Raw genomic sequence first — 57,671 nt, 5'->3', positions numbered from 1 at the left:
TTGACATTGGTTTTTAAGTATAAAGCGATTCTCTCATTTTATGATTTTGTAACCAACCAAAAAGATAAAAAAGAAAAATTTATTCCTAATTTTTTCGAAAAATTTATGATGAAATTAGGCGTTCAAGATTTTGACGCTTTTTATTTTTATCTTAAAATAAGTTTTGTAGTCGTAGCTTTTTTAGCAGTTATTGGGCTATTCATTTATAAAAGAGAAAAATTAATTGAATTTGCTAAAGGAATTTTCCACGGATTGACTTCTATTTTCAAACTAAAACAAAAAGTAAAATTCATTGTACTTTCCGTTGCGATTTGGGTTTCCTATTATTTTGCTGCTTATTTGGTGTGTTTTGCTTTACCAGAAACTTCACATTTTACATTTGCTGATGGATTTTTTGTGATTGTTGTAGGAACTTTAGGCATGATGGTTCCGGCTTCTGGAGGAATCGGTGCATTTCATTTTGCAATGAAAATAGGTATAGGCGCCCTTTTCTTTTCTTATGGTAAAACTTTCGAAGAAGGTGCAGCTATAGGTTTGTCTTACGCATTTATTTCTCACACCATGCAATTGGTGATTATGGCAGTGATGGGGTTTATTTCCATTCCAATGCTTGCAAAAGCTAGAAATGAAGTGGTGAAATCCAATAATTTTCAAAATGTTTGATGAAAAAAAGTGATTTTTAATGAGTGGTTCATTCTTCTCATTTTTAAATAAGTCAATTTGGCAGTAATTGTCTAGATTTTTCAAAAGGCAAGAAATTTGACACAATAGAATAAAAAGAGAGCATTCTCTAAAATCAAAAATATTATGACAATAGACAACAAACAAGTAGTTGCACTTAACTACATTCTTCATACTGATGGAGAAAACAACGAAAAAGTTTTGGTAGAAAAATCAGACGTAGAAAACCCACTTACCTTTTTATATGGAGTAGGAATGATGATTCCTAAATTTGAAGAAAACATCAAAGGTTTAACAACTGGTGACAAAGCTTCATTTACCATTCTACCAGCAGAAGGTTATGGCGAGAGAAATCCTGAAGCTATAGTACAATTGCCTTTGGAAATGTTCAAAGAATCTGGTATGCCGCCAGTAGGTGCCATTTTGCCGCTTTCTGATAATCAAGGGAATCATTTTCAAGCAGTGGTTTTAGAAGTGACTGCAGAAGTGGTGATTGCAGACCTTAATCATCCAATGGCTGGTAAAACATTACATTTCGAAGTGGAGATTGTAAATCATCGTGAAGCAACTCCTGAAGAATTAGCTCACGGTCACGCACACGGAATTGACGGTCATTCTGGACATTAATTTTAAATTCAATTTTTATAAAAGATAAATCCCGAAAAATTTTTCGGGATTTTTTTTATTTCAAGGTTTTCATTAAAATTTCTTCCATTTTTTTGTAACCCGCAATATTGGGGTGTACTTCGTCATCAGCATATAATTTGGGTAACCCATTTCTTTCATCTTTCATTTCGTCAAAATATTCTACATAAGAAATTTTGTTCTTTTGCGCATATTCTTTTAATAATTTATTTAATGCAACTACTTTTTCTGCTGGTTGTAATCCTGTTCTCCACCAAAATTCATATGCAGGAAGCACAGAGCATAGTACCACTTTTATTTTGTTAGCTTTTGCCAATTCTACCATAGAAATGATATTTCCTAGAATTTTATCGTGAGAAATCTTTCCTTGGTTTTCAGCAATATCATTGGTTCCGGCCAGAATGATTACTTTTTTGGGGTGAAGATTTATCACATCTTCTCTGAATCTCAAAAGCATTTGCGAAGTGGTTTGCCCTGAAATACCCCTTCCAACAAAATTATTATCAGAAAAGAATTTCGGGTCAGAATTCACCCAACCTTCCGTAATAGAATCTCCCATAAAAACTGCATTTGGAAAAGTACTTTGAGATTTTACTTTTACGTTATCTTTCTCGTATTTAGAATAATTGGCGAAATCTTGAGCAAAAAATAATATTGACATTAGAGATAAAGCTAAAGTGAGGATTGTTTTTTTCATTGAACTAAATTTATATCCAAAGATAAGGAATAAGTTTTTCCGAAAATTCTGTTTTTCATCATAAAATTGATATTTTTACAAAATAATGGAACATACTTCTAAAGACCCTTTACACGGAAAAAGACTAGACACCATTCTAGAAGAATTGGTAGAATATTACAATGGTTTCGAAGAATTAGGGAAACAAATCAATATCCGTTGTTTTAACGAAAATCCTAGCATTAATTCTTCGCTTAAATTTCTCCGAAAAACCGATTGGGCAAGAAAAAAAGTAGAAAGTCTTTACTTGTATGTTTTGAGGCAAAAAAAGAAAAAAGGTTTACTTTAATCTAAAAACTTTCCCGAAACATAATACCATTTTTTATCGATTTTTTTGAAAGTCGAAAGTTCGTGGTGGATGTTTTCTTTCCCAAATTTATCAGTGAAATAAGCCTTAAATTCTACTTCTTTTTCGCTAGATTGTATGATTTCTAGTTTTGTCCAAGTGTTTTCTTTTCCCCAGTTTTCCAACTCGGTCTTATGGTGAAATTTCCTTTTGTTAGGAAGCGTAGTCTCCCAAAGATAATCACCATTCGGAATGGCGAATGCAGCATAACGAGAACGCATGAGTTCTTCCGCAGTTTTTGGAAACTCTTTTTTAGAATGAAACGGTTCGCAACATTCTTCGTATAATTTTCCTGAACAACAAGGGCAATTCATTTTTTAAGTTTTTATTTAAAATATTTTTCAAAATTTACTTTTGCTTTTTGGCATTCTTTCCAATACAAAAAAAATGTTATAAAATATATTAATGTTAAAATAAGAATATCTTCATAAATTGAATAATATTTTATATTCCAGAGGATTAATAGTGTTAAACAAAGCAAAAAAACAATCACCGAAAAATGAAGACGCATTTTCAGAATTATTTTGGAATCTATGTCGCCTATAAGTTCACCTTTTATATTTGGAGAAAAAGAATTTCTACCTTTAATAACAGGCGAAATTTCAAAATTGGAATTGTTTATCTTACCATAAAATGTTTTTTTATCATAATCGAAATTAAAAGGAAATGTTGGTATTTTGCCTATGAAAACAATTTTTTTTAATGTTTCTAAATTTTGAGCTTTGGTATTTATCGTTTCTATTTCAAATTTATTAAAATACATTTTTCTAAAATTAATAATTAAGCCTTATCAGTTATATAATTTTTCTGAACAATTAGAGCAATTTGTCATCAAAAATTTATTTTCAATTCTCAATTTTCCATTAACCAAACGCTCTCTTCAACAAACTTTCCACTTTCGGTTCGCTTCCTCTGAAATTTTTGTACAATTCCATCGGGTCTTTTGTTCCACCGCTAGAAAGTAAAACTTTGTATTTTGCAGCAATTTCAGGATTGAAAATTCCATTTTCTTTGAAATATTGAAAAGCATCAGCATCTAAAACTTCTGCCCATTTGTAAGAATAATATCCCGCAGAATAACCTCCCTGGAAAATATGCGAAAAACTTGTACTCATCGCAGTTTCAGGATTTGTAGGATATAATTGTGTTTTCTTCGTGGTGTTATCCTCAAATTCTTTCACACTCCAATTCTCCAATTCATCCACTTTTGTGTGATAAGTCATATCCAAAATTCCAAAACCAAGTTGTCTCAAAGTTTGATAACCTTCCATAAAGTTTTTAGAATCAGCTATTTTCTGGATTTTTTCGTCTGGTAAAACTTCGCCAGTTTGGTAATGTTTGGCGAAAGTTTTCAGAAATTCGGGTTCGTAACAATAATTTTCTAAAAATTGAGAAGGCAATTCTACAAAATCCCATTTCACAGAAGTTCCCGAAAGTGTTGGATATTGCGTGTTCGCCAAAATTCCGTGTAAAGCGTGCCCAAATTCGTGGAAAAGTGTAGTTACTTCTTGGAAAGTCAATAGACTTGGTGTTTCCGAAGTTGGTTTCGTAAAATTACAAACCACAGAAATATGTGGACGAACATTCTCTCCGTTCTGTATTTTTTGAGATTTAAAACTCGTCATCCAAGCTCCCGCTCTTTTTCCTTTTCTCGGGTGATAATCAGCGTAGAGTAAAGCAACAAAATCATGGCTTCCGTCTTCCGACTTCTGACTTCTGACTTCATATGTTTTCACTTCCGGATGATATTTTTGTACATCATTAATTTCTACAAATTCTAATCCAAAAAGTTTCTTAGCCAAACCAAAAACTGCTTCTTCTACTTTATCGAGTTGGAAGTAAGGTTTCAGTTCTTCATCATCAATATCATATTTTGCTTTGCGAAGTTTTTCGGCGTAAAAAGCGTGGTCGTAACTTTGCATTTCATCAATTCCATCAGCTTTTGCAAGAGATTTCAACTCTTCAATTTCTTTTTGAGCAAAAGGAGTGGCTTTTTCTAATAATTCATTCAAAAATTCAAAAACTTTGGCAGGTGATTTTGCCATTCTTTCTTCCAAAACATATTCAGCGTAGTTTTTGTAACCTAGAATTTCAGCTTTTTGTTGTTTTAGAGAAATAATTTCTTTAATTAAATTTTGATTATCAAATTCATTATTTTTAAAGGCTTTTTTACCGTTTTCAAGTGCCAATTCCTTGCGTAATTCTCGGTTTTCGCAATACGTAATAAACGGAACATAACTCGGATATTGAAGCGTGACAACGTATCCTTCCAAATTTCTTTCTTTGGCTTCTTCCGCAAATTGTGCGAGAATAGCTTCGGGAATTCCAGCTAAATCTTTTTTGTCTGTAATATGTTTGAAATAATTATTGGTTTCTGCCAAAACATTTTGCCCAAATTGAAGCGATTTTAGAGACAAATCCATATTGATTTTCTCTAATTTTTTCTTGTCTTCATCATTCAAAAGTGCACCATTTCTTACAAAACCTTTGTAAGTTTCATTGAGCAACATTTGTTGTTCTTCATTTAATGAATACTTTTCTTTCTCGTCAAAAACTTTTTTAATTCTAGCAAAAAGTGCTTCGTTTTGAGAAATTTGGGAAGAAAATTCGGATAAAATCGGCGAAACTTCTTGTGCTATTTTCTGAATTTCGTCGTTGGTTTCCGCAGAATTTAGATTGAAAAAAATGCTAGAAACGACATCTAATTGTTCGCCAGAATACGCCAAAGCTTCTATGGTGTTGGTAAAAGTAGGTTCTTCTGAATTATTGGCGATTTCGTCAATTTCTTTTTTAGAAATTTCTACGAGTTCTTTGAAAGCAGGAAGGTAATGCTCATCTTTGATTTCATTAAAAGGTGCAGAGTTATATTTGGTGTTGAATTTTTGTAAAAGCGGATTCATTTGATTGATAGTTATATGTTGTGTTCTAAAAAGTCTTCAAATTTAATTAAAATCAAATTAGTTATCTTTGATAAAACTTAAAAACTTAAATGTTATGAAAAAATTTTTTAAAATTATGTTAGGAATTTTTATAGTTCTGTTTCTAGTATTGCTTATTGCAATGTTTACGTTTAGTGAAAAATACCATTATGAAAAATCGATAGTAATTAATGCTCCTGTAGAAAAAGTTTGGCAACACGCCAATTCTATGGAGAAAATAAATGAATGGAATCCTTGGATGAAACTAGATCCAAATATGAAAAAGGAATATTCTGGAGTTTCTGGGCAGTTGGGTGATGAGTTTTTTTGGGACAGTAAACAAGATGACGCTGGCTCTGGAAGACAAAAAATTGTAGAAATAATTCCTGCTAAAAAAGTGAAATCGCAAATTACTTTTTACAGGCCTAGTCCAGGAGATGCAGTGGCAGAAATTGTCTTAATGCCTGAAGGTAATTCTACAAAAGTAACTTGGAGTTTAGATTCAGAAATGAAACGCCCAAGTAATATAATGAAACCAATGTTTGATTATTTTATGAAAAAATCTTACACAGAGGGTTTAGACGAGTTGAAGAAACTTTCTGAGAAATAATAAATATAGACATTTTAAAACCTTTCAAAATTTTTTGGAAGGTTTTTTGTTTTTATATTTGACGAGTTTAGAATATGCAGAAACAAGATTACAACAAAGAAAACATAAGAACTTTTGTAAATGAGCAAATTTCGGGGAAGATAAAAACATTAGAATTTTATCTAAATTTCACGCTAGAAGCAAGTCGAGAAGTAAAGAAAACTTCAAAATATGATTCGATAAGAGAAGAAATACAGGAAGAAATTTATCATCTTGATAAACAAATGTTTGCCCTAAAAAATATGCGAAGAGAAATGCAAAAAGTACTGAATGTAACTTCTAAAAATGTGCAATTAGGTTCATTAGTAATTACCAATAAAGCGAGGTTTTATATTTCGGTTTCTTTGGGTGAGTTTTTCTTTGAAAACACCAGATTTTATGCGATTTCTACCGAAAGTCCGATGTACAAAATAATGGCAGGAAAATCTGTTGGAGATTCTTTTGTGCTCAACAAAATTCATCAAGAAATTTTAGAAGTTTTATAAAAATTTGAAAATGAAAAAATCAGAAATAGTAAAAGAAATTATAGAAAGTAGAAGAAGTGTCTTCCCAAAAGATTATTCTGGAGAAGAAATTTTAGATGAAATTTTAGATGAAATTCTAAATGCTGCAAATTTTGCTCCCAATCATAAAAGAACAAAACCTTGGCGTTTTAAAGTTTTTAAAAATGATAAAAAACAAAATTTGGCTAAAGAAATTCAGAGAATTTATAAAAAAACCACGCCAGAACATTTGTTTTTAGAGAAAAAATATTTGGATTTTGAAGACAAAATTTCAAAATCTAATGTCATGATTACCATTTCAGTAAATTTTAGTGGCTTGGTTCCAGAATGGGAAGAAATCGCGGCTACAGCAATGGCAGTACAGAATATGTATCTTACTTGTACAGCAAACGAAATTGGTTGTTATTGGAGTTCGCACAATGTGATTAATCATCTCGGAGATTTTTTAAATTTAGAAGAAAACCAACGTTGTATCGGGCTTTTCTATTTAGGGAAAATTTAATTTCTTACTTCCAGCGTTCAACTTTCGTCAAAATTTTTTAGAAACAGAAAATTTTCTTATCTTTGCACTCTTAAAATATTAACAGGGACGAGTTCCCATAAATTTCACAACAATATGTCAGTAAAAATTAGATTACAAAGACACGGTAAAAAAGGAAAACCTTTTTTCCACATCGTAGTAGCAGACGCTAGAGCTAGAAGAGATGGTAGATTCATCGAAAAATTAGGCGTTTATAACCCAATTACAAATCCTGCAACCATCGAACTAGATGTAGATGCTGCTGTAAAATGGTTAAATAACGGTGCTCAACCAACTGATACTGCAAGAGCTATCCTTTCTTACAAAGGTGCTTTACTTAAAAAACACTTACAAGGTGGTGTTGCTAAAGGTGCTTTCGATGAAGCTGAAGCTGAAAAAAGATTCAACGCTTGGTTAGAAAGCAAAGAAGCTGCTGTAAACTCTAAAAAAGATGGTTTAGCGCAATCTAAAGAAGCTGCTAAAAAAGCTGCTCTAGAAGCTGAAGCTAAAGTAAACGAAGCTAGAATTGCTGCTGCTGCACAAGCTGAAGCAGATGCTAAAGCTGCTGAAGAAGCTGCAAACGCTCCTGCAGAAGAAGTAGTAGCTGAAACTGCTGAAGAAACTCCAGCTGCTGAAGCTGAAGGTACTGAAGCAGAAGCTTAATCAGTTTAAAAAAATAACTAAATTTGTAGAGGCGCGATTTATCGCGTCTCTCTCATTTTAAAACCTTGATAATGAATAAAAAAGATTGCTATTTTTTAGGAAAAATTACCAGAAAACACGGTTTAAAGGGAAATGTAATCATAAAACTAGATACAGATCAACCAGAATTGTACAATAAACTAGAAGGAATTTTCGTGGAAGTGAACGGACTTTTAGTTCCTTTTTTTATAGAAAAACAACAATGGGGAAATGATAATTCTAAAATCATCACCTTCAAAAATTCTTCTGAACAATTGGTAGAACAATCAATTGGAAAAAACGTTTTTCTTCCACTTTCTACGTTGCCAAAACTTTCTGGAAAACAGTTCTACTACCATGAAGTTATCGGTTTTGAAATAAGAGAAGAAGACGGTAAATCTTGTGGAAATATTGTAGAAGTAAATGATCAAACCGCGCAACATTATTTTATCTTAAAATTAGCTGACAAAGAAATAGTGATCCCTATCATTAAAGATTGGATTTTAGAAGTAAACCGAGATGAAAAATTTATTACAATGCAATTACCAGAAGGTTTGATGGATGTTTTCTTGGTGCCGTCTAAAAAAGATGAGTAATTTTTTCTGCTCTTGATTTCAATCAATTTTTTTTAGAAAAGTTCAACCTAGTTTTGTCTTGTAAATTTTAAAATTCAAGACAATGAAAAAACTGTTTCTTTTAGTAATATTAACTTGTTTTAGCTTTCTTTTAAAAGGACAAACGTTTCAAGATAGTTTGCTTATTTCTCAAAAAACTAAAATTATTGGTTTTTCACCTTCCAAAAAAAGTCAAAATATAAACGGAGTATTGATAAAATATTTTGATGAAATTGACACGGAAATTTCTCCAAAAAAAGTTAATGGAATTGGATTTGGGGTTAATCCGTTAGGAGTATTTTTCCCTATATTGGTTTTAGTGAGCATCCCTGAAATAGATAAATGGTCTTTTGATGAAATTGGAAGTACTGCAATTCCTGAAAAAATGAATAAAATCAATGGTTTGCAATTATCGATCGTAAATATGGAGCCGACAGTTACCAACGGACTAGAAGTTAATGTCTCTAGTAATTTAGGTGCGCCGTCTGTAATCAATGGACTTGCAATTTCTCCTTTATTTAATCTTCATCATACTCAAAAAGGCGTTGCAATTGCAACTTTTGCTAATGTAGGTGCAAAATGTAGAGGTTTGCAAATTGGACTTATTAACAACTGTTCTGATATGAAAGGTTTGCAAATTGGTTTCTGGAATAAAAACGGAAAGAGAAGCTTTCCTATAATCAATTTTTAAAAAATGATGTCTATCATCAAAAATTACGCCAAAATTTCATAAATTTGCCGTCCATAGTATTTATGAAGTTATGAGCAAGCAGACTATTAAAGAAATTTTAGGTGATTATAAAAAATTATTACACCACGATATTACAGTACAAGGTTGGGTAAGAGCGTTTCGTTCTAATCGTTTCATCGCGTTGAATGATGGTTCTACCATAAATAATGTACAAATTGTTGTAGATTTCGAAAATTTCGATGAAAATGTTATCAAAAACATCAAAACTGCTTCTTCTCTTAAAATTACTGGCGAAGTAATAGAAAGCGAAGGAAAAGGTCAAGATATAGAAATTATTGCTAAAAAAATTACCATTTTGGGTGATAATTTTTCTGAAGAAATGGAAAAAACTGTTCTTCAACCGAAGAAACACTCTTTAGAAGTTCTTCGTGACCAGGCTCACCTTCGTTTCAGAACCAATCTTTTTGGGGCGGTTTTTAGAGTGAGAAGTGCGGCGAGTTTTGCGATTCACCAATTCTTCAACCAAAATCATTTCTTTTATATGAACACGCCAATTATTACTGGTGCCGATGCAGAAGGTGCTGGTGAAATGTTTGGTGTAACGAATTTTGATTTGAATCAAATCCCAAGAGATGAAAACGGCGATATCGATTTTGCACAAGATTTCTTCGGAAAGAAAACCAATTTGACAGTTTCTGGTCAGCTTGAAGCTGAAACAGCAGCGATGGGATTGGGAAGAGTTTATACTTTTGGACCAACTTTCCGTGCTGAAAATTCTAATACTACAAGACACTTAGCAGAGTTTTGGATGGTAGAACCAGAGGTTGCTTTCAATAATTTGGAAGATAATATCGATTTGGCAGAAGATTTCTTGAAATATGTAATTGGCTATGTTTTAGAAAATTGCAAAGATGATTTGAAATTTTTAGACCAACGATTTACTGAAGAACAAAAACAAAAACCAGAAAAAGATAGAGCCAAAGAAGGTTTAATAGAAAAACTAGAAAACGTAATCAAAAAACGTTTTATGAGAGTTTCTTATTCTGAAGCCATCGAAATTCTATTGAATTCTAAAGAAAATAAAAAAGGAAAATTCCAATTCCCGATAGAGAAATGGGGCGCAGATTTGCAATCTGAACACGAACGTTATTTGGTAGAAAAACATTTTGAATCTCCAGTAGTTTTATTTGATTATCCTAAAGAAATCAAAGCATTCTACATGAGATTGAACGAAGATGGAAAAACGGTTGCAGCGATGGATGTGCTTTTCCCTGGAATTGGCGAAATTATCGGAGGCTCTCAAAGAGAAGAAAGATTAGATGTTTTGAAAACTAAAATGCAAGAAATGCACGTTGACGAACACGAACTTTGGTGGTACTTAGACACTAGAAAATTCGGTTCTGTTCCACATGCTGGCTTCGGACTTGGTTTAGAAAGATTAATTCTTTTTGTAACGGGAATGACAAACATTAGAGACGTAATTCCTTTCCCTAGAACTCCGAAAAATGCAGAATTTTAATTCGAAATTCTGTAAAATTTAATTATAAAAAAATCAGAAGTCGAAAATCTTATTTTTGAATTTCTAAAAAATAAACAATGCTCAAACAAAACCTACAATTAAAATTAGGCCAAAAATTAGCTCCGCAGCAAATTCAGTTGATGAAGTTGATACAGCTTCATACGCTAGAATTTCAGGAAGAACTTGAGCGTGAATTAGAAGAAAATCCCGCCCTAGAAGTAGTGAAAGAGGATAGCGGAGAGGACGATTTTTCTAGTTTAGATAATAGCAGTGATTTTGATGATGAAGGTACAGATAGCATAGATACAGATTTTGATGTAGATGAATATCTGTATGATGATGAACCATCTTACAAAACTTCTACCAGCAATTATTCTCCAGATGATGAGGAATATGATAATGAAAGCCTACTTACAGAAGGGCAATCTTTGTATGAATATCTTATGGAGCAAATTCATCTTTCTGCTATAGAAGAAGATGACTTAAAAATTGCAGAGTACATCATCGGAAATCTTGATAATGATGGATATATAAGAAGAGAAATTAAATCTTTGGTAGATGATTTGGCTTTTTCTCAGGGGATTTATACTACTCAAGAAAGAGTGAAGGAAATTTTAGAAAATTATGTTCAGAAACTAGATCCACCTGGTGTAGGTGCTAGAAATTTACAAGAATGTTTGTTGCTACAGATAGAGAAAAAAGTAAGCCGAGATAAGGCTGTAATTTTGGCTGGAAACATACTCAGACATCAGTTTGATGCATTAACCAACAAACATTATGCTAAAATCATCAATAAATATGATATCGAAGAAGAGGATCTAAAAGATGCTTTAGACGTCATCTCTAAACTCTCACCGAAAGTAGGAGGTAATTTTGATACCCAAACTATCACCATTAATCAAGAGATTATCCCAGATTTTGTGATTCAAATAAAAGACGGACAAGTTATTCCGCTTTTGAATAGTAGAAATGCACCAACTCTTAGAGTTTCAGACGAATATAAAGAGATTTTACATACGTATTCTCACGATAAAAACTCGGCAGAACATAAACAAGCTGCACTTTTCATCAAGCAAAAATTAGATGCTGCAAAATGGTATATAGATGCCATTAATCAACGTCAAAATACCTTAATGCAAACTATTTTGGCAATTGTAAAGTTGCAAAAAGAATATTTTTTAACCGGTGATGAAAAAAATATTAAACCAATGATTCTGAAAGATGTAGCAGATATTACTGGTTTTGATATTTCTACCATTTCTAGAGTAGTAAAAAGCAAATATGCTGATACACCCAACGGAATTATTTTGCTAAAGAATTTATTCTCAGATTCTTTAACTAATGATGATGGTGAAGAGGTTTCTACCAAAGAAATTAAAAATCATTTGCAAGAAGTAATAGGTAATGAAGACAAGAGAAAACCACTTACAGACGATGCTCTAGTAGATGTTCTGAAAGAAAAAGGTTACAATATTGCCCGAAGAACCATTGCCAAATACAGAGAACAACTCAATATTCCAGTCGCGAGATTGAGAAAAGAATTATAAAACGAAACCTTCAGATGATTCTGAAGGTTTTTTGTTAATTATTGCTCTTGTTCTATTTTTTGTAATTGCTCTAGATTTCTACTCAATCTCCTCATAATAATTCCGTAAACTACTCTGTAGTAAATCAGCACCAGCAAAATCCCGAAACTTAGTCCAATAAATATTCCTAAATATAGACTTATAATGGTCGGGTTTTCTAGATGTATATTTTGATCTTTTAATGATTTGATGGTGAAAAAAGAAATCGCAAAAGAAAAGAAAATTAATAAAATAATATTGGTTAAAATAAAAGCATTTACGGTTTTCTTGAATCTGATAATTTGTAAAATCAAATTCTTCAGGTTACACTCTATCTTTATTTTTCTATAATTCTTGTAAAACAACAAAACAAAACCCGCTGTAATCAATAAACTTAATAGTTTCAAAGAAAAATACAAGTGCCCAAAATCCATCTCTATATCATCAGTAACTCTTAACCCCAGTTTTTTCAGAATATTCAAGAAACTATCATTACTATCCGAAGAAAAAATACTACCAATACCCAGAAAAGCAAAAAATATAAACTCAGCCAAGCTAATCCAAAAAATGTATTTCACATAGTTTCTAGATTTCTTATTCAGCATCGCCTCAATTTCCGAAGTTCCGTACACTTCAGTCACCGTTTGCTCTTGCCACGATTTTTTTAAATCATCTATATTAAAATCTTGATTAGCCATGTTGCAGCATCAGTTCTTTTAAAGTTTTCTTTAATCTATTCATTTTCACTCTTGCGTTTACTTCGGTTATCCCTAGGTTTTCCGCTATTTCCCGATAAGGAATATCATCCAAATACATCATCACAATCGCTCTTTCTACATTAGGCAGCATTTTTATCACCTTGTAGAGCAGAGAAATTTGTTGTTGTTTTTCGCCATCATCTTCCATAAACGCCCGTTGATGAAAATCCATCAATTCATCTGTTTGCGGAGATTTTGTTTTTTTTCTAAAAAGCGTAATTGCTGTGTTAAGCGCCACTCTGTACATCCAAGTCGTAATTTTGGATTGCCCCTTAAATGAGTCGTAACTTCGCCAGAGTTGTAACACAATTTCTTGAAAAAGGTCTTGTTCATCTTCCAGAGAATTGGTATACAATCTAGAGACTTTCAGTATAAGCCCCTGATTATTCTTTACCAACTGAGAAAATTCTTTCTGCTTAGCGTCCAAAACCTATTATTTTAAGTAGCGAATATAAGAATAAAGTGTAATTTTTTAACCAATATAAATGTTAATTTTTCATATTATTTGGGCGCCAATTTCCGCCTTCCGCTCCCAATCTTTTTATAAAATCCAATGCTTTTCCCAATGCATTTTTATAAAAAGGATTTCCGCTCAAGTCGGGGCGCAATACAGAAGCAGAAATAAAATTCAGCAAAAAATGAACACTATATTTATAATTTGACATTGTTTGAAATAATTTGAAGTTGTTCGAAACAGTCATCTATAACTCTAAAACTCTCCCAATCTCCCATTCACCCACTCTTCTAACTTTCAACTCCCATCTTCCAACAATTTCCTTATCTTTGCAATCCACAAGAAAAACGGCTTGTTGATTCCAAAAAATTGGGGTAGGAAAGTCCGGACATCACAGAGCAGCATAAAGGTTAATGGCCTTCCGTCGCGAGACGAGGACAAGTGCAACAGAAAGCAAGTACAGTTCGGCTGTAGTGAAACCAGGTAAACTCTATGCGATGCAATGTTAAGTATATCGAGCGTTTTAGAAGAAATTCTAAAACTAGCAGTTGCTCGCTGCGAAAATCGAGGGGTAAACAGCTCAAGATTTGCAGTAATGTAAATCGTAGATAAATAACAAGCATCCCGCCTCGTCGGGAAACAGAATCCGGCTTATAGTTTTTCTTGTGGTTTTCTTTTTACTTCTATCTATTAAAAGTATTAACACCAATTTTCACTGAAAAAATCTTGATACTTTTCATCTTTATTAGCAATTTATTTTTTATTAAATATAAATTCTAAAAAATTGCTACCTTTAATTCTTTAACTCCATTTTATGAAACTGAAAATCATTTGCCTAATTTTATTTCTTTTCATCGGTAAAATTTTTTCTCAACTATACCAAGAAAAATTTCGTCCTCAATTTCATTTTACCCCTCCAAAAATGTGGATGAACGACCCCAATGGCTTAGTTTTTCTTAACGGAAAGTATCACTTATTTTATCAATATTTTCCTGATGCAAATATTTGGGGACCAATGCATTGGGGACACGCAGAAAGCACAGATTTAATTCATTGGAAACATCTTCCAATCGCACTTTATCCCGATAAATTGGGTTGGATTTTTTCCGGAAGTGCCGTAATCGATAAAGAAAATACTGCAGGTTTTGGTAAAAATGCTATGGTTGCCATTTTCACTTATCACAATGATGAAATTTGGAAAGCAGGAAACAAAAACACAGAAAGTCAAGGAATTGCATACAGTTTAGACGAAGGGAAAACATGGACGAAATTTGAAGGAAATCCGGTGCTAAATAATTCTGGTGAACAAGATTTTCGTGACCCAAAAGTTTTCTGGAATGATTTGATTCATGAATGGACGATGGTTTTGGCGGTTCATGATCATTTGCAAATTTATTCTTCGCCAAATCTCAAAAATTGGAAATTAGAAAGTTCTTTCAAACCTGAAAACGATATTGACGTAGGAACTTGGGAATGCCCAGATTTAATCAAATTAAAAGTCGAAAATTCTAAAGAAGAAAAATGGGTTCTCATACAAAATCACGACAGAAAAGCACCAAATGGTGGTTCTGGAACTCGCTATTTTGTGGGAGATTTTGACGGCAAAGTTTTTAAAAATTCTCAACCATCGATTTGGATGGATTCTGGAATGGACTTTTATGCAGGTGTCACTTTTGGCAACGTTCCGAATGAAAAAAAACTCATGATTTCGTGGATGAGCAATTGGTTTTATGCACAGAAAGTTCCTACAGAAGTTTGGCGAAGCGCGATGACTTTACCACGAGAATTATCACTAAAAAAAGTAGGAAATCAATATATTTTAAAACAAAAAATTGCAGAAAATTTCAATAAAATTTTAACGCCACTTTTCTCTGCGAAAAACGTGAATTTACCTTTTGAAAAGAAAGTAGATTTATCTCAAGTTGAAATAAGATTTGATGTAAAAAATCCTCAAAATAATTTTAAAATTGAATTTTCAAATGCTAAAAATGAAGTTTTTGAAATTGAAATTAAAGGAAATCAATTGACTACGAATCGTTCAAAATCTGGATTAATTGATTTTGATAAAACTTTCGCCGAAAAACCTCAAACCTTGGATTTGAGAAATCAAAAAATTATAAATGTTCAATTGATATTAGACCAATCTTCAGTAGAAATTTTGTTAAATAACGGCGAATTTTCTTTTACTAATCTTTATTTTCCTACGGAAAATTATTCGATTTTTAAACTCAATTCAAATCAAAAAATAAATATTAAAAATCTGAAAATCAATAAAACAAATTCCATTTGGAAAAATAAATAAACTATGAAAAATAAATTATTGTATTGGTCAATTGTCGTTGCTTTAGCTGGATTTTTATTCGGTTTTGACACCGTGGTAATTTCTGGAGCAGACAAACAATTACAACACATCTGGAATTCTTCCGACCTTTTTCACGGATTGGTAGTGATGAGTTCTGCACTTTGGGGAACGGTTGTTGGTGCTATTTTTGGCTCTTATCCTGCCAACAATTTTGGAAGAAAAAAAACGCTAATAATCATTGGAATTTTATTTTTATTTTCCGCAATTGGTAGTGCTTTTGCAGGAAATCCTTATGTTTTTGCGGTTTTCAGATTTTTGGGAGGTTTAGGAATTGGGGTTTCTACCATTGCTGCGCCAACTTATGTTTCGGAAATTGCACCCGCCGAAAAACGCGGTAGATTGGTAGCGATGTACCAATTCAACATTGTTTTCGGAATTTTGATGGCGTTTGTTTCCAACTATTTTTTACAAAATTTAGGAGAAAATTCTTGGCGATGGATGTTGGGAATTCAGATGATTCCCGCAATAATTTACACTATTTTGGTGATGGGAGTTCCAGAAAGTCCTCGTTGGTTGCTCGAATACAAAAACGATAAAACAGAAGCCATAAAAATTCTAAAACAAATCAATCTAGAAAACGATATTGAAGCAGAAATTTTTGCTATACAAAACGAAAAATCGCACGAAACATTGAGCGAAAATATTTTCATGAAAAAATACCGAATTCCATTAATGTTGGCATTTTTCATTGCTTTTTTCAATCAATTTTCAGGAATTAACGCATTTTTGTATTACGCACCAAGAATTTTTGAATTGGCAGGTTTAGCAAAATCAGCTTCGTTTTTAAGCAGCATCGGGATTGGAGTTATTAACCTGGTTTTCACACTTATAGGAATTTCACTCATTGATAAATTTGGCAGAAAAACTTTGATGTATTTCGGTTCTATTGGCTACATTATTTCGCTCGGTTTGGTTACTTTGGCATTTATTTTAAAATGGCAAGGAATGTTGGTTCCCATTTTCTTCTTTCTGTTCATTGCGGCTCATGCCATCGGACAAGGAGCGGTAATTTGGGTATTTATTTCAGAACTTTTTCCGAATAAATTACGAGCTTCTGGGCAATCTTTCGGTTCGTCTGTTCATTGGGTTTTAGCGGCGCTAATTCCTGCATTTGTTCCGTTTTTGTTCAAGGAAATTGGTGCGGCTGCAGTTTTTGGGATTTTCACGTTGATGATGATTTTGCAATTGGTTTGGGTAGCGTTCTTCATGCCAGAAACGAAAGGACAAACTTTGGAAGATTTAGCAGAAAAATTATCAAATTAAAATATTTTGGGCAGCTAGAACTTTGTTCGTAAACTTCGATAAAAACATTCGTTTTCATCTTGTTTATGCCTTCCGCTCCCAATCTTTTTTTTTGCCCAAGCTTTTCCAGCCGCAAAAATAGGATTTCCGATCAAGTCGGGCTACGGATAACGAAATTTTTAAAAATTTAGAAAAAAATGAAAAAAGCAGTTTGTTTTGGTGAAGTTTTGTGGGATGTGTTCCCAGAATATAAAGTTGCAGGAGGCGCACCAATGAATGTAGCTTTCCGTCTAAAATCTATGGGTTGGGAAGCAGAAATGATTTCCAAAATCGGCGAAGATGATTTAGGAAAAGAACTTTTACCAATTATCGAAAAAAATATCGGAACAAAATTCATTCAAATTGATAAGAAAATTCCGACAGGAATTGTAGCAGTAACGCTTGATGAACAAAAAAATGCGAGCTACAAAATCGTTTTTCCCTCAGCTTGGGATTTTATAGAAGTGAATGATGAAGTGATGAATTTGGTAGAAGATGCAGATGTTTTTATTTTCGGTTCGTTGGTTTGTAGAAATGATTTTTCTAAAAATTCTCTTTTAAAATTAATTGAAAAATCAAAATTTTCGGTTTTTGATGTCAATCTTCGTGCCCCTCATTATGATTTGGATTTTATTTTAGATTTGATAAAAAAATCTTCACTCGTAAAAATGAATGATGATGAATTGGTCGTTCTCGCCCATCATTTCCAATTTCCTGAAACTGATTTACAAAAAAATGTACTAGAATTAGCCAAAATTACTGGTGTAAAAACATTCTGCATAACACGTGGAAAAGATGGCGCAGTTTTCTACACCAACGAAAAATTCTACGAACATCTTGGTTTTGAGGTGAAAGTGCAAGATACAGTAGGCTCTGGAGATAGTTTTTTGGCAGCATTATTATCTAAAATTTCAGAAAAAGAAACCCCCGAAAAATCATTAGAATTTGCATGTGCAGTTGGTGCGATGGTTGCTACCAAAAAAGGCGCAAATGAAACAGTAACTCCCAAAGAAATTGAGAATTTGAAAAAAACCAAAAAGTGATTATTCATATTTTGATTTCAAAGCATTTCCTTCAAACAAAACCTTTTCCCAACCGTATTTCATAAAATTCCTTATGTTTTGGTGGTCTGTTCCTTCAGGATTTTTCAGTACGTCTTCTCTGTAAAACTCCCCGAATAAAGCTAAGGTCTTTTCCACAGATAGATCAAGCTTTTTGGCAAAACTAAAGATTTTAGAAGAACCATTATTTTGATTAGCTTCATTGGTGACATTACCGTTAATGAATTTTGTAGGTGTAAAATCATAATTTTCATCAATGTAAGCAATTACTTCTTTGAAATCGATAGTTTCAGGAGATTGGTCTAGTTGTTCTAAAAGCATTTTTTATAATTTAGTCTAAAGTTAATTTTTTTAAACTCCACAGATTTCCGTTGTAAATATTCAGATCTACTTTGGTGTTAATTCCTTTTACGATTCCGTTTTCTGTAAATTGCCACATTTCCCATTCATCATTCGGAGACGGAATCATCACATCATTATAATTGGCCAACCAGAGCGGATATTCATCAAACTCTCCCCTTAGATGATCTTTATAATAATGATAATAAGTGTATATAATTGGCTTTTCGCCGTATTTTTCTTCTACTATTTTAAGCCAAACTTTTAGATCTTCAATAAACTTTTCTCTAGATTTTCTCCTTGGGACTTTTTCAATGTCTAAAACAGGTCTCAGGTCGCCACTTTCTAGTTGTACACTTTCTAGATAATTATTTGCTTGTATCACAGGGTCTTCATCTGCTCTATAGAAATGGTAAGCGCCTCTTATTAATTGATATTCTTTTGATTTTTTCCAGAAATTATCAAAATGTTTGTCTTTCTTTTTGTTTCCCATAGTGGCTCTCATTACCACAAATTCTAACTCTATGGCATCTTTTGCAATGGTAAGACTATCCCAGTTGATATCTTCTTTTTTTTGATAATGAGAAATGTCAAAGCCGAAAGTTTTATCATGGTATTCTGTGATTATTTTTTCTATTCTTGCAGCTTCTACTTCGCTGTTTTTTAAATTTTTATGTGTATTTTTATGGAAGTATTTTGCGTAGTAAAATACAATTTTGTTTTTAAGATAAAATCCTGTAAATAACAATGAAATGCCCAAGATAGCAAGCAATATCCATCTCCGAAGTTGGTAATTTTTTCTTCGGTTTTTGTGCAATTTGCGTTTTTGGGTAGGCTTGTAATTTGTTTTAGACATAAGTTTTGCAAAAGTAAACTTTTTAGAAAAATAATTTCAGTATTTTTGCCAAAGTTGTATGGAAATTCGGGATAAAATAATTGTAATAGGAGGCGGGTTTGCAGGGTTGCAATTTGCTAAAAAACTCAATGGTAAAATTGAGAAAAAAGTGATGATGATAGATAAGGCCAATCATCACATGTTTCAGCCTTTGTTTTATCAAGTGGCTTCCGGAAGGATAGAGCCTTCTAATATTTCTTTTCCTTTTCGTAAGATTTTTCAGCGTTCTAAAAACATTCAGTTTAGAATGACTGAGGTAAAAGAAATTTTACCATTAGAAAATAAAATCATTACCGAAGATGCTACTTTTCATTATGATAAGTTGGTTATTGCAACGGGTTGTAAAACTAATTTTTTTGGAAATCAGAAAATGGAAAGTTTGGCCTTTGGAATGAAAAATACACAAGAAGCAATCTCTATCAGAAATCATGTCTTACTAACCTTCGAAAAGTTAATTATAGAAAGAAAATCTACCGATGATGGCAATTGGAATATCGTAATTGTAGGTTCTGGACCTACAGGCGTAGAACTAGCAGGTGCATTTGCCGAAATGAAAAGAGAAATTCTACCAAGAGATTATCCTAGAATGAATTTTAATGATTTAGAAATCATTTTAGTGAGTTCTACAGACAAACCTCTTGCAGTAATGAGCGCAGAATCTCAAGAAAAATCTGAAAAATATTTGAAGGATTTAGGAGTAAAATTTATTTCAAATGATAGAGTGATAGACTATGATGGAGATAAAGTTTTTTTAAAAAGTGGAAAAAACATCCCAAGCAATAATGTAATTTGGGCAGCAGGTGTTACAGGAAATATTATTGATGGATTAGATGATAGTGCACTTAAAAATAATAGATACATTGTAGATCGTTATAATAAAGTAAAAGGTTTTGATAATATTTATGCTATAGGAGATATAGCCTACATGGAAACCCCTAAATATCCTAATGGACATCCTCAGGTGGCCAATGTGGCTATCAATCAAGGGAAAAATTTAGCTCAAAATTTCTTAAAAAAATCTGAAAAAGATTGGCAAGAATATGAATATATAGACCGTGGTAGTATGGCAACCATAGGAAAACATAGGGCTGTAGTAGATTTACCAAAATTAAAATTCCAAGGATTTTTTGCTTGGTATTTTTGGATGTTTTTACACCTGATGCTTATTTTAAGTGTTAGAAATAAGCTCGCTATTTTCTTTAATTGGATGTGGAGCTACCTTAATAAAGATTCATCTTTAAGATTAATTATTTTACCCAACAAAAAAAATAAAACCGAACAATGAGAATAGATATCATAAGTGCAGTGCCAGATTTGATGGAAAGTCCGTTTAAGACTTCTATTTTAAAAAGGGCAATGGAAAAAGGCTTAGCAGAGGTGCATTTTCATAATGTTCGTGATTTTGCGTTCAATAAACATCGCCAAATAGATGACACCGTTTATGGTGGTGGTGCAGGTATGGTCATGATGTGTGAGCCACTAGATTTATGCATTTCTAAACTAAAATCTGAAAGAGATTATGATGATATTATCTATCTAACTCCAGATGGGGAAACTTTTAACCAAAAAATAGCCAATACTTATTCTTTAAAAGAAAATCTTATTTTATTGTGCGGTCATTATAAAGGAATTGATCAAAGAATCAGAGATTTACACGTAACTAGAGAAATATCTATTGGTGATTTCGTTTTAACAGGAGGCGAACTAGCAGCATGTGTTTTGGCAGATGCCATCATTAGACTTTTGCCAGGCGTGTTAAATGATGAGCAAAGTGCATTGACAGATAGTTTTCAAGATGATTTATTATCTCCGCCGATATATACTAAACCTGAAAATTATAAAGGAATGAAAGTTCCGGAAGTGCTTCTAAGTGGGAATTTTGGTAAGATAGAAGAATGGCGTCATGAAAAAGCTTTAGAAATCACAAAATTAAAAAGACCTGATTTACTGAAAGATTATTAAGAAAAATAAATTATTTTTACTAAATTTGCAAAATCTAATTTTTGATGCAAGAAAAGGCAAAAAATTCAGCCAAAGAGCTGATTGTTTTTTATAATGTTGAAAATTTATTTTCACCAGACCCTAAACCTACTCATAAATTAGACCCTACTTCATCTGGCTTAAGAAATTGGGACGAGAGAAAATACCAAAACAAACTGCACAAAATTGCGAATGTTTTCAGACTCATCGAAGAAAGAGAAGGTATCTTACCCATGCTCATAGGCCTAGCAGAAGTTAATAGCCAAGAAAATTTAAACGACCTAGTAGAGTTAGAACCCTTCAATCATCAGTATGGAATTGTTCACTATGATTCACTAGACGAAAGAGGTGTAGATACTGCACTTCTATATGATAAGAGAAAAATAAGCATTTTAGATGCTGAAGCCATCTCTTTTGTATTCGAAAAACACCATGAAAATCCTGACAATCTAGACACTACGAGAGATGTCTTGCATTGCAGATTAAACTATTTCAGTAAAGAGATTATTAATGTCTTTGTAGCACATTTGCCCTCTAAAAGAGAAAGGGACATTAATAAACCTAAAAGAGCTTTTATACTAAATTCTATTAATGAGAAAATAGTAAAAATAGTTCAAGAAAGTAGAGAATCAGTTATTGTTTGCGGTGATTTTAATGAAAATCCTGTTGAAGAAAATATAATAAAACTGCTTTATGACGAGAATATGAATAAAATTTTGAGAAACGAGTTCGAAACGCTCTTTCAAAATAAAAACTATTCTACTTTTCACTATAAAGACGGTTTGTTATTCGACCAGATTATGCTATCTGAGGATTTCTTCAAGCCAGAATCAGCAATTAAATTTCAGCAAGCAGTAGTTTTTAATTCTGAAAAGATCAGTAATTGGGATAAAAAATTCCATGGCAGACCTTTTCGTACATACGCAGGTACGAGGTATTTAGGAGGTTATAGTGACCACTATCCCGTATATGTCGTTTTAAAAACAGATATAAATAACTAATATAAGTAAAAAATGAAAAGCGTAACTGAAATAGGCTACAAATTGGATGCAGTAGATAAAAAAATCATCTACATGCTAATGGACAACGCCAAAACTTCTTTGGCACAAATCTCTAAAAACATCGGGATTTCTACTACCGCAGTACACCAAAGAATTAAAAAATTGGAAACAGCAGGTGTAATAGAAAATTCTGTTTCTTTCCTTAATCCTAGAAAAATAGGATACAAAGTAGTGTCATATATCGGTGTATATATGGATCAGCCTAGCCATTTTCAAGATTTAATAAAATCTTTGAATGAAATCAATGAAATCGTAGAGGCTCACTACACCACAGGAAATTGGACGGTTTTCCTTAAAGTTCTTTGCATTGACAATGACCATTTGATGCAAATCCTTAATAAAATTCAAAAACTAAAAGGCGTTACAAGAACAGAAACTTTCATATCTTTGGAGCAAAGTATTAATAGACAATTAAAAGTGTAATGTAATCTGCGCTTTAGATAATTTTTCTTAAACAAAGGGCGTACTGATAAGCATTATATCTGAAAATTAAAATGATAAACAGATGAAAATTAACTCTTATTTAGATTCTACGTACCTAAAAACCCCAGCTCAATCTGGCCTTTCTGAGGAAGAAACGCTTAAAATTGTTATTGATCTCGCACAAGAAGCGATTGATAACGATATTTTTGCAGTCATGATTAGACCTGATTATGTGAAGCCGGTGAGAACTTTTCTTACCGAAAAAAATGCCAATGTGGTTATAGGAACGGTAATTGGTTTCCATGAAGGTACTTATTCTATCGAGTATAAATTGGCTGAAGCAAAAAAAGCAATAGAAGATGGAGTAGATGAACTGGATTTCGTCATCAATTATGAAGCCTACAAAAGTGGTGAGCTAGAATTGGTGAAAAAAGAATTTGTACAATGTACTCAACTTTGCTTAGAACATGGTAAAATTGCTAAATGGATTATTGAGATTGCGGCTCTTACAGATAACCAAATTGCAGATATTACCAATAAAATTGCTACTTGGGCTGAAGAAAGTTTTAAAGATGAAGATTTAGAAAAAATATTTGTAAAATCATCTACAGGTTTCTACCAAACCGAAGGCGGAAAACCAAATGGTGCTACTGTAGAAGGGATACAGATAATGCTAGCCAATGCAGGTAAGTTGCCAGTGAAAGCTGCTGGTGGTGTAAGAACGCCTGAAGAAGCAGAAAACATGATTAATATGGGCGTGAAAAGAATAGGAACTTCTTCTGCTAAAGCACTCATTAAGAATGAAAATATTTCTGGAGGTTATTAATCTTTCTGAAAAAATTCAATAAAAAAACTCCGAATCATTTTCGGAGTTTTTTGCTTTTTATAATTCGCCACCGTGGTGGTCTAGTTGTCCTTCCCATTTAGAAACTGCAGAAGTGGCAAGTGCATTTCCTAGTACATTGGTCATGCTTCTTCCCATATCACAGAAATGGTCAATCGGCAAAATTAGAGCAATCCCTTCTGGTGGAATACCAAACATAGAACAAGTAGCTACTATAATCACCAAACTAGCTCTAGGAACACCAGCAATACCTTTACTAGTGAGCATTAACACCAATAGCATCGTAATTTGCTGACCCACACTCATCTCAATTCCATAAATCTGTGCAATAAAGATAGACGCAAAAGTCATATACATCATACTGCCGTCTAGATTGAATGAATAGCCTAGTGGTAAAATAAAAGAAACAATTCTATTGTTGCAGCCAAAACGTTCTAGTTCTTCTACCAATTTCGGGAAAACAGCTTCTGAACTGGTGGTTGAAAATGCTATTAACAAAGGTGCTTTTATTCTTCTTAATAATTCAAACAATCTATTTCCTAGAATTAAATATCCTACAATGCACAATAGCAACCATAATATTCCTAAAGCAAAGAAGAAATCTCTAAGGTAAACTGCATAGACTTTGAAAATTTCAAAACCATTGGTAGCTACTACTGCAGCGATAGCTCCCAAAACACCGAAAGGTGCTACCCACATAATGTAACCCACCATTTTTAAAATAGCATGAGCGGTAATATCTAATGCTTTGATAATCGGTTTAGAATAATCATCACTAAACTGTGAAAGTGCTACCCCAAACATAATAGAAAATAACACAATTTGTAATACTTCATTGGTAGCAAATGCCTCAAAAATACTTTTAGGAACAATATGTTTCACAAAATCTTCTAGTGAAAATCCTTTACTATTATTGATGATTTCAGAAGCTGATTGAGCATCTTGAATGGGTAGTTGGGTAACACGACCAGGTTCTAACCAATTCACTAAAACCAAACCTAATAATAACGAAATTAAAGAAGCAGAAATAAACCAAAGCATCGCTTTTCCGCCCACTCTACCAATCATGGCAGTGTCTCCCATTTTAGCAATTCCTACCACCAATGTAGTGAAGACCAATGGCGCAATAATCATCTGTACTAATCTAATGAAGATGGTGCCTAGAAGTTTGATATTACTAGAAAAAGAAGTTATGCTATCAGGAAATTGGGTGTGTACTACCCCTCCAATAATAACCCCTAAAATTAGGGCAATAATAATCGCAAAAAAAAGTTTATTTTGTCCTTTCATATTATTTTTTCAATGTTTTACAAATATAAACTATTCCTTTAATAAATAATATCTAAAAAAAATATTGCTCAAAAAAAGTAAAAAACCTCTGCAATCACAGAGGTTTTTAAATAAATTGTTTTTAGAGTATTGTTTTATGCTTTCAAATATCTAGAATAAGCATAACCTACCTCGCCATCTTTTGTGGAAATCTTCCACCATTCTCCAGAAGTTTGCTCTACTAGAGTAACTACTTCACCTTTTGCTGCTTTGCCGGCCAATGCAGCTTCTGTAGAAGGTTCTTGTCTAATGTTGAGATTGGTACTATCAGTAATTACAGTAAGAGGTGTACCAGCAGCCAATCCAGAAACTTGTACATCTATATTGATATCAGATGCAGAAAAACTAGCATCAATTGCTCCTAGAGCATTCCAAACGGCATCTTTAGCATCATTAGTACTGGTTGTGCCAGAGATGTATAAAATACCATCTTGCTCTACTACTTTTAGGTCGGCAACTCCTGCTGCTTGTGCTGCAGAAACTACGCTTGCATATTTATCTTGTAATGACATATTCAGATTATTTTTTAACGTTATACTTAAAGTTTACTTTTCCTAATTTAAGTGCATCTACAGACATTTTAATTTTTTTAGCTTGTTCTGCAGTTACTTCACCAGTTAGGGTAAGTTCACCATTTACTACTTCTGCTTTTACGCTAGGAAAATCCTTTACCGCATCAGCTAATTTTTGTTGAATGGCAGGATCTACCACAGATGCTGTTGCTACAGGGGTAGCAGGAACAACATTTGCCATATCCATCACATCTTTTACTCCAGGGATTGCTTTTAGAGAAGCTATCATGGCATCTTTTTCTGCTTGTGTAGCAAAATTACCACTTAGGTGAGCAATGCCATCTTTTATCTCTACAGAAGCTTGAGGATTTGCTTTTACAATTTCAATTGCTTGGGTTGCAAGTTCGGTGTCATTAGGTTTCTTTTTACAAGAAATAGCTACAGATGATACTAAAAGGGCTAGTGCAGCCATTTGGAAAATTTTTTTCATAGTGTTTAAATTAAATTTGTTTGATATTCTCAAAGTTAGTGATAAAAAGTAAACCAAAATTGCAAATCAAGATTATTTTTTTTAAGAGATGTTTTAAACAAAAAAGTGAATTGTTAAAAATAATGTATTATTAATTCTTTTTCTTTTCTAATATTTTATAATTTTAAAAAGTATGTACTCAGATTTTATGAGAAACTAGAGAAAAAAATAATCATTATAACAAAAAAAGGTTCAGAATTTTCTGAACCTTCATTATTATTTATACCCTAAAAGATGGAGTACATCTTCTGGTTTTTGTTCTTCGCTGAAAACTTCGTAAACCAATTTTCCATTTTTAGCTTTTTGTATTAAAATATGCTTTGGCTGGGGAATTAGGCAATGATGGATTCCTCCAAAACCACTGATGGTTTCTTGATAAGCACCCGTATTGAAAAAACCGATATAAAGGGGTTTAGTATCACTGAAAACAGGCAAGTAAATCGCGTTGGCATGCTGTTCAGAGTTGTAGTAGTCATCAGAGTCACAGGTCAATCCGCCTAAGAAAACTCTTTCGTAAGAGTCTTCCCAACGGTTAAGTGGAAGCATAATAAATCTCTTAGAAATAGCCCAAGAATCTGGTAATGTAGTCATAAAAGATGAGTCTATCATGTTCCATTTTTCTCTATCGTTCTGGCGTTTTTGAGAAATAATTTGGTAAAGATTTCCTGCGCTTTCGCCTACCGTGAAACTTCCAAATTCTGTATAAATGTTTGGTTCTTCTACGCCTTCTTCTTCACAGAATTTTTTGATTTGATACACAATCTCTTGTATCATGTATTCATAATCATAATCAAATTGTAGAGAATTTTTTATCGGAAAACCACCGCCAATATTCAAAGAATCTACTTCTGGTGCTATTTTTTTCAAACGTGCATATACACGTAAACATTTGAACAATTCATTCCAATAGTAAGCAGTATCCTTAATACCTGTATTAATGAAAAAGTGAAGCATTTTCAACCTTGCATTGGGGTGCTCTGCTATTTTTTGACTATAATATGGGATGATGTCTTTGTACCCAATTCCCAATCTGCTGGTATAGAATTCGAATTTTGGTTCTTCTTCAGAAGCAATTCTAATTCCTATGTCAAATGTGGTATCGATACTTTCTGTCAATTTATCTAGTTCTCTGTAATTATCTAAAATTGGAATTACATTTTCAAAACCATGATTAATTAAATCTGAAATTTTGTTCAGATAATCATCTGTTTTAAAACCATTACAAACTACTTCTATATCCTTATCTACCTTACCGTTTTCATAGAGTTTTCTTACGATATCTATATCAAAAGCTGATGAAGTTTCTAGAGAAATATCATTTTTTAAGGCTTCTTCTAAGACAAAAGAAAAATGGCTAGACTTCGTACAATAGCAATATCTGTAAGATTTTTTGTATTCATTTTTTTTGATGGCATCTTTGAACCAGCTTTTGGCTTTTTTGATGTTTTCAGAAATCTTTGGCAAATAACTAAATTTAAGCGGAGTACCAAATTTCTCTACCAAATCCATCAAAGGAATATCGTGAAAGTAAAGTTGATGATCTTCATACTTAAGCTCTTCCTGAGGAAAATAAAGCGTTTGATCTATCAGTTCAGAATATTTTATTTTCATTGATAATTAATGGGTTATGACTTCGGAAGCTCGGTGAAAAGCGACCAGAAATTATACAAAATTTTAAGACTACAAAAATGATAAAAAAGATTGGATTTTTATGCTAAAAATTGATTTTTTTGAAGTCACAAAATACAGAAAACTAGAATTCTATAGATGAAATATCTCAGGAAGTCTTTATAGACCGATAAATACTAATAAATCACCCATCTCGAAAGAGATTTTTACGGTATTTTTTGTTGCGAAATTTCTTGTCCCAATTCTTTGGGTAAGGCTTAGTTCTGCTTGCTGAAGTTCCCAATTTAAGCCATCTGTAGTCAAATTTTCTACTTTGGGAAAGGGGAGTAGAGAAATCATTTTACCTTTTACGTTATCTATTTCAAAATATTTCGGAATAAAGAAATAACTAGAAAATTCATCATAAAAAGTGATTTCTACATCGTTTTTAAATAAAAAAGCCACGTGTAAATTCCCCAAAAAATGGTCTTGTTCGCCACCACTACCACCATAAACATCTATTTTTTTGATGCCTTTATTCTTTAAAATATCTAATGCTTTTTGAAAATCGGTGAAATCTTGGTCTGGGGTATGGATAAATTTTTCGTGGTAAATATTCTCATCACTTCCTGTATGAGAATCGAAGTCCCCAGAAATAAAATCTAGTTTTTCTAAATCGAAGTTTTTCTCTTTCAAATAATGAAAAGCACCATCTGTACATGCAATGATATCATAAGCTTCCGTTTTGGGAAGATTTTTCGGTGGAGTTCCGTTGATGAAAAGTAGAGCAGTTTTAGGCATTTTTTTCTAATTTTTCGAGGTCTAAATCTGTGAGATTTTGAACATTTTTAGTTATTTTTTCAATGTCCCAATTCCACCATTGAATTTTTAGAAGCCTCTCTATTATATCTGATGAAAATCTTTTTTTGATTTCTTTGGCCGGATTTCCACCAACAATTGTATAAGGTTCTACATCTGAAGCCACAGTAGAATTGGTAGCTATAATCGCTCCGTCTCCTATTTTTACCCCTGCCATTATAGTAGCATTGTAGCCAATCCAAACATCATTGCCAATTTCTATACTACCTTTGTTAGGATATGTTTTTCCTTCCATTGCGTTTTCCCAACCATTGCCAAAAATCGCAAAAGGATAGGTGCTAATAGCGTTGCTAAGATGATTAGCTCCGTTCATAATGAATTTCACATCAGAAGCAATCATGCAAAATTTACCAATAATCAATTGATCTCCTGTAAAATCAAAATGATATTTTACATTTTTTTCAAAATTATGCACATCTTCGAAATCATCATAATACGTGTAATCACCAACAATAATATTGGGATTTGTGATTATGTTTTTTAGAAAACATAATCTATCATAATTATCTAACGGAAAAATGGTGAGTTTGTCAGGGCCGTGCATTTTGAAAGTTAATTAGTTCTTTCACTCGGATTCCAAAAATCTTCTTTTTCGCCAGAGATTTTAGAAATATATCTTGCTAAAACAAATAGATAATCAGACAATCTATTGAGATATTTGATGAGTTCTGGTCTTACTTCTTCGGTTTCGTTTAGGAAAACCATTGCGCGTTCTGCTCTTCTGCAAACGGTTCTGCAAACGTGAATTGTGGCTGCTGCTTTTCCGCCACTTGGTAAAATGAAGAATCTTAGAGGTTCTAGCTCTGCATCAAAATCATCCATCCAAAGTTCTAATTCTGTAATTTCTTTCTCGGAAATCATTAAATCCAAACGATTTTTTCCGTTGGCTAAAAGCATTTTATCAGTTGGAGTTGCCGCTTCTGAACCTACAGTAAATAAATCAAACTGAATTTTTTTCAATTGATTTAAAACTTTTTCGTCAGAAATTTCGGATTTTGCTAAACCAATAAACGCATTGAGTTCGTCTAAAGTTCCGTAAGATTCTACTCTTGCAGCAGCTTTAGAAACTCTGGTTCCTCCGTACAATGAGGTTTCGCCTTTGTCGCCAGTTTTGGTATAGATTTTCATAAAATTGTGGAGGTTAGATAATAGATGTTTTAAAACTTTTCAAATCTAAAATTCTCGCCAAGATAGGCTTTTCTTACATCTGGGTCATTGGCTAAATCTTCAGGTAAACCTTCTTTCAAGATGTTGCCTTCAAACATAATGTAGGTTTTATTGGTAATTGCCAAAGTTTGTTGTACGTTGTGGTCAGTAATGAGTACACCGATGTCTTTTTTTACCAAACTTCTGATAATTTTCTGAATATCTTCTACAGCAATTGGGTCAACTCCTGCAAAAGGTTCATCCAAAAGAATAAAATCTGGGTCTGTTGCAAGACAACGTGCAATTTCGGTTCTACGTCTTTCTCCTCCTGAAAGCAAATCTCCACGGTTTTTGCGAACGTGTTCTAGAGAAAATTCTTCTATCAGTTCATTGGTTCTGCGGATTTGTTCTTGCTTAGATTTTTTGGTCAGCTGTAAAACGCCCAAAATATTATCTTCTACAGACAATTTTCTAAAAACAGAAGCTTCTTGTGCGAGATAACCAATTCCTTTTTGTGCACGTTTGTACATGGCATCATTGGTAATGTCTTTTCCGTCAAGAGTTATTTTTCCCGAAGTAGGTTTTACCAAGCCTACAATCATATAAAATGAGGTAGTTTTACCAGCGCCATTGGGACCAAGTAAACCTACGATTTCTCCTTTTTTTACTTCTACGGTTACGCCTTTTACTACTTTTTTGGGACCGTATTCTTTAATTAAATTTTCGCCACGTAAAATCATAGAGACAAAGATATAAAAATTGTTTGATGTGGTTTGAAATTGTTTGATTGTTCGAAATGGTTCGCTTTCTAAATTGCGAAACCCTTTCTGCGTTTTTTGTGTATTTTTTATAACGCTGAAAGGGTTGGTTGTATTTTGAACTGAATGTTATTTTTAGAAAATTAGGTTCTGAAAATTCCTGAACTTGCGCCCCAGATTGAGCGGCATGTTTGAGCTCTTTTTACTACGGCGGCGAAGCAGCCGCAGTAAAAAAGCGAGTAGCGAAAGCTGGAATTTGGCGCCCTAATGATTCAATAAAATGGCAGCTTCTTTGGCAGCATAGGTAAAAATCATGTCTGCGCCAGCTCTTTTGATGCAGGTAAGACTTTCGATAATGGCTTTGTCATTGTCTAACCAACCGTTTTGTGCAGCCGCTTTTAGCATGGCGTATTCTCCGCTTACATTATAAACTGCGATGGGTAAATCTATTTCTTGACGCACTTTTGCAACGATATCTAGGTAAGGCAAACCTGGTTTTATCATAATAATGTCTGCGCCTTCTTCTATGTCTTTATAAACTTCGTTTAGGGCTTCTCTTGAATTATGAAAATCCATTTGGTAGGTCTTTTTATCTTTTGGAATTTCATTAAAATCTTTCGGAGCAGAATCTAGTGCGCTTCTGAAAGGACCGTAATAGGAACTGGCATATTTTGCGGCATAACTCAAAATTCCTACATTGATGTGCCCAGTCTCCTCGAGAGCTTCTCTGATGGCGGCAACTCTTCCGTCCATCATATCACTTGGTGCAACAATATCAGCTCCAGCTTCTGCAAGTGAAACAGACATTCTAGCCAAAACTTCGTTGGTAGCATCATTGTCTATTTGTCCGTTGGTGATAATTCCGTCGTGTCCATATATTGAATAAGGATCTAAAGCAACATCTGGCATGATAATCATTTCTGGAACGGCATTTTTAATTTCTCTGATGGTTCTTTGCATAAGACCATCTTTGTTCCAAGCTTCTGTGCCGAGATTATCTTTTAAATTTTCTGAAACTTTCATGTAAATATTCACAGCTTTTACCCCAAGAGTGAATAATTCTTTGCATTCTTTCACTGTTAAATCTATGGTTCTGCGGAAAATTCCTGGCATAGAAGGAATGGCTTCTTGGGTGTTTTCTCCTTCCATTATAAACATTGGCATCACAAAATCGTTTGTGGTGAGAACGGTTTCTCTTACAAGGCTTCTGATGCTTTCGTTGGTTCTTAATCTTCTATTTCTTGAAAAAATGATCATTTTGGAATACAATTTGTTTTATACTTTGCAAATTTAGTTAATTAAAACTATTGTGTATATCCTTTAATTTGAATAAATTTGTAAAATACTAAAGTGTATAATGAAGAAATTTTTATTTTTTGTTACATTTTCGGTTAGCTTTTTAATGTTTTCTGGTGAGGCAAAGGCTCAAGAAACATTGAAAGAACCGCTATCTGCTTCTCAGAAATCAGATGATGGTGCTTTGGTGGCATACCCAAATCCTACGAGAGATTTTATCATCGTAAAAGCAAAAAACCCTTCTCTAAAAGTAAAATCTATTGCCTTTTATTCGATTATTGGAACTCAGGTTTTAGAAGTTTCTGCTAATGCTAATTCTGCAGAAGTAAGATTAGACAAGCTAAAACCAGGGAAATATTTGATGAGATATACTCTTTCTGATAATACCCAAAAGGTAACTCAGATTGTAAAGCAATAATTAAGATTTAAATAAAATATAAAATTAAACTCCGAAATTTTCGGAGTTTTTTTGTCTTTAATTGAGATGAAATACTTAAATATTGTCATTTAATGATAGAAATATAGTGTACTTTTTTAAAGGACCAATTATCAAGAAAAAATCCGACTAGATAAGTCGGATTTTGGTAATATTTACTTAGTGTTATTTTCCTTTTTTCTCTTTCAGTTCTTCTTTGTCTTTATCTGATGGATTCCAAACTTTTACATCTGCATTTTTATCAATTCCAGATAGAATTTGAACGTTAATACCATCACTAGCACCTAACTTAACATACGTTTTTTTGAAGCTTCCGTTGGGTTGTTTTACCTCAACAAAAGGTTTGTCTGTTCCTTTATCTTTTTCATATTGGATAAGGCTTTCATCTAGTAGAAGAGCATTTTTTTGTGAACTCAAAACAATTTCTCCGTTGGCAGAAAAACCAGCTCTTATGTATTCATTATTAGGATTGAAAACGTCACCTTCTATTGGGAATTTGATGGTTCCACTTTCGTCTTTTCCTTTAGGAGCAATCATGGTCACTTTCCCTGGGAAGGTTTTGTTTTGTAAAGCACCGATTACTACATTCATATCCATTCCTTCTTTTATTTTTCCGGCTTGTGCTTCGTCTATTTTTCCTTCAAAAATCAAGGAATTAAGGTCTGCAACGCTACAGATGGTAGTTCCTGCATTGAATTGGTTAGCTTCGATAACCTGATAACCTACTTTTACAGGTACTTCTAATACTGTTCCGTTGGCTTTAGAACGAATTTGTGTAGTGGCTAAACTTTGTAAACCATCTGCAACACCAGTTCTGGCAATTTGTAAATTTTTCTGTGCCGTTTGGAATTGTTGGTAAGCATTTTTTAATTGGTTTTCCATGCTTAGCAACTGTTGTTGGGCAGTGAGAAATTCTTGTTTAGAAATTACTCCTTGATTGTATAACCTCTGTTGCATATTGTACTGCTGCTGTTGGTTGCTAAGGTTAATTTTAGCATTGTTAATTTGTAGATTAGCATTTTGTACTTCTTGTTGAGCTGAGTTTACTTGTGGTACACTTGGTACAATTTTTAGGGTAGCAATCAGCTGACCTACTGTTACTTTGTCACCTTCTTGTACTAGGATTTTGTCTATAATTCCAGACATGTTAGGTTTGATTTCAATTTCTTCTCTAGGGACTATTTTTCCAGTAGCCATCACTTTGTCATCCATGTCTCTTACCATAGGTTTTCTGGTTAAGAAAATTTCATTTTCTTTGGAATTAGATTTAATGAGATAGCTTATCCCCATAATTAGTCCTAATGCAAACAGTAATCCTAAAATAATGTAAATTACTTTTTTGAAGGTCAAGTTTTTCATATACTTACGATATTTAAAGTCTAAATTTATTATTTATAATTATTAATTATTCTGAACGAAGGGCTTCTATTGGTCTTATTTTTACAGCTCTTTGTGCAGGTATCATCCCGATGATTAATCCCAATATAATCATAACAGACATTGCTGCAAAAACATGTGAGTAATTGACTGTAGGATTATAAAATGGGAAACTGTCTTGGTTTTTGGTCATGATGTCTATAACCATTAAAAGCATAATCCCAAAAATAAATCCAAATAACCCAGAAGTGAGCGTAATCACTACGCTTTCTAATAAAATTTGGTTTCTCACTTCGGCAGGTTTAGCTCCTAGAGCTCTTCTAATGCCTATTTCTTTGGTTCTTTCTTTTACGGTAATCAGCAAGATATTAGAGATGGCAATTACGCCAGCTAAAATAGTAAGAGTTCCTACAATAATGGTTAGCAACTGCATTCCTGTTAAAAAACCTGTCATTTTTTCGAACATTTTACCCAAGTTAAAACTACCAAAAGCATTGGTGTCTTCTGGAGATACATTGTTCTTTTTCTTTAATTCTTGTTTGGCCTCTTCTTCTACAATTGCTAAGTCTGCTTCTGGCTTACTAACAATGGCAAAAAAGCCAACCACGTCTCCGTCGTTATACATTTTAGTAAAAGTAGATAGAGGTATGTATGCAGTAGTGTCATTATCCATAGGTCCCCCAGCTTTTCCTACTTTATATACCCCAATAACATTGAAGAATATTCCTTTGATATTGATAGATTTACCAACAGGATTTTCATTCTTTTTGGCATCAAAGAAATTTTTATAGATGCCTTCACCTATGACTACCACATTCTTATTAGCGCTTACATCAGCATCATTTAGATATCTCCCAAACATGAGTTTTTTTTCAGAAATTTTATTTCCTATAGGATAATCCCCGGTTAACGTATAGATTGAGGTTTTACCATTAGCGCTCATCTGTTCTCCTGGTCCATTAAAACCACCTCTAGAGTTTTGAGGAGAGATATAATCAATTTGGTTGATTTTTTTTTCTAAAAGAGCCATATCTGGTAAATGCAAGTTCATTTGCCTGCCTTTCGGAAATCCATCGTAAGGAATGGAAGTATTTTGAGCCCAAAGAAAAATAGAGTTGGTGGCAAAACCTGAAAATAATTTATCAAAACCATTTTCCATGCCTTTAGCAGCTCCCAGTAAACTTACAAACAAAAACATACCCCATCCCACACCTATCATGGTGAGGAAAGTTCGAAGTTTATTATTCTTGAGTGAATAATAAATTTCTTGCCACGTATCTTTTTTGAATATGATGTTCATTCTTAATTAAGTTTCGAGTTCGATTTATGTTTTCCGTATTTTGAGATTAGATATTATCAAATCATCAATTACCTCGTTTTCTATATTTTATTCTGCTCTCAGAGCTTCAATAGGTTTTATCTTAGCTGCTCTGTATGCCGGTACAAATCCTGCAATAAGCCCTGAGAGCACTAAACTGATAAATGCCATGAATATTAAACCCCAACCTACGCTAGGTGATTTAATGAAATATGCTTCTAAACTATCTCCTATCAAATGTAGTGTAAATACACCTAAACCTACACCTACAAATCCTGAAATAACAGTAATCACTATACTCTCTTGCATAATCAGAGAGATAATACTTTTTGGTTTAGCACCAATGGCTTTTCTTACTCCTATTTCTTGTGTTCTTTCTTTTACAATATACACCATGATATTGCTGATGCCAATAATACCTGCCAATAGGGTTCCCATGCCTATAAATCCTACAATGATGGTAATCACGAATAAGAACATAAAAGAATCTTTGAGACCTTCTGCACGGTTGTTTACTCCTACGCCACTTTCGTCATCTGGAGAAACTTTTTTTCTAGCTTTTAATTCTTTTTTGAGTTGGTCACTATATTCTATGGCTTGTTCTGGTTTTAGCTTTTCATCATAAGCAATGAATACGGTGCTGATGGTGTCAGAGCTTTTTTTCATTTGCTGGAGGGTAGAAATAGGCACACTAATCATTCTCTCGTCCCAGTCGCCACCATCGTCAGAGAATACGCCAATCACTTTGAAATTACTTCCGTTAATTTCGAGTTCTTTACCAATAGGGCTGCCATTTTTAATAAGGTCACGTTGAACCATTCTTCCGATAACGGCAACATATTGGTTATTTTGGATATCTCTAGGTGTAATAAATCTACCATCTAGAAGCTTTCTATTTTCTATTTGTACTTCGTCTTGGTTGGCACCAGATATTTGATAATTGCCACTTTCTTTGCCATATTTTACCATTAGGTTGGTAGAATATCTAGGGGTAGAATACTGCACTTTCTCAGGGTGAGAATTGATGATGGCATCATAATCACTATTATTGAGGGTGACGGTTCTGTCTGCTTGTAGGCCACCGTAGGCGATATTGGTTTTACCGGTGTAGATGGTAATCAGGTTTTGTGCATCTCTGGTAAACCCTTCTTGGAAAGCGTTTTGAAGGCCATTTCCGATACCGAAGAGAACGATGAAGATGTACAAGCCTAGTGCTACCGTAAAGCCAGACAGTACGGTACGCAATATATTACTGCGAATAGATCCAAAAATTTCTTGCCAACGGTCTAGGTCAAACATGAGTTTCTTTTTTTAATTATATCAGCTCTATAAAAGAGATGTATGAGTTGAGTAATTGATATTAAATTTTGTTTTTTTTGGATAGAAAAAGGGTTTAATTTTTCATGCCTTTTTCATACACTATCCATGCTTTATCTATGCTTTATCTATGCTTTATCTGTATACTTATTTTAAGACTACTTGTTCTATATATTCATCAATTTCAATCAATCCATCTTTTAGGTGTACATTTCTTTTGGTTTGTGCAGCCACATCGGGTTCGTGGGTTACTACGATGATGGTTTTACCTTCGTTATTGATGTCTTGCAGAAGTTTCATAATATCGTGGGTAGTTTTACTGTCTAGAGCACCGGTAGGTTCGTCTGCAAGGATTACTTTAGGGTTGGTAATTAATGCTCTAGCAATAGCAACACGTTGTTTTTGTCCACCAGAAAGTTCGTTGGGTAAATGGTCTGCCCATTGTGCTAATCCTACTTTTTCTAGATATTCCATAGCGCGTTGTGTTCTTTCTTTTCTAGGAACATTTTGATAGTATAGAGGAAGCGCTACATTTTCGAGAGCTGTTTTATAACCGATTAGGTTGAAAGACTGGAAGACAAATCCAAGGAATTGACTTCTATATTCAGCGGCTTTCACTTCGGTGAGGTGTTCTATAGGGATGCCGTCTAGTTCGTATATTCCGGAATCTTTTTCGTCAAGGATTCCGATAATGTTGAGCAATGTAGATTTGCCAGAGCCAGAACTACCCATAATAGAAACGAATTCACCCTCATCGATATTGAGGTTTATTCCCTTCAAAACGTGGAGTTTACTTTTTCCTGTGTCGTAGGATTTATGTAAGTCTTTAATTACTAACATTAAGTTTTTTCTGAATAAGTAGTTTTTTAGTTCAATATGTTACAAAAGATTTTGCTTAATTTTTAAATTTTGCTGTTTAATTGTAAATGCTCATAAATAAAGGGGTTTTGAGTTGTTTGTTTAATGAAAAACTGCGAAAAATCATTATTTTTTATCCTGTACCTTAGTCAAACGCTTTGGTAGAGGGAGTTCTGTGTCAATGTGGAAAACTTTTAGGGTTAAAAATCAAAAAATTAACATTCTGATGGCTTTTTCGCTTTCTTTTTTTGAGTTCAATTTCTATTTTTGTAATCGTGTCTTGAGTAAAAATTGTGGAGGGTAAAAACAATTTTGTGCTATTTAAGTATTTGTAGTTCAGTAAATTGCGAATATGGCTCAAGGAATCATCGGATTAAAAATATAAATTTAACATTTAACATAAAACACATTGACTATGGGAATTTTCGACAAACGCATCAGCTACAAACCTTTTGAGTATCCTGAAGTTTTACAATTTGTAGACGCCATCAATAAATCATTTTGGGTACATTCTGAAATCGATTTTACGGCAGATGTCCAAGATTTCCATTCTAACTTAGAGCCTTATGAGCAAAATGCTGTAAAACATGCGCTATTGGCCATTGCACAGATAGAAGTAGCTGTAAAAACATTTTGGGGTAACCTATACAATCACATGCCAAAACCAGAGTTGAATGGTCTTGGGGCTACTTTTGCAGAATGCGAATTCCGTCATAGTGAGGCATATTCTAGATTATTAGAAGTATTGGGTTATAATGATGAATTTAATCATGTGGTAGAAATTCCTGCCATTAGAGAAAGAATAGACTATCTGAATACTGTTTTGGCCAATGCCAAATCTACCAACCCTAAGGAATACGTTTCTTCATTATTGTTGTTCTCTATTTTGATAGAGAATGTATCATTATTCAGTCAGTTTGCTACCATTTTATCTTTCACAAGATTTAAAGGGTACATGAAAAATGTTTCTAATATTATTGCTTGGACCTCCGTAGATGAGCAAATTCATGCCAATGCTGGGATTTACCTTATCAATAAAATCAGAGAAGAGCAACCAGAATTATTGACGGATGCTGATATCGAAGATATTTATGGTTTGGTGGACCGTTCGGTAGAATTGGAAGCTAAAATTTTAGACTGGATTTTCGAAGCGGGAGAAATTTCTATGTTCTCAAAAGAAGATTTGCTCAACTTTATGAAATATAGAGTGGATGACAGTTTGAAGAAAATCAACATGAAAACCCGTTACAACGTAACGCCAGAACAATACAGACCAATGATGTGGTTTGAAGAAGAGGTTTTTGCGAATTCTATGGACGATTTCTTCGCCAAAAGACCTGTAGATTATACGAAGCATGATAAGAGTATCACTGCGAATGATTTGTTTTAAGAATTTGCTGGGAGATGGAAGGTGGAAGAAGGAAGAAGGAAGATGGAAGATGGAAGATGGAAGATGGGAGATGGAAGATGGGAGAGTGGTGAAGTTGTAGAGTTGTAGAGTTGTGAAGTTTTGGAGTTGTAGAGTTGTGGGTTTTATAACTCTTCATCAAAATTAATTACCCCAACCCTAAAGGGTGTAATTTTGATGAAATTCACGAGGTGTTTATAACACAAAGCACAGAGATTTTCTGACCATTTTATGTTTTTAGCAGCCCGTCACTCACGCGAATGGCGTATTGAAAGTACTCTGAAAATGGGAGAATTCTCTAAGAAAAATTATTTTTAAGATGGCGCGAGCGAAGCGAGCGTCGATTGTTTTCAAAGATGAAAACGCAAACAAAATAATCAATAGAAACGGGCTAAAGCCTGTTTATTAAATAGAAAATAAATTGGGCTTTAGCCAAAACCTAAATTTATTTTTTTTTAAATTTTGAAAAATGATAAGCCACGAAATCATAGATTCGGCGTAGCCATTTGGCGAAATCAAAAATCAATAGATTGCTTCGTTCCTTGCAATGACGTGTCATAAAAAGGAATATGCAGCTCTAAGCCCAAAACAAAAAATCAAAACAAAATATTTAAATTATGAAGCCAGAAATTATAGATGAAGTACAATTCACCAGATCAGAAAATTTCCATTTAGGGGAATATATTTACATGGGAATGGGCAAAGTAAAAGAGCAAACCGTTTGTTTGTCAGTTGCTTACAAAATAGATTACTGCATTAAAAAAGCGTTACAATTCGAAGAAATAGACCACAATGTGACATTTACACACATCAATAAAGTGAAAATTGGCGAACTAGAACGTTGCAGAAAATTTGATTGGAATTAGTTCGTGAAGAATAACAGGTTGCTGAAAGAATTGAAATCTTGTGTAAGTTTCGAAAAAAGAAATTTGCCTGAAAAATAGCCCTGGTTGCAGTGGAAATCCTTTTTCTTGGCTTGGGTTAAGCAATGGAGAAGAAAAAGATTGTAACGGAAAACAGGAAGATAAGTGAATGAATGCAGAAATTTTTGCTTCTAAAAATAAAAAACAAGAAAAGTTTATAAAAAATATGGAAGAACACAATACTGAAATTTGGTGGCTAAATGATGAGTCTGAGCAGATGCTCAATAGAGGATACCTTCTGAAAGGTGAAACCGTGGAAGGGGCTATAGACAGAATCACTACGGCTGCTGCTAAAAGATTATACAAGCCAGAGCTCATTCCTGCATTTAAGGAAATGATTACCAAAGGTTGGATTTCTTTTTCGTCTCCAGTGTGGGCGAATATGGGAACACAACGTGGTTTGCCTATTTCTTGTTTCAACGTACACGTGCCAGATTATATCGAAGGAATTACCCACAAATTGGGTGAGGTGATTATGCAAACCAAAATCGGAGGAGGAACTTCTGGTTATTTCGGGGAGCTCAGAAATAGAGGAACTGCCGTTACCGACAATGGTAAATCTTCGGGAGCTGTTTCTTTTATGAAATTGTTTGATACTGCCATGGATGTGGTTTCGCAAGGTGGGGTAAGAAGAGGTGCATTTGCCGCGTATTTGGATATTGACCATGGTGATATTGAAGAATTCTTAAACATCAAGGAAATTGGTAGCCCTATTCAGAATTTATTTATGGGGGTTTGCGTTCCAGATTATTGGATGCAAGATATGATAGATGGTGATATGGACAAACGTAAGATTTGGGCTAAAGTGCTAGAGTCTCGTCAGAAAAAGGGGCTTCCGTATATTTTCTTTACCGATAATGTGAACCGTAACAAGCCACAAGTTTATAAAGACAGTGGTGCAGTGATTAATGCTAGTAATTTGTGCTCAGAAATTATGTTGCCTTCTACGGCAGACGAAAGTTTTATTTGTTGTCTTTCTTCTATGAACTTAGAATTGTATGACGAATGGAAAGATACCAATGCGGTAAAATTGGCTATTTATTTCTTAGATGCGGTACTTTCTGAATTTGTAGAAAAAACCGAAGGAAACTATTATCTACAAGGAGCAAGAAAATTTGCGTTGAGACACAGAGCATTGGGATTAGGAGTTCTCGGTTACCATTCTTACCTTCAAAAAAATATGATTCCGTTTGAAAGTATGGAAGCTAAAATGTTTAATGCTAAAGCATTCAAACAGATTCAAGAGCAATCGATACAAGCATCTAAAGAATTGGCAAATATCTACGGTGAGCCAGAAGTACTAAAAGGATATGGACTAAGAAATACCACCACTATGGCTATTGCGCCTACCACTTCTTCATCGGCTATTTTAGGGCAAACATCACCAGGGATAGAACCTTTTGCTTCTAACTATTACAAAGCTGGTTTGGCAAAAGGTAATTTCATGAGAAAAAATAAATATTTGGCAAAACTGCTTGCCGAAAAAGGTTTGGACAATGAAGATGTATGGAGAGAAATTATGCTGAATCACGGTTCGGTACAACACATGAAAGAGCTTTCTCAGACCGAGAAAGATGTGTTCAAAACTTTCAAAGAAATTTCTCCGATGGAAATCATCACCCAAGCGGCACAACGCCAACAGTACATCGACCAAGCGCAATCTTTGAACTTAAACATTCCTGCTTCAATGGCGATAAAAGATGTGAACAATCTGATGATAGAAGCTTGGAAAATGGGGGTAAAAACCTTGTACTATCAACGTTCTCAATCTGTTTCTAAAGAACTAATGGTGAATTTTGTAACGTGTTCAAGTTGTGAAGCGTAAGTTAGATTTACGATTGACGATTTTTGATTGACGATATTAAGAGGCTGTCCAAAAAGGGCAGTCTTTTTTATGCGCTGAGAAAATGTGAATGATGAATGATGATTGATGATTGATGAATGATTGGAGTGATTGGTATAATGGTAAAATTGTAAAAATGTAAAATCGTAAAGATGTAAATGCCACAAATGCACGAATGAGTTGGGAGTTGGTTTTTTGATGAATGATGAATGATGGATGATGATTGATGAATGATGATTGATGAATGATTGGAGTGATTGGTATAATGGTAAAATTGTAAAATTGTAAAAATGTAAAATCGTAAAGATGTAAATGCCACGAATGCACGAATTTTTTTTGAAAGTTTTATTTTGGAAGATGGAAGATGGAAGATGGGAGATGGGAGATACGAGTTGCGAGATACGAGTTGCGAGGTTTATTAGATTCCAGCGGAATGACAAAGAGGATGTTCAATCATAGTGTTCTTTGTGAAAAAACTTTGTGTCTTTGTGTTTAAAGAGGTTTAGATTTCTACGGAATGACAAAGATGAGGTTTGATTATTGTGTTCTTTGTGAAAGTCTCAGTGTTCATTGTGTTTAAATTTTAAAGGTAAAAATCTGCACAATCTGCGGGAAATCTTTAACTTTAAACCTTGAACCTTAAACTTTAAAAACAAAATGAAATTCGGACAAGTTGCAGACCCATCTATCATCGATTTTACACTTCCAAAAGACCATCCTAAAACCAAAGAAATTTTAGCAACATCTAATGGAAATGATTTCAATATCTACATCGGTTGTGCCAAATGGAATAAAACCGATTTGAAAGGTTTTTATCCCAAAGGGACCAAAGACGAACTTACGTATTACGCTACTCAATTCAATTCTATAGAGTTGAACGCTACTTTCTACTCTTTGCCTAGTCCAGAACAAGTACTCACGTGGAAAGAAAAAACACCCGAAAATTTTAAATTCTTCCCGAAAATTACCAACACCGTTTCGCATTTCAGAAGATTGATTAACGTGACAGATGTGGTAACAGATTACGCTACTTCAGTACAGCATTTCGGGGATAAATTAGGGATGGTTTTCTTGCAATTGCATGATAATTTTAAACCGAAAGATTTTGATAGGGTAGAAAAATTTGTAAAAGATTGGCCTCGAGAAATTCCGTTGGCAGTAGAGGTAAGAAGTGCGGAATGGTTTGCAGAAGAATATTTTGAGAAATTTTCTCAATTGTTAGAAGAAAATAATATCGCCAACATCATTGTAGATACGGCGGGTAGAAGAGATATGTTGCACATGAGATTGACTTCTGATACGGCTTTTATACGCTATGTAGGTGCCAATGCCGAAAGTGATTATGCGAGATTAGATGATTGGTTAGAACGCATTAAACTATGGAAAAAAGAAGGTTTGAAAAATCTGTATTTCTTTGTTCACCAAAATGTAGAATTGGCTTCGCCGTTGTTGTCTGCGTATTTTATAGAGAAAGTGAATGCAGAATTTGGGACAGAAATTCATGTTCCAGTCATGGCAGAAACGAAGACTTTGTTTTAGAATTTTTGCTTCGAATGCACGGATGAGTTGATGGGTGATGGGAGAGTGGGAGAGTGGGTGAGTGGGAGAGTGGAGGAGTGGTGAAGTTATGAAACTGTGAAGTTGTAAAGTCGTGAAGTTGTAAAGTTGTTAAGTTGTGAAATCGTGAAGTTGTGAAGTTGTGAAGTTGTAAAGTTGTAAAGTTGTGAAACTGTGAAGTTGTAAAGATGTAAAAGTGTAAAGTTGTAAATGCCACGAATGCACGAATAATATTTTAAAAATTCGTGCATTCGTGGCTAATTTTTTTATGAAAGAAACTTAATTTCTTTATCTTTAAAATTATTTTTTTCTACCAGTTTATTCATGGTTTTCATCATTTTATGGCGCAGTTTTGCCATTTTTCTGATGTTTTTATCTTCGCTATAATCAAAAATATTATCCTTAAAAGTGAAGGTGTCTCCATCTTTGAACTCAATATTGTTTTTTTTGAGTTCACCCAATAGCATAAGATTGGTCATGCTTTCTAGAAGCAGATGTTCGGATTTTCCTAATGATTTCAAGGATTTTAGCAATTGTTTTTTATATTTTTTCTTTCCCATAATTATTAATATAAACTTATCACAAATATCTGTATAATTTCTTATTTTTGGGCAAAATTTAAATCTAATATGAGTAACGACATCATTTTTGAACTAATTGAAAGAGAAAGAGAAAGACAAACCAATGGTATAGAGCTGATTGCATCAGAAAATTTTGTTTCTGAAAATGTAATGAATGCGATGGGGAGTGTCTTAACCAATAAATACGCTGAAGGCTATCCTGGTAGAAGGTACTATGGAGGTTGCGAAGTAGTAGACGAAGTAGAAACTTTAGCGATTGAAAGAGCAAAGCAACTTTTTGGGGTAGAGTATGCCAATGTACAGCCACACTCTGGCTCACAAGCGAATGCTGCCGTATATTTATCTGTTTTGAAACCTGGTGATACTGTAATGGGCATGGATTTGTCTATGGGAGGTCACCTTACCCATGGTTCACATGTTAATTTTTCTGGAATTAATTTCCGTCCGGTTTTTTATGGAGTGGAAAGAGAAACTGGTTTGATTGATTATAATCAAATGCGTGAAGTAGCCCTTAGAGAAAAACCAAAAATGTTGATAGCTGGATTTTCAGCCTATTCTAGAGATTTAGATTACGCAAAGTTTAGAGAAATAGCAGATGAGGTAGGGGCTACCCTTTGGGCAGATATCGCTCACCCAGCAGGTTTGGTAGCTAAAGGATTATTGAATTCTCCTTTTGAGCACTGTCATGTAGTGACTACTACCACCCACAAAACGTTGAGAGGTCCTAGAGGAGGTATGATTATGATGGGCAAGGATTTTGAAAATACCTATGGTCACAAAACTCCTAAAGGGGAAACTAAAATGATGAGTGCTGTACTAGATGGAGCGGTTTTCCCAGGAACTCAAGGAGGACCACTAGAGCACGTGATTGCAGCAAAAGCAGTGGCTTATGGTGAAGCAATAGACGAAAAGTTTGAAGTGTATGCTAAGCAAGTGATTGCTAACTCTAGAGCGCTTTCTAAAGCGATGATGGATAGAGGTTTTGATATTGTAAGCGGAGGTACAGATAATCACTTGATGTTGGTGGACTTAAGAAATAAGAATGTAAACGGAAAAGAAACCGAAAAAGCATTGGTAAAAGCGGAGATTACTTGTAATAAAAATATGGTGCCATACGATGATAAATCTCCATTCATTACTTCAGGGATTAGATTAGGAACTGCGGCAATTACCACCAGAGGTTTGGTAGAAAAAGATATGGAAACAGTGGCTGAACTTATCAATGAAGTGGTGTTGAACATCAATAATGACAATGTTTTGGAAGTGGTGAAGAAGAAAGTTCATGAGTTGATGAACGGTAGAGCACTTTTTAACAGTTAATTGTTTGCACAAACAAAATTAAAATATTTACTTTGTTTAATCATAGAGCCTATTGATATTTTATCTTTTACAATAGGCTCTATGTTTTTATAAATAACTATTCACTCGGTAAAATTGATTTGAAGAAAATGAAAAAATTGTATTTGGTATTGTTGCTATTTTTTAGCATGATGACTTTTTCCCAAGAATTTAAGTGGGGGATGACGGGTAATGTTCACTCTTCGTCTATCGAAGGAATTCATGATTTTTCAAGAGGAAGAATCGCCCCATCATTAGGTGTCTTTGCAGAAATTCCTTTAGAAAGTTTTCAGAGAAGTATTTATTCGCCTTTAAGATATTATATTTTTCCGGTGGTAGAATATAGTATGGAAGGTGAAAAAACCATTTTGGAACAAGGCAGACAATACTACAGAAACGATTTTGTGGCGATAGCACTCTATGGGAAATTTCATTTTTACAGAGGTTTCTTTGAGAATTTTTACTTCATGGTAGGTCCTAGAGCCGCTTATGCCGTTTCGGTAGACTTTAAAGGTCCAGTGATTAATTATGAGTCTGGTCCATTAGGAGATGATGTAACCAAAAAATGGAGTTTTTCTGCCTCTACGGCGTTTGGTTATGTTATCAGTGATAAATTAGAAATGTATGTGAGATTTGACCAAGGGCTTACCAAAGTATACCCTAATTATGACTACCGTAAAACTTGGAATAGACTTCTTGGGATTGGGGTGAGTTATTATTTTAATTGATGAGTGATGGGTGATGAGTGGGAGAGTGGGAGATTGGGAGAGTGGGAGAGTGGGAGATTGGGAGAGTGGAGGAGTTGTGAAGGTGTGAAGTTGTGAAGGTGTAAAGATGTAAAGTTGTGAAGATGTGAAGGTGTGAAGATGTGAAGATGTGAAGATGTGAAGTTGTGAAACTGTAAAAATGTATAGTGGTGAAGTTGTAAAGATGTGAAGATGTATCATGGTATGGTGGAGTTTTTTTTAATACATGGGGCGTAGGGATTTTTTGACAGATTTTTTTTTTAACACCCCGTCATCCCGATTCTCGGGATGCCACCCCTCTAGAAGAGGGGAATCCTTCTAATATCAGTTGGCAGCTAGCGATTAGCAATAAGCGATAAGCGATAAACGATGAGCGATATGCGATTAGCAATAAGCCATTAGCCATTAGCGATAAGCCAATAGCTAGCTATTAGCCAAAGGCCAGATGAATTTTTATTTATTACTCTATTTTAATCAATATTTTATTTTATTTTTGTCTCATAAATATAGACTGTAGTGAAATTGATACCCCGTTTTATTCCTTTTCTCGCATTGCTTTTGGTTTTTTCTTGTATGCCCAAGAAAGACATGATTTACATGGATAAAGACCTCAATTATAATGCAGAAATTACCCAAGCTAAATTTTTAGGCAATAAATTGTTGGTAGGAGACGTGCTAGACATTAAAGTGACAGGCTATGATGAAATCGCGATAAAGCCCTTTAATTTAGGTACTATTTCTCAGATTAATAGCAATGGGAGTGGTTCTTCTGGAGCAGATTTGGCCTATACTATCGATAAAGAAGGAGAAATCAACTTTCCAACGTTAGGTAAAATCAAAGTAGAAGGAATGACCCTAGACGAATTGAAAGCAGACTTAGAATCTAGGCTCAAAAAATATTTGGTAGAGCCTATTGTTATTATCAAACAAAACAACCTGAAGTTAACTTTTTTAGGGGAGTTTGGAGCTAGAGGACAAGTGAGCTATAGCAACGAAAAAATGAATATCTTACAAGCTGTGGCGATAGGCGGAGGGACTAAAGAAGATGCTGATCTTAGAAACATAAGATTAATCAGAAACGTGAATGGGGTAGACCAGACCATCACTCTAGACCTTACAGATTACAATATTTCTAATTCACCTTACTATTACGTACAGAATAATGACATCTTGTATGCATTGCCCAACCGAGATGCTCAAATATTAGCGAATAAGACTCCTATTCTTACTAAAATTCTTACCTATTCAGGTTTAGTGGGGCTAGGTCTCGTGATTTTCAATTTTTTTAGAAATTAACGATGGAACAATTGCAAGCGATACAATCTCTTCCTCAAAGGGTGAGAAAAATTGAATTCAAAAAAGAACTTTTTAAATACATTAGGGTTTGGTATTGGTTTGTTCTCTCATTAATTCTATTTATTATAGGGGCAAAAATATATATCAGGTATACCGTTCCTGTTTATAGTTCTCAGGCTTCAGTGTATTTCAATACGTCTATGAAAAAAACTACAGGCGTAATTGGTCTGAATGATTTACAAAGTATGGGTTCAGGGGGTATGGCCAAAAATTCTATTGCTGATGAAATTGTACTTTTCAAAGCAAAGCCTTTGATTAACAATGTGGTAAAAGAACTCAATTTAGATGTTGTTTTTACGAATAAAGGTAGGTTTAAAGATGATGTTCTTTATGGTGATGATGCTCCTTTTTATGGAAAAATAGTTTCCTTAAAGAATGAAAAAATCTTCGGCGGAGCTGGGTATAAAATTAAATCGCTTAATCAACATTCATACATTCTTGCAGATGCTACAGGCAATCATGGCAAAATATATCAGTATAATCAACCTTATGCTTTAGATTTTGGAACGATTATCATTACCAAAAATCCTAGAATCAATTATCAAAATTTTATAGACGTTTCATTTCTAAATTATAAAAATGTTGCAGGAGGAATAGAAGGAGGAATTATTATTAATTATTCTAGTAATGAAACCAATATCCTAGACGTTATCCATAGAGGTACAATCCCACAGAAATCTGAAGACATCATCAATGAGTTGATTGTTCAGTATAATAAAGATGCAGATAACGACAAAAAATTAGAAGCCAGAAATTCTGCAGCTTTTATTAGTGAAAGATTACAGCTTATTACCAGTGAACTCTCAAATATTGAAGGCAAAAAGACCGATTTTAAAAGAGCTAATAATGTGTTTGATATAGAGACTCAGGCTCAAAATAGCATCAGTGGTTTAGATACTGGAGCACAAAAATTATTAGAATTAACCTCACAGTTAGAGATGGTGAATTCTGTGCTTAGAATGCTCAATGCGACTAATGACCAACTTTTGCCTACCCAAATTGGTATTCCTAATTCTGCAGAAGGTTTGATTTCACAATACAATGAGTTGGTGCTTCTCAAAAATAAAACCTTGAGACAAGCAACGCCTGCCAATCCTATGATTGTACAGTTTAATAAGGATTTGTCTCAACTCAAAAGTTTAATTAGGGAGAGTCTCAATAGCTCCAAAGAGCTTATTTCAAGTAATTTGTCTTATCAACAAGGGAAAATTGCTCAGTACAAAAATGAAATGACGATGTTCCCAGAGCAGGAAAATTTCTTTAAAAATATTGACCGCCAGCAGAAAATCAAAGAGGCTTTGTATTTGTATTTGCTTCAGAAGAATGAAGAGATATCGATGTCTTTGGCCGTTACTACCCCTAAAGTAAAAGTGCTCAATCCAGCCTACACCACAGGGATTATGACCCCGAATGTAAGCAAAATTATGATGTTTGCTTATGGGTTAGGTTTTTTCTTGCCATTGGTTTTCTTTTTTATTAAAAACTCATTAGATACGTATGTACACTCTAAATATGAAATTCAAGAAATCGCCAAAGACATCCCAGTAGTAGCAGAAATCCCTAGTTTAGAGAAAGGGGATAGTCATGTTATTGGTAAAAATGATTTGTCGTCTTTTGCGGAGTCCTTTAGAATATTAATTTCCAATATCAAGTATTTTTTCAATAAAGAAAATGCTTGCCCTGTCATTCTCATCTCTTCTTCCATTAAAGGAGAGGGCAAGACCACGATTTCGGTGAATACCGCACTTACGTTAGCTCAAACGAAAAAGGTTCTACTTATTGGGGCAGATATTAGAAATCCACAGCTCAAAAGATTTATGCAATTGAAAGGCGAAGGTTTATCAGAATATTTGAGTAATTATAAAGCGACCCCAGAGGGATTCATTACAGAATCTTCACTGAATCCCAACCTCAAAGTAATTCATTCAGGAGCAATTGCCCCTAACCCGAATGAATTGTTAGAAAGTGATAAGTTTAGAGAATTGTTAGAAGATACTAGAAATGATTTTGATTATATTGTGATAGATTCTGCCCCTATGTTGATGGTGGGTGATACTTATAACTTGATTAGGCATTCTGATGTGCTTTTGTTCTTGGCAAGGTCAGAATATACTGACAAAGAAATGATAGAGTTTGCCAACCAAATCTACAGAGACCACGCTAAAGGCAAAATGGCTATGGTATTGAATGATGTGAGCTACCTGAATCTTACCTATAGTAATAAGTATGGCTATGGCTATAAATATGGCTATGGTTACTCTTACACTGCTGATCAAGAAAAGAAAGCTTGGTGGAAGAAGATTTTGTTTTTAGACTAATCGATTTGAAGCGTTAGAAATTGAAAAAGATTACTTGATGAAGTGGGTATTCTTTCATTGGTAAAAGGCTTTTATAGGTTAGTATTCATCTTTTTTTATGTGGTAATTCTTTATTGAACAGACAAACAATTGGATATGGCGAAACAGGTGTTTTTCAATTCTTCGTTTTTTTTAATTTGTTTTTTTTCGATTACACTACTTTCTTCTAATATAGCTTTTATTTTAGGATTTGATTTGCATCGAATTGTTTTAGTTATTGGTTTTTTTATTTCATTATTGCTTTTGATTTTTGTGGTGAAAAAAGCGAAAGAAATATATGTCTCTGTATTTTTAGCTCTTTTGGTTATTGTCATCAGTTATTTTCTTGCGGTATTGTATTTTGACACTTCTTGGGATGGGCAAGGCTATCATCAAGAAAGTATTTACCTCATTAAAAATGGATGGAATCCTATTTATGAAAACAGTCATGCTTTTAGCTTTTGGGTGAACTTTTATCAAAAAGGGAATGAAATTATACAAGCGAATATTTATCTGGTTACTCATAAAATAGAGTCAGGTAAAATGTTTAATTTATTGATGATGTATGTTTCGGGTGTGATGGTTTGGAGGTTTATAGATACATTAGCTTTAAAAGATGTACATAAGGTACTTATTAGTTTTATAGTTATTTTCAATCCAGTAGTTGTGACCCAAGCTTTTACCTACTATGTAGATGGAAATTGGTATCTATTATTGGTTACTTCATTTGCCTCATTACTTCTTTATTTTTTTGATAAAAAGCCGCAAGACCTCATTGTTTTTGTATTCAGTTCTGTAATTTTTTGTTCGATTAAATTTTCATCAATTCCTATTTTCATTGTTTTTTTATTTTTTGCGATGTTGTATCATTATCTCTACCAAAAGAGAATTATGGTTTTACCCTATTTATCTGTTTTGTTGCTGGTGGGTATTTGCAATGTACATCCTTTTAATAACAATCTTCAAAGAGGAAGCCATATATTACATCCATTTTATGGCGAGCAAAAAATAGATATTATTAATCAAAATATTCCTGAGGTGTTGCTTCATAAGAATCGGGTAGAAAGAATATTGATTTCTTTATTTTCAAAGACCACCAATGATAGGAAAGTGGTTTTTTCTGAAGCTATCAAACTTCCTTTTAGTTTTTCAAAAGAAGAGGTGATTTTATCCAACGATACCAAATTGGGAGGTTTTGGTTTTTTATTTAGTGGAATTCTTGTTGTTTCGGTACTATTGGCTTTGAGTTTAGTAATGAAAAGAGGCGAAATCGATAAGAAGATTATGGTGTTAATAGCTTCGGCACTTCTTGTGAGTATATTGGTGAATCCGGCAAGTTGGTGGCCTAGATTATCCGCTCAAATTTGGTTGTTGCCTGTATTTTTAATGATTGGTGGACTTCTTTCTCAAGATAAGATTTCTAATTGGTTGTCTAAGGTGGTGTTATGGGTTTATATGGTCAATATATTGGTATTTAGCGCAGTAACCCTTGTGAAAATAAATTACAATACCTACAAGATGCATGCTTTTATAGATTCTATTGGCCATAGGACGATTACCTTAGATTTGTCTCATCCTTATAGTTTTCAGCAATATTATCTTAAGTTTAAAGAAAGAAATATAAAATACAAAATAGGTGAGGTGAAAGGCCCAAAGCGTTCGGTACCTTTTGCTTCATATATTTATTATACGATAGAATAACCGTTGAAGCATCTTAAAGAATAACCCATTTTGCAATTAATTTTTAAAATCAAAGGGTTCAAGTTGTTTATTATCCATTCTGAAAAAGCAATTCATTTCCGAAGAAGATTACAGAGAGAATTGAACAAAAGTTGGTTTTTTTTTCTTTTTTATTAAATGTTGCTTGTTTTATGGTTTTCTTAATTATTTTTGTAGAAGTTTTTAAATAGAATTTCCTTTGAATCCATTGATTTCTGTTATAGTCCCTTGTTATAGCCAATCCCAATATTTGGATGAGTGTTTGCCGTCTGTTTATGTTTCCGCCACCTTTAATGAGAATGGTTATGGATTTTTATATACTATAGGTCAAGAGAAGAAAGTCTGGGGAAGAGAATTTTGTTTTTAGACTAAAGATGCTCAATTGTTAATGTCTTTCTATTTAAAATGAAATTATCTATTATTACCATCAATTATAACAACTTTGAGGGGCTTAAAAAAACTTTTGATTCAGTTTTTAACCAGACCTTTCAAGATTTTGAATATATTGTTATTGATGGAGGTTCTACTGATGGGAGTAAAGAATTAATAGAGTTTAATAAGGATAAAATTTCTTATTGGGTGTCAGAACCTGATAAAGGGATTTATAACGCCATGAACAAAGGCATAAAAGTGGCCAAAGGTGAGTATCTTCTTTTTTTGAATAGTGGTGATTATTTTTATGAACAAACTGTATTGAAAGATAATTTTTTTCTTTTTAATGATTTTGATATAATTTATTTTAGGAGCATAATAAAAAAATTAGATGGCACTCTTAAAACAGGTTATGTTCCTAATAAATTAAGTTTTTCTTTTTTTTTCAATTCAAGTTTAAATCATCAGTCGATATTACATAAAAAATCATTATTTGAAAAATATGGATATTATGATGAAGAACTCGAAATAGTATCTGATTGGAAATTCTTGTTATTAGCGCTTTGTAAATTTAATTCTAGTTATAGGTTCGTAGATAATCCTTTTACTGTTTTTGAAATGGGCGGTGTAAGTAATAACCTAAGTAAACAAATGTTACTAAAAAAAGAGAGAGATAATGTATTAAAAGATCATTTTGAGATGTTTCTTGATGTTTATCAAAACAGAGAAAAATTAGAGTCAATATTTAACTATTATAACAACTCTAAAAGAGTAAGATTACTAAAAATTTTGAAAATTTTGAAAAAATAAATCCAAAAATATGTTTTTGTTCTCTATTTTAATTGCAAACTATAACAATTCTAATTATTTATATGAGTGTATCAATAGTGCATTAAATCAAACTTATGAAAACATTGAAATTATTTTTGTAGATGATGGCTCTACCGATAATTCTGTAGAAATAGCAGAAGAGTTAGCTATCAAAGATAAAAGAATCAAGATATATAAAAATTCTTTGAATAAAGGAGTAGGTTTCACTAAAAGAAAAATGATAGAACTCTCTAATGGTGAAATATGTGGAATATTAGATTCAGATGATTATTTACATCCAGAAGCAGTGGAAAAGATGATATTTGCACATCAAAATCAGCACACAGCTAGTATTGTCTATACATCAACAGTTTATTTTGATAAGTTTGGAGAAATAAAAGGGGTTTATAAAAAAACTATTGCCCAACCAGTAAATAAATCAATTATTGATGAGAGTCAAGTTTCTCATTTTATAACTTTTAAAAAAGAACTTTACAATAAAACCATTGGTATTAATCCTTATTTGAAAGGAGCTGAAGATTTAGATTTATTTATTATTCTTGAGGAACAAGGCGAAATATTACATTTTGATGAAAAATTATATTTTCATAGAATACATGAGGGGGGGATTTCTCAGGGTAAAAATAAAGATTACATGAATGACTGGGCTTTTATGGTTAAGTCAAATCATCTTGCAAGAAGAGGACAAGATATTAAACCTTTTTTTGAAACTTATAAAAATTGGTATAAATACGATTTGTCTGTTTATTCTAATTTTACTTTATTCAAAATTTTATTGAACAGGTTTTTCAGTTTTAAAAAATAAAAATGTTTCAACCTCTCTATTTTTTTTATTGGTATATCAGAACAATACCTTTCAGAAAGTATTTTTTCTTTCCTAAAGTTTTAGGGATAGGAGAAACTATTTTCGAGATTGCAAACCATAAAAAATCTATTTCCAGATTTGGGGATGGAGAATTTAGATTGATTTTACCGAATGAGAATTTAAAATTTCAAGAAGAAAATCAATTATTAACAGAGCGGTTAAAAGAAGTCCTCACCTCAGATTTAGAAAACCATTTGGTAGCCATACCAGAAAGTTTTCAGTCTGTAAAAGCTTTTAAACTGAACGTGAAATATTGGTGGATAGATTTTATAAATAAATATGGAAACCAATTAGCTCCGTATTTTAAAAAGGATAAAAGCTATGGAAACGCTTTTATTTCAAGGTTTTATTTGGATTACAAAGACAAGTCTCAAGTACAAAAAAACATCAGAAATCTCAAAAAAATTTGGGAGGGAAAAGATATTTTAATTGTAGAAGGTGAATATTCTCGATTAGGAATAGGAAATGATTTGTTTGATAATACTGCTTCTTTGCAGAGGATTCTTTGTCCTTCAAAAAATGCGTTTTCCAAATACAATGCAATTCTAGAAATGACAAAAAAGTTAGGAGAGAATAAATTAATTTTAATTGCTTTAGGTCCTACAGCTACTGTGCTTTCTTATGACTTGGCATTGGCTGGGTTTTGGGCAGTAGATATTGGGCATGTAGATATAGAATACAGTTGGTATCTGGAAAAAGCAGAATATAAAATTCCTGTAAAATATAGATTGGTGAATGAATCTACCAATCAAGACTCCATAGATTTACCAGATAATCTTAGAGAAAGTTACCTTAATAGTATTATTTATAAAATTGAAGAATGAAACTCTCCATCATTATACCGGTATACAACGCAGAAAAATATTTGCAAAAATGTTTAGAAAGTGTATTTCAGCAAAATCTAAAAACTCAGGATTTTGAAGTGGTTTGCATTAATGATGGCTCTACAGATAGTACATCAAAAATTTTAAAAGAATTTCAAAAAAAATACATTAATATTATTTTAGAAGATCAAGAAAACTCTGGTGAAGCGATTTCTAGAAATAGAGCCCTTGTTTTATCTAAAGGAGAATATGTCACCTTTTTAGATTCAGATGATTACTATGATGAATTCGCTTTATCTAAAGCATTGCATAGCGTAGAATCTCAAAATTTAGATATTCTTTATCTTAAAATTAATCATATTTCTGAAGATTATCAATTTATTCAAAGTTTACCAAACCTTAGCAATAATGAAATCTTATCAGGCCTACAACACGAAAGAAGACCTTTTCCTGCAACAATATATAAAAAGACTGTGATAGGAGATATTCTGTTTCCGTTAAATATTATTGTAGGACCTGATTCTGTTTTTAATGCATTAGTACAAAGCAATGCAAAAAGAGTTTCCTATAGTTCAGAATTGGTTTACAATTATCTCGTCCGCCCCAATTCACTTTCCAAAAAGGCCATTACCGAAGAAGGTTATCAAGGGTTTATGAATGCCATTAGCATTTTAGACGAATATAAACATCAACATTTTTCTCCTGAGAATGCAGAAGCCCAACAGTATTTTGATAAGGTCATTTTGGTGTTTATCACCAGAATCGTAGAACTTCATATTTTGCCTAATCTCTATCAACCTAAATATGTAGAGCTCAAAAAGCTTTTATTAGAAAAAGGATATTGGCATTTGGCAACAAGCATTGCCGAAAAATATCCTTATTTTGATGTTTCTTTTTCTAAATTTTCGAGACATCAAAAGAAATTGATTTTCAAAACCAAAGTCTATCAATTGATACAGAAAATTAAAAAGTTATAGATATGTATATAACTTTTCTTTTATTTGTATGAAGTTTTAGATTTATTTTAAACTTTTTATTGAAAGTAATGCCAAAAATCTCCATCATCATTCCGGTTTTCAATTCAGAGCCTTATTTGGAAGAATGTTTGCTGAGCATCAGCCAACAGACCTATACGGATTTTGAAATATTGGCCATTAATGATGGTTCTAGCGACCGTTCTATAGAGATTTTAAAGGAATATCAAAAAAAGGAAGCGCGGCTCAAGATTTTTTCTCAAGAAAATAAAGGCGTTTCTGCTGCTAGAAATTTAGGTTTAGACAATGCAAAAGGAGAGTATATTACTTTTGTAGATGCAGATGATTGGTTGCATCCAGCTACTTTGGGACATTATATTGACATTGTTGAACATGAAGGTAGCGATATTATCATTTCTCAATTTTTAACCCAAAAATCTACAGAAAAACAAACTGAATTATCTATAGAAAACAGTGAGAGAAAAGATATTGAGCAAAAAATATTTCCTAAATTTATAGAAAGTGATTATTATAATTCGGTTTGTAATAAGTTTTATACAAACGATTTGATTAAAAAATCGAGGGCTCAATTTCCTGTCGGAGTAAGAATTGCCGAAGATGCCCAATTTAATCATCAGGTTTTTTCTTTGGCTCAAAAAATAAGTGAAACTCAATTTCAAAGTTATTTTTACCGAGAAGTTGAAGGGAGTGCTACCAAGAATGTGGTGAGGAATGATTATTTGCAAAGCAATGTGGCGATATACCAATATGATTATCAAAAATATTTTGGAAACTCTATTTCAGACATAGAAATATTACGATTAAAGAAACGTAGGTTTTTTAGAAGCATTATTGCCTTAATTTATATTTATTTTCATCCCAAAAATCAGTTTTCTTGGGGGCAACGGTTTTCAAAAATCAAAGAAATTATTAATCATGAAGTAGTGAAGCAGGTATTTTCAGATGATGCTTTGAAACAAAATTTGGGGCGTTATGATCAAGCCATTTTCAATGCCATACAATCTAAAAACATTTTGAAATTGTATCTTTACACTTTGTATAGTTATATTAGAAATCAATGAGAATTCTCCTTTTCCTTCATGGGGGTAGTTTAAACAGAGGTTGCGAAGCTATTGTAAGAACTGCCGTTGCAGAAATTAAAGCTCAGTTTCCTGATGCCCTTCTAGATTTGGCTTCATATGAGCCAGAGACGGATAAGCATTTAGAGCACCTCCATCAAATCTTTATTCATCAACAATTGCCCCCGAGAAAGTATTCTTGGGATTGGCTAAAATCTGCATTTTACGTGAAATTTTTCAACAATGAAAAATACCATCATCAATATGTACAAAAAGATATTATCTCTCAAATCAAAAACTATGATGTTTTTATTTCGGTAGGGGGTGATAATTATTGTTATGGAGAATTGCCAGGCTTTTATGAAATCAATCGTCTAATCAAAAAATCTGGAAAAAAACTTATTTTATGGGGGGCTTCCATTGGTCAAGAAGATCTGTCACCAGCCAAAATAGAAGATTTACAACGGTTTGATTTGCTTTTGGCTAGAGAAACGATAACAGAATCTGTTCTTAAAAATGCAGGGTGTAAAAACGTGAAATTGGTGGCAGACGGTGCTTTTTTGATGGAAAAAACAGAATTGCCACTTCCTGAAAAATTTTTAGAAAATAAAACGGTAGGTTTTAATTTTTCGCCATTGGTTTTTGCAAGAAATCCTCCATCTAAAGAGGCTGCTTTTCTTTTGATAGACCACATTTTAAGAACTACTGATTTTACGATTGCTTTGGTTCCGCACGTTACTATAAAAATTAGCAATGATTATGAGACCCTGAAAGAGTTTTTTGAAAAATACAAAGAAACCAATAGAGTTTTTCTTTTGCCAGACCATCTAAACGCTACAGAATACAAAGGGTATATTGCCAAGATGAGATTTTTTATAGGCGCCAGAACACACGCCACCATTGCAGCGTATTCTATAGGAGTACCTACCATGGTTTTGGGATATTCTGTAAAATCGAAAGGCATTGCCCAAGATTTATTTGGCGAAGAAAAATTGGTTTTAGGGCTTAATGAAATTTCGGATGCCCAAAAGCTCATTGCTTCTTTTGAAGAAATGAAAGCGGAAGAAGACCTCATTAAAGAAGTTTTAAAAAAGAGAATTCCAGAAATTAAAGAAATGTCTAGAAAGGCGAAAGGTTATCTGGCTGAAATTATGTAAAAATTTTTGAAATGGTTTTTTTAGTTCAAACTAAAAATTACCAGAATATTTAGCATTTTTGAAGCACAAGAATATATAAAAAATGAATTATAAATATATAAAATTAAAAAGAATATTATTTGAAAAGTTAAATTCTAAGAATTTCACTTACTTATTTTTATTTTTAGTTTTATGTATTGTTACTTTTTACTTGTTTCTATATTTTCTAGTTGAAATGAGAGGATGGAATTTAGGTGATTGGTTGATTAATTATCAAGATGGGGGATTTAAAAGAAGAGGTTTAAGTGGATTTATATTCCTAAGTTTGGGAAATTTATTCAGTATCAAACCTAATTATTTAGTTTTTTTATTTGTAGAATCATTATGGCTTATTTTTTTATATCAAATTTTTTTATTTATTAAAAAATCAAGACAAGATACTTTTGGTTTTTTGTTTTTACTATTAATGCCTGTTGGTTTTCTATTTAATATTGTTGCTTTGGGAGCAATTGGCAGAAAAGAAATTCTATTGTTTACTTTATTTTCATTTTATTTGTGGGGTGATATCAAAAAATTAAAACATTTAGATTTAATAATACCATTTTTTTTGTTTATTATTACGCTTTTTCATGAATTGACTTTTTTCTATATTGGTTATTTTTTATTAATAATATACATCAACAACCCAAAAAAATATTGGGTTTATGTTATATATTTACTATCTGTATTGGTTCCAGTTTTATTAATATATTTTTTTGGAAAACCAATTAATAATGGTTTAACTTTTTCTTATCTAAATAAATTTAAAATAATACTCACACCGGGTATTTTAGATTTTAATGAAAAAGCAAATCTAATGATACATTTCAAGAATCATTATATTGTCTATTTAGA

The 57,671-nt window shown here is 33.1% G+C and carries 59 protein-coding genes and 1 other RNA gene (1 of these 60 running past the window's edge); 37 read left to right on the top strand and 23 right to left on the bottom strand.

The genetic code is table 11. The features are described from left to right. Positions 1–663, top strand: partial view of a lysylphosphatidylglycerol synthase transmembrane domain-containing protein gene (locus IEW40_RS10880; protein ID WP_373283805.1) — the 3' portion only. Its footprint begins 348 nt before the window's first position; only the last 663 of its 1,011 coding nucleotides appear in the window; the start codon falls outside the window, past its left edge; it ends in the stop codon at positions 661–663. Between the two features lie 144 nt (positions 664–807). Beyond that, positions 808–1,308, top strand: coding sequence for an FKBP-type peptidyl-prolyl cis-trans isomerase (locus tag IEW40_RS10875; protein WP_188618129.1), 501 nt, complete (start codon positions 808–810; stop codon positions 1,306–1,308). A 55-nt stretch (positions 1,309–1,363) separates the two neighbouring features. Here the strand turns inward: IEW40_RS10875 and IEW40_RS10870 are convergent, their stop codons facing one another. Continuing rightward, positions 1,364–2,023 (bottom strand): SGNH/GDSL hydrolase family protein, encoded by a 660-nt coding sequence (locus IEW40_RS10870; protein WP_188618128.1) that lies wholly within the window; start codon positions 2,021–2,023, stop codon positions 1,364–1,366. 85 nt (positions 2,024–2,108) lie between these two features. On the opposite strand from IEW40_RS10870, the gene IEW40_RS10865 reads away from it, so the two are divergent. Further along, positions 2,109–2,351 (top strand): VF530 family protein, encoded by a 243-nt coding sequence (locus IEW40_RS10865; protein ID WP_188618127.1) that lies wholly within the window; start codon positions 2,109–2,111, stop codon positions 2,349–2,351. Here the strand turns inward: IEW40_RS10865 and IEW40_RS10860 are convergent. The 3 genes from IEW40_RS10860 to IEW40_RS10850 form a co-directional block, all read right to left on the bottom strand. Beyond that, positions 2,348–2,722 (bottom strand): YchJ family protein, encoded by a 375-nt coding sequence (locus IEW40_RS10860; RefSeq protein WP_188618126.1) that lies wholly within the window; start codon positions 2,720–2,722, stop codon positions 2,348–2,350. The genes IEW40_RS10865 and IEW40_RS10860 overlap by 4 nt on opposite strands. Positions 2,723–2,733: 11 nt before the next feature. Next, positions 2,734–3,171, bottom strand: coding sequence for a hypothetical protein (locus IEW40_RS10855; protein ID WP_188618125.1), 438 nt, complete (start codon positions 3,169–3,171; stop codon positions 2,734–2,736). Positions 3,172–3,271: 100 nt separating this feature from the next. Then, positions 3,272–5,308 carry a M3 family metallopeptidase gene (locus IEW40_RS10850; RefSeq protein ID WP_188618124.1) on the bottom strand — a complete coding sequence of 679 codons (2,037 nt, stop codon included), beginning with the start codon at positions 5,306–5,308 and terminating at the stop codon, positions 3,272–3,274. 94 nt (positions 5,309–5,402) lie between these two features. On the opposite strand from IEW40_RS10850, the gene IEW40_RS10845 reads away from it, so the two are divergent. From IEW40_RS10845 to rpoN, 8 genes are all read left to right on the top strand, one after another. After that, positions 5,403–5,936, top strand: coding sequence for an SRPBCC family protein (locus IEW40_RS10845; protein WP_188618123.1), 534 nt, complete (start codon positions 5,403–5,405; stop codon positions 5,934–5,936). Positions 5,937–6,010: 74 nt separating this feature from the next. Continuing rightward, positions 6,011–6,460: a hypothetical protein gene (locus IEW40_RS10840; protein ID WP_188618122.1), complete on the top strand. Its 450-nt coding sequence runs from the start codon at positions 6,011–6,013 to the stop codon at positions 6,458–6,460. A gap of 10 nt (positions 6,461–6,470) precedes the next feature. Further along, complete coding sequence (locus IEW40_RS10835; RefSeq protein ID WP_188618121.1) at positions 6,471–6,980, top strand: nitroreductase family protein; 510 nt, start codon at positions 6,471–6,473, stop codon at positions 6,978–6,980. Between the two features lie 114 nt (positions 6,981–7,094). Beyond that, a complete protein-coding gene (locus IEW40_RS10830; RefSeq protein WP_188618120.1) occupies positions 7,095–7,661 on the top strand; it encodes a 30S ribosomal protein S16 in 567 nt (188 codons plus the stop codon). 71 nt (positions 7,662–7,732) lie between these two features. Further along, positions 7,733–8,275 carry a ribosome maturation factor RimM gene (gene rimM / locus IEW40_RS10825; RefSeq protein ID WP_188618119.1) on the top strand — a complete coding sequence of 181 codons (543 nt, stop codon included), beginning with the start codon at positions 7,733–7,735 and terminating at the stop codon, positions 8,273–8,275. A gap of 82 nt (positions 8,276–8,357) precedes the next feature. Next, positions 8,358–8,984 carry an LA_2272 family surface repeat-containing protein gene (locus IEW40_RS10820; RefSeq protein WP_188618118.1) on the top strand — a complete coding sequence of 209 codons (627 nt, stop codon included), beginning with the start codon at positions 8,358–8,360 and terminating at the stop codon, positions 8,982–8,984. Positions 8,985–9,054: 70 nt separating this feature from the next. Continuing rightward, complete coding sequence (gene asnS, locus IEW40_RS10815; RefSeq protein WP_188618117.1) at positions 9,055–10,503, top strand: asparagine--tRNA ligase; 1,449 nt, start codon at positions 9,055–9,057, stop codon at positions 10,501–10,503. A gap of 77 nt (positions 10,504–10,580) precedes the next feature. Continuing rightward, positions 10,581–12,050 (top strand): RNA polymerase factor sigma-54, encoded by a 1,470-nt coding sequence (rpoN, locus tag IEW40_RS10810; protein WP_188618116.1) that lies wholly within the window; start codon positions 10,581–10,583, stop codon positions 12,048–12,050. 38 nt (positions 12,051–12,088) lie between these two features. On the opposite strand, the gene IEW40_RS10805 is transcribed toward rpoN, so the two are convergent. The 3 genes from IEW40_RS10805 to IEW40_RS10795 all read right to left on the bottom strand — a co-directional run bounded on the left by IEW40_RS10805 (position 12,089) and on the right by IEW40_RS10795 (position 13,491). After that, positions 12,089–12,766 carry a DUF8845 family protein gene (locus tag IEW40_RS10805; RefSeq protein ID WP_188618115.1) on the bottom strand — a complete coding sequence of 226 codons (678 nt, stop codon included), beginning with the start codon at positions 12,764–12,766 and terminating at the stop codon, positions 12,089–12,091. Further along, positions 12,759–13,253 carry an RNA polymerase sigma factor gene (locus tag IEW40_RS10800; RefSeq protein ID WP_188618114.1) on the bottom strand — a complete coding sequence of 165 codons (495 nt, stop codon included), beginning with the start codon at positions 13,251–13,253 and terminating at the stop codon, positions 12,759–12,761. The genes IEW40_RS10805 and IEW40_RS10800 overlap by 8 nt, the downstream gene beginning before the upstream one ends. A 61-nt stretch (positions 13,254–13,314) precedes the next feature. After that, positions 13,315–13,491 carry a hypothetical protein gene (locus IEW40_RS10795; RefSeq protein WP_188618113.1) on the bottom strand — a complete coding sequence of 59 codons (177 nt, stop codon included), beginning with the start codon at positions 13,489–13,491 and terminating at the stop codon, positions 13,315–13,317. Positions 13,492–13,619: 128 nt separating this feature from the next. Between IEW40_RS10795 and rnpB the strand changes: the two genes are divergently transcribed. The 4 genes from rnpB (at position 13,620) to IEW40_RS10775 (ending at position 17,966) form a co-directional block, all read left to right on the top strand. Continuing rightward, positions 13,620–13,950, top strand: an RNA gene (gene rnpB, locus IEW40_RS10790) — RNase P RNA component class A. 144 nt (positions 13,951–14,094) lie between these two features. Then, positions 14,095–15,582 carry a glycoside hydrolase family 32 protein gene (locus IEW40_RS10785; RefSeq protein ID WP_188618112.1) on the top strand — a complete coding sequence of 496 codons (1,488 nt, stop codon included), beginning with the start codon at positions 14,095–14,097 and terminating at the stop codon, positions 15,580–15,582. Between the two features lie 3 nt (positions 15,583–15,585). After that, positions 15,586–16,905, top strand: coding sequence for a sugar porter family MFS transporter (locus tag IEW40_RS10780; protein ID WP_188618111.1), 1,320 nt, complete (start codon positions 15,586–15,588; stop codon positions 16,903–16,905). Between the two features lie 176 nt (positions 16,906–17,081). Next, entirely contained in the window at positions 17,082–17,966 is an 885-nt protein-coding gene (locus IEW40_RS10775) for a carbohydrate kinase family protein (RefSeq protein WP_188618110.1), read from the top strand. On the opposite strand, the gene IEW40_RS10770 is transcribed toward IEW40_RS10775, so the two are convergent. Continuing rightward, on the bottom strand, positions 17,967–18,305 hold the full coding sequence (locus IEW40_RS10770; RefSeq protein WP_188618109.1) for a HopJ type III effector protein: 339 nt from the start codon (positions 18,303–18,305) through the stop codon (positions 17,967–17,969). Between the two features lie 10 nt (positions 18,306–18,315). After that, positions 18,316–19,179: a GH25 family lysozyme gene (locus tag IEW40_RS10765; RefSeq protein WP_188618108.1), complete on the bottom strand. Its 864-nt coding sequence runs from the start codon at positions 19,177–19,179 to the stop codon at positions 18,316–18,318. 58 nt (positions 19,180–19,237) lie between these two features. Between IEW40_RS10765 and IEW40_RS10760 the strand changes: the two genes are divergently transcribed. The 5 genes from IEW40_RS10760 (at position 19,238) to deoC (ending at position 23,508) form a co-directional block, all read left to right on the top strand. Continuing rightward, a complete protein-coding gene (locus tag IEW40_RS10760) occupies positions 19,238–20,503 on the top strand; it encodes an NAD(P)/FAD-dependent oxidoreductase (protein WP_188618107.1) in 1,266 nt (421 codons plus the stop codon). Continuing rightward, the gene (trmD, locus tag IEW40_RS10755; protein ID WP_188618106.1) at positions 20,500–21,180 is read left to right on the top strand and encodes a tRNA (guanosine(37)-N1)-methyltransferase TrmD; all 681 of its coding nucleotides are present in this window, start codon (positions 20,500–20,502) and stop codon (positions 21,178–21,180) included. The genes IEW40_RS10760 and trmD overlap by 4 nt, the downstream gene beginning before the upstream one ends. Before the next feature lie 44 nt (positions 21,181–21,224). Next, a complete protein-coding gene (locus tag IEW40_RS10750) occupies positions 21,225–22,199 on the top strand; it encodes an endonuclease/exonuclease/phosphatase family protein (protein WP_188618105.1) in 975 nt (324 codons plus the stop codon). 12 nt (positions 22,200–22,211) lie between these two features. Further along, positions 22,212–22,682, top strand: a complete 471-nt coding sequence (locus IEW40_RS10745) for an Lrp/AsnC family transcriptional regulator (protein ID WP_188618104.1) — start codon at positions 22,212–22,214, stop codon at positions 22,680–22,682. A gap of 82 nt (positions 22,683–22,764) precedes the next feature. Continuing rightward, on the top strand, positions 22,765–23,508 hold the full coding sequence (gene deoC / locus IEW40_RS10740; RefSeq protein WP_188618103.1) for a deoxyribose-phosphate aldolase: 744 nt from the start codon (positions 22,765–22,767) through the stop codon (positions 23,506–23,508). Positions 23,509–23,565: 57 nt separating this feature from the next. Here the strand turns inward: deoC and IEW40_RS10735 are convergent, their stop codons facing one another. From IEW40_RS10735 to hemB, 9 genes are all read right to left on the bottom strand, one after another. After that, on the bottom strand, positions 23,566–24,816 hold the full coding sequence (locus IEW40_RS10735) for a dicarboxylate/amino acid:cation symporter (protein ID WP_188618102.1): 1,251 nt from the start codon (positions 24,814–24,816) through the stop codon (positions 23,566–23,568). A gap of 134 nt (positions 24,817–24,950) precedes the next feature. Further along, complete coding sequence (locus tag IEW40_RS10730; RefSeq protein WP_188618101.1) at positions 24,951–25,367, bottom strand: SH3 domain-containing protein; 417 nt, start codon at positions 25,365–25,367, stop codon at positions 24,951–24,953. 7 nt (positions 25,368–25,374) lie between these two features. Continuing rightward, positions 25,375–25,857 carry a BON domain-containing protein gene (locus IEW40_RS10725; protein WP_188618100.1) on the bottom strand — a complete coding sequence of 161 codons (483 nt, stop codon included), beginning with the start codon at positions 25,855–25,857 and terminating at the stop codon, positions 25,375–25,377. 255 nt (positions 25,858–26,112) lie between these two features. Continuing rightward, positions 26,113–27,507 (bottom strand): type III PLP-dependent enzyme domain-containing protein, encoded by a 1,395-nt coding sequence (locus IEW40_RS10720; protein ID WP_188618099.1) that lies wholly within the window; start codon positions 27,505–27,507, stop codon positions 26,113–26,115. 177 nt (positions 27,508–27,684) lie between these two features. Continuing rightward, positions 27,685–28,305 carry a thiamine diphosphokinase gene (locus tag IEW40_RS10715; protein WP_188618098.1) on the bottom strand — a complete coding sequence of 207 codons (621 nt, stop codon included), beginning with the start codon at positions 28,303–28,305 and terminating at the stop codon, positions 27,685–27,687. Then, complete coding sequence (locus IEW40_RS10710; protein WP_188618097.1) at positions 28,298–28,927, bottom strand: CatB-related O-acetyltransferase; 630 nt, start codon at positions 28,925–28,927, stop codon at positions 28,298–28,300. Before IEW40_RS10710 ends, IEW40_RS10715 begins: the two co-directional genes overlap by 8 nt. Positions 28,928–28,935: 8 nt before the next feature. Next, complete coding sequence (locus IEW40_RS10705; protein WP_188618096.1) at positions 28,936–29,511, bottom strand: cob(I)yrinic acid a,c-diamide adenosyltransferase; 576 nt, start codon at positions 29,509–29,511, stop codon at positions 28,936–28,938. Between the two features lie 29 nt (positions 29,512–29,540). Then, a complete protein-coding gene (gene lptB, locus IEW40_RS10700) occupies positions 29,541–30,269 on the bottom strand; it encodes an LPS export ABC transporter ATP-binding protein (protein ID WP_188618095.1) in 729 nt (242 codons plus the stop codon). A 282-nt stretch (positions 30,270–30,551) separates the two neighbouring features. Beyond that, entirely contained in the window at positions 30,552–31,544 is a 993-nt protein-coding gene (hemB, locus tag IEW40_RS10695) for a porphobilinogen synthase (protein ID WP_188618094.1), read from the bottom strand. Between the two features lie 100 nt (positions 31,545–31,644). Here hemB and IEW40_RS10690 point away from each other — a divergent pair, with 100 nt between their 5' ends. Then, on the top strand, positions 31,645–32,001 hold the full coding sequence (locus IEW40_RS10690) for a T9SS type A sorting domain-containing protein (RefSeq protein WP_188618093.1): 357 nt from the start codon (positions 31,645–31,647) through the stop codon (positions 31,999–32,001). Positions 32,002–32,184: 183 nt separating this feature from the next. On the opposite strand, the gene IEW40_RS10685 is transcribed toward IEW40_RS10690, so the two are convergent. The 4 genes from IEW40_RS10685 to IEW40_RS10670 all read right to left on the bottom strand — a co-directional run bounded on the left by IEW40_RS10685 (position 32,185) and on the right by IEW40_RS10670 (position 36,871). Continuing rightward, the gene (locus IEW40_RS10685) at positions 32,185–33,378 is read right to left on the bottom strand and encodes an efflux RND transporter periplasmic adaptor subunit (RefSeq protein WP_188618092.1); all 1,194 of its coding nucleotides are present in this window, start codon (positions 33,376–33,378) and stop codon (positions 32,185–32,187) included. 46 nt (positions 33,379–33,424) lie between these two features. Beyond that, positions 33,425–34,696, bottom strand: coding sequence for an ABC transporter permease (locus tag IEW40_RS10680; protein WP_188618091.1), 1,272 nt, complete (start codon positions 34,694–34,696; stop codon positions 33,425–33,427). 87 nt (positions 34,697–34,783) lie between these two features. After that, positions 34,784–36,013, bottom strand: coding sequence for an ABC transporter permease (locus IEW40_RS10675; RefSeq protein ID WP_188618090.1), 1,230 nt, complete (start codon positions 36,011–36,013; stop codon positions 34,784–34,786). Positions 36,014–36,178: 165 nt separating this feature from the next. Further along, positions 36,179–36,871: an ABC transporter ATP-binding protein gene (locus IEW40_RS10670; RefSeq protein ID WP_188618089.1), complete on the bottom strand. Its 693-nt coding sequence runs from the start codon at positions 36,869–36,871 to the stop codon at positions 36,179–36,181. A 433-nt stretch (positions 36,872–37,304) separates the two neighbouring features. Here IEW40_RS10670 and IEW40_RS10665 point away from each other — a divergent pair, with 433 nt between their 5' ends. From IEW40_RS10665 to IEW40_RS10650, 4 genes are all read left to right on the top strand, one after another. Further along, the gene (locus tag IEW40_RS10665; protein WP_188618088.1) at positions 37,305–38,279 is read left to right on the top strand and encodes a ribonucleotide-diphosphate reductase subunit beta; all 975 of its coding nucleotides are present in this window, start codon (positions 37,305–37,307) and stop codon (positions 38,277–38,279) included. A 635-nt stretch (positions 38,280–38,914) separates the two neighbouring features. Beyond that, positions 38,915–39,163 (top strand): hypothetical protein, encoded by a 249-nt coding sequence (locus IEW40_RS10660; protein ID WP_188618087.1) that lies wholly within the window; start codon positions 38,915–38,917, stop codon positions 39,161–39,163. Between the two features lie 166 nt (positions 39,164–39,329). After that, positions 39,330–41,045 (top strand): ribonucleoside-diphosphate reductase subunit alpha, encoded by a 1,716-nt coding sequence (locus IEW40_RS10655; protein WP_188618086.1) that lies wholly within the window; start codon positions 39,330–39,332, stop codon positions 41,043–41,045. Positions 41,046–41,720: 675 nt separating this feature from the next. Continuing rightward, positions 41,721–42,602 (top strand): DUF72 domain-containing protein, encoded by an 882-nt coding sequence (locus tag IEW40_RS10650; protein ID WP_188618085.1) that lies wholly within the window; start codon positions 41,721–41,723, stop codon positions 42,600–42,602. A gap of 284 nt (positions 42,603–42,886) precedes the next feature. Here IEW40_RS10650 and IEW40_RS10645 read toward each other — a convergent pair whose 3' ends face one another. After that, a complete protein-coding gene (locus tag IEW40_RS10645) occupies positions 42,887–43,180 on the bottom strand; it encodes a hypothetical protein (protein ID WP_104794330.1) in 294 nt (97 codons plus the stop codon). Between the two features lie 69 nt (positions 43,181–43,249). Here IEW40_RS10645 and glyA point away from each other — a divergent pair, with 69 nt between their 5' ends. The 12 genes from glyA to IEW40_RS10585 form a co-directional block, all read left to right on the top strand. Then, entirely contained in the window at positions 43,250–44,521 is a 1,272-nt protein-coding gene (gene glyA, locus IEW40_RS10640; protein ID WP_188618084.1) for a serine hydroxymethyltransferase, read from the top strand. A 128-nt stretch (positions 44,522–44,649) separates the two neighbouring features. Further along, positions 44,650–45,267, top strand: coding sequence for an outer membrane beta-barrel protein (locus IEW40_RS10635; protein ID WP_188618083.1), 618 nt, complete (start codon positions 44,650–44,652; stop codon positions 45,265–45,267). 534 nt (positions 45,268–45,801) lie between these two features. Further along, entirely contained in the window at positions 45,802–46,581 is a 780-nt protein-coding gene (locus IEW40_RS10630; protein WP_188618082.1) for a polysaccharide biosynthesis/export family protein, read from the top strand. Positions 46,582–46,583: 2 nt separating this feature from the next. Then, positions 46,584–48,959, top strand: coding sequence for a GumC family protein (locus tag IEW40_RS10625; RefSeq protein WP_188618081.1), 2,376 nt, complete (start codon positions 46,584–46,586; stop codon positions 48,957–48,959). A 135-nt stretch (positions 48,960–49,094) separates the two neighbouring features. After that, positions 49,095–50,678, top strand: coding sequence for a hypothetical protein (locus IEW40_RS10620; RefSeq protein ID WP_188618080.1), 1,584 nt, complete (start codon positions 49,095–49,097; stop codon positions 50,676–50,678). A gap of 423 nt (positions 50,679–51,101) precedes the next feature. Further along, positions 51,102–51,878, top strand: coding sequence for a glycosyltransferase family 2 protein (locus tag IEW40_RS10615; protein ID WP_188618079.1), 777 nt, complete (start codon positions 51,102–51,104; stop codon positions 51,876–51,878). A 10-nt stretch (positions 51,879–51,888) separates the two neighbouring features. Next, positions 51,889–52,704 carry a glycosyltransferase family 2 protein gene (locus tag IEW40_RS10610; protein WP_229663435.1) on the top strand — a complete coding sequence of 272 codons (816 nt, stop codon included), beginning with the start codon at positions 51,889–51,891 and terminating at the stop codon, positions 52,702–52,704. 2 nt (positions 52,705–52,706) lie between these two features. Then, positions 52,707–53,588 (top strand): SP_1767 family glycosyltransferase, encoded by an 882-nt coding sequence (locus IEW40_RS10605; protein WP_188618077.1) that lies wholly within the window; start codon positions 52,707–52,709, stop codon positions 53,586–53,588. Beyond that, on the top strand, positions 53,585–54,565 hold the full coding sequence (locus tag IEW40_RS10600) for a glycosyltransferase family 2 protein (RefSeq protein ID WP_188618076.1): 981 nt from the start codon (positions 53,585–53,587) through the stop codon (positions 54,563–54,565). The genes IEW40_RS10605 and IEW40_RS10600 overlap by 4 nt, the downstream gene beginning before the upstream one ends. 68 nt (positions 54,566–54,633) lie before the next feature. Further along, positions 54,634–55,644, top strand: coding sequence for a glycosyltransferase family 2 protein (locus IEW40_RS10595; protein ID WP_188618075.1), 1,011 nt, complete (start codon positions 54,634–54,636; stop codon positions 55,642–55,644). Beyond that, positions 55,641–56,798: a polysaccharide pyruvyl transferase family protein gene (locus IEW40_RS10590; RefSeq protein ID WP_188618074.1), complete on the top strand. Its 1,158-nt coding sequence runs from the start codon at positions 55,641–55,643 to the stop codon at positions 56,796–56,798. The genes IEW40_RS10595 and IEW40_RS10590 overlap by 4 nt, the downstream gene beginning before the upstream one ends. Positions 56,799–56,880: 82 nt before the next feature. Then, a partial coding sequence (locus tag IEW40_RS10585; protein WP_188618073.1) for a hypothetical protein occupies positions 56,881–57,671 on the top strand: 791 nt, incomplete at its 3' end.

The organism is Cloacibacterium rupense, assembly GCF_014645495.1.
GTDB lineage: Bacteria > Bacteroidota > Bacteroidia > Flavobacteriales > Weeksellaceae > Cloacibacterium > Cloacibacterium rupense.
Note: the sequence above shows the minus strand (reverse complement) of the source record. Positions and strands in the feature narration are given on the sequence as shown.

Excerpts from the sequence above, each read along its gene's own strand:
- IEW40_RS10875 (WP_188618129.1), top strand. The coding sequence starts at position 808 with ATGACAATAGACAACAAACAAGTAGTTGCACTTAACTACATTCTTCAT.
- IEW40_RS10870 (WP_188618128.1), bottom strand. The coding sequence starts at position 2,023 with ATGAAAAAAACAATCCTCACTTTAGCTTTATCTCTAATGTCAATATTA.
- IEW40_RS10865 (WP_188618127.1), top strand. The coding sequence starts at position 2,109 with ATGGAACATACTTCTAAAGACCCTTTACACGGAAAAAGACTAGACACC.
- IEW40_RS10860 (WP_188618126.1), bottom strand. The coding sequence starts at position 2,722 with ATGAATTGCCCTTGTTGTTCAGGAAAATTATACGAAGAATGTTGCGAA.
- IEW40_RS10855 (WP_188618125.1), bottom strand. The coding sequence starts at position 3,171 with ATGTATTTTAATAAATTTGAAATAGAAACGATAAATACCAAAGCTCAA.
- IEW40_RS10850 (WP_188618124.1), bottom strand. The coding sequence starts at position 5,308 with ATGAATCCGCTTTTACAAAAATTCAACACCAAATATAACTCTGCACCT.
- IEW40_RS10845 (WP_188618123.1), top strand. The coding sequence starts at position 5,403 with ATGAAAAAATTTTTTAAAATTATGTTAGGAATTTTTATAGTTCTGTTT.
- IEW40_RS10840 (WP_188618122.1), top strand. The coding sequence starts at position 6,011 with ATGCAGAAACAAGATTACAACAAAGAAAACATAAGAACTTTTGTAAAT.
- IEW40_RS10835 (WP_188618121.1), top strand. The coding sequence starts at position 6,471 with ATGAAAAAATCAGAAATAGTAAAAGAAATTATAGAAAGTAGAAGAAGT.
- IEW40_RS10830 (WP_188618120.1), top strand. The coding sequence starts at position 7,095 with ATGTCAGTAAAAATTAGATTACAAAGACACGGTAAAAAAGGAAAACCT.
- rimM (WP_188618119.1), top strand. The coding sequence starts at position 7,733 with ATGAATAAAAAAGATTGCTATTTTTTAGGAAAAATTACCAGAAAACAC.
- IEW40_RS10820 (WP_188618118.1), top strand. The coding sequence starts at position 8,358 with ATGAAAAAACTGTTTCTTTTAGTAATATTAACTTGTTTTAGCTTTCTT.
- asnS (WP_188618117.1), top strand. The coding sequence starts at position 9,055 with ATGAGCAAGCAGACTATTAAAGAAATTTTAGGTGATTATAAAAAATTA.
- rpoN (WP_188618116.1), top strand. The coding sequence starts at position 10,581 with ATGCTCAAACAAAACCTACAATTAAAATTAGGCCAAAAATTAGCTCCG.
- IEW40_RS10805 (WP_188618115.1), bottom strand. The coding sequence starts at position 12,766 with ATGGCTAATCAAGATTTTAATATAGATGATTTAAAAAAATCGTGGCAA.
- IEW40_RS10795 (WP_188618113.1), bottom strand. The coding sequence starts at position 13,491 with ATGTCAAATTATAAATATAGTGTTCATTTTTTGCTGAATTTTATTTCT.
- IEW40_RS10785 (WP_188618112.1), top strand. The coding sequence starts at position 14,095 with ATGAAACTGAAAATCATTTGCCTAATTTTATTTCTTTTCATCGGTAAA.
- IEW40_RS10780 (WP_188618111.1), top strand. The coding sequence starts at position 15,586 with ATGAAAAATAAATTATTGTATTGGTCAATTGTCGTTGCTTTAGCTGGA.
- IEW40_RS10775 (WP_188618110.1), top strand. The coding sequence starts at position 17,082 with ATGAAAAAAGCAGTTTGTTTTGGTGAAGTTTTGTGGGATGTGTTCCCA.
- IEW40_RS10770 (WP_188618109.1), bottom strand. The coding sequence starts at position 18,305 with ATGCTTTTAGAACAACTAGACCAATCTCCTGAAACTATCGATTTCAAA.
- IEW40_RS10765 (WP_188618108.1), bottom strand. The coding sequence starts at position 19,179 with ATGTCTAAAACAAATTACAAGCCTACCCAAAAACGCAAATTGCACAAA.
- IEW40_RS10760 (WP_188618107.1), top strand. The coding sequence starts at position 19,238 with ATGGAAATTCGGGATAAAATAATTGTAATAGGAGGCGGGTTTGCAGGG.
- trmD (WP_188618106.1), top strand. The coding sequence starts at position 20,500 with ATGAGAATAGATATCATAAGTGCAGTGCCAGATTTGATGGAAAGTCCG.
- IEW40_RS10750 (WP_188618105.1), top strand. The coding sequence starts at position 21,225 with ATGCAAGAAAAGGCAAAAAATTCAGCCAAAGAGCTGATTGTTTTTTAT.
- IEW40_RS10745 (WP_188618104.1), top strand. The coding sequence starts at position 22,212 with ATGAAAAGCGTAACTGAAATAGGCTACAAATTGGATGCAGTAGATAAA.
- deoC (WP_188618103.1), top strand. The coding sequence starts at position 22,765 with ATGAAAATTAACTCTTATTTAGATTCTACGTACCTAAAAACCCCAGCT.
- IEW40_RS10735 (WP_188618102.1), bottom strand. The coding sequence starts at position 24,816 with ATGAAAGGACAAAATAAACTTTTTTTTGCGATTATTATTGCCCTAATT.
- IEW40_RS10730 (WP_188618101.1), bottom strand. The coding sequence starts at position 25,367 with ATGTCATTACAAGATAAATATGCAAGCGTAGTTTCTGCAGCACAAGCA.
- IEW40_RS10725 (WP_188618100.1), bottom strand. The coding sequence starts at position 25,857 with ATGAAAAAAATTTTCCAAATGGCTGCACTAGCCCTTTTAGTATCATCT.
- IEW40_RS10720 (WP_188618099.1), bottom strand. The coding sequence starts at position 27,507 with ATGAAAATAAAATATTCTGAACTGATAGATCAAACGCTTTATTTTCCT.
- IEW40_RS10715 (WP_188618098.1), bottom strand. The coding sequence starts at position 28,305 with ATGCCTAAAACTGCTCTACTTTTCATCAACGGAACTCCACCGAAAAAT.
- IEW40_RS10710 (WP_188618097.1), bottom strand. The coding sequence starts at position 28,927 with ATGCACGGCCCTGACAAACTCACCATTTTTCCGTTAGATAATTATGAT.
- IEW40_RS10705 (WP_188618096.1), bottom strand. The coding sequence starts at position 29,511 with ATGAAAATCTATACCAAAACTGGCGACAAAGGCGAAACCTCATTGTAC.
- lptB (WP_188618095.1), bottom strand. The coding sequence starts at position 30,269 with ATGATTTTACGTGGCGAAAATTTAATTAAAGAATACGGTCCCAAAAAA.
- hemB (WP_188618094.1), bottom strand. The coding sequence starts at position 31,544 with ATGATCATTTTTTCAAGAAATAGAAGATTAAGAACCAACGAAAGCATC.
- IEW40_RS10690 (WP_188618093.1), top strand. The coding sequence starts at position 31,645 with ATGAAGAAATTTTTATTTTTTGTTACATTTTCGGTTAGCTTTTTAATG.
- IEW40_RS10685 (WP_188618092.1), bottom strand. The coding sequence starts at position 33,378 with ATGAAAAACTTGACCTTCAAAAAAGTAATTTACATTATTTTAGGATTA.
- IEW40_RS10680 (WP_188618091.1), bottom strand. The coding sequence starts at position 34,696 with ATGAACATCATATTCAAAAAAGATACGTGGCAAGAAATTTATTATTCA.
- IEW40_RS10675 (WP_188618090.1), bottom strand. The coding sequence starts at position 36,013 with ATGTTTGACCTAGACCGTTGGCAAGAAATTTTTGGATCTATTCGCAGT.
- IEW40_RS10670 (WP_188618089.1), bottom strand. The coding sequence starts at position 36,871 with ATGTTAGTAATTAAAGACTTACATAAATCCTACGACACAGGAAAAAGT.
- IEW40_RS10665 (WP_188618088.1), top strand. The coding sequence starts at position 37,305 with ATGGGAATTTTCGACAAACGCATCAGCTACAAACCTTTTGAGTATCCT.
- IEW40_RS10660 (WP_188618087.1), top strand. The coding sequence starts at position 38,915 with ATGAAGCCAGAAATTATAGATGAAGTACAATTCACCAGATCAGAAAAT.
- IEW40_RS10655 (WP_188618086.1), top strand. The coding sequence starts at position 39,330 with ATGAATGCAGAAATTTTTGCTTCTAAAAATAAAAAACAAGAAAAGTTT.
- IEW40_RS10650 (WP_188618085.1), top strand. The coding sequence starts at position 41,721 with ATGAAATTCGGACAAGTTGCAGACCCATCTATCATCGATTTTACACTT.
- IEW40_RS10645 (WP_104794330.1), bottom strand. The coding sequence starts at position 43,180 with ATGGGAAAGAAAAAATATAAAAAACAATTGCTAAAATCCTTGAAATCA.
- glyA (WP_188618084.1), top strand. The coding sequence starts at position 43,250 with ATGAGTAACGACATCATTTTTGAACTAATTGAAAGAGAAAGAGAAAGA.
- IEW40_RS10635 (WP_188618083.1), top strand. The coding sequence starts at position 44,650 with ATGAAAAAATTGTATTTGGTATTGTTGCTATTTTTTAGCATGATGACT.
- IEW40_RS10625 (WP_188618081.1), top strand. The coding sequence starts at position 46,584 with ATGGAACAATTGCAAGCGATACAATCTCTTCCTCAAAGGGTGAGAAAA.
- IEW40_RS10620 (WP_188618080.1), top strand. The coding sequence starts at position 49,095 with ATGGCGAAACAGGTGTTTTTCAATTCTTCGTTTTTTTTAATTTGTTTT.
- IEW40_RS10615 (WP_188618079.1), top strand. The coding sequence starts at position 51,102 with ATGAAATTATCTATTATTACCATCAATTATAACAACTTTGAGGGGCTT.
- IEW40_RS10610 (WP_229663435.1), top strand. The coding sequence starts at position 51,889 with ATGTTTTTGTTCTCTATTTTAATTGCAAACTATAACAATTCTAATTAT.
- IEW40_RS10605 (WP_188618077.1), top strand. The coding sequence starts at position 52,707 with ATGTTTCAACCTCTCTATTTTTTTTATTGGTATATCAGAACAATACCT.
- IEW40_RS10600 (WP_188618076.1), top strand. The coding sequence starts at position 53,585 with ATGAAACTCTCCATCATTATACCGGTATACAACGCAGAAAAATATTTG.
- IEW40_RS10595 (WP_188618075.1), top strand. The coding sequence starts at position 54,634 with ATGCCAAAAATCTCCATCATCATTCCGGTTTTCAATTCAGAGCCTTAT.
- IEW40_RS10590 (WP_188618074.1), top strand. The coding sequence starts at position 55,641 with ATGAGAATTCTCCTTTTCCTTCATGGGGGTAGTTTAAACAGAGGTTGC.